At 39.8% G+C, this 57161-nt stretch carries 59 protein-coding genes, 9 tRNA genes, 1 rRNA gene and 1 riboswitch (1 of these 70 running past the window's edge); of the genes, 50 read left to right on the top strand and 19 right to left on the bottom strand.

Annotation, left to right across the window (positions count from 1 at the left end):
* Positions 1-1524 carry the 3' portion of a putative bifunctional diguanylate cyclase/phosphodiesterase gene (locus tag J2S77_RS06130; RefSeq protein ID WP_306975617.1) on the top strand. The gene continues 528 nt to the left of window position 1, outside the view, so only the last 1524 of its 2052 coding nucleotides appear in the window; its start codon lies off the left edge, out of view; the stop codon is at positions 1522-1524.
* A gap of 75 nt (positions 1525-1599) precedes the next feature.
* On the top strand, positions 1600-2016 hold the full coding sequence (locus J2S77_RS06125) for an organic hydroperoxide resistance protein (RefSeq protein WP_306975615.1): 417 nt from the start codon (positions 1600-1602) through the stop codon (positions 2014-2016).
* Between the two features lie 190 nt (positions 2017-2206).
* Here the strand turns inward: J2S77_RS06125 and J2S77_RS06120 are convergent, their stop codons facing one another.
* A complete protein-coding gene (locus J2S77_RS06120) occupies positions 2207-2893 on the bottom strand; it encodes a 3D domain-containing protein (RefSeq protein ID WP_306975613.1) in 687 nt (228 codons plus the stop codon).
* A gap of 320 nt (positions 2894-3213) precedes the next feature.
* Between J2S77_RS06120 and J2S77_RS06115 the strand changes: the two genes are divergently transcribed.
* The 5 genes from J2S77_RS06115 to J2S77_RS06095 all read left to right on the top strand — a co-directional run bounded on the left by J2S77_RS06115 (position 3214) and on the right by J2S77_RS06095 (position 9310).
* Complete coding sequence (locus J2S77_RS06115) at positions 3214-3777, top strand: NADPH-dependent FMN reductase (protein ID WP_306975612.1); 564 nt, start codon at positions 3214-3216, stop codon at positions 3775-3777.
* 205 nt (positions 3778-3982) lie between these two features.
* Positions 3983-5446, top strand: a complete 1464-nt coding sequence (locus J2S77_RS06110) for a PTS mannitol transporter subunit IIBC (RefSeq protein WP_306975610.1) — start codon at positions 3983-3985, stop codon at positions 5444-5446.
* A gap of 199 nt (positions 5447-5645) precedes the next feature.
* Entirely contained in the window at positions 5646-7697 is a 2052-nt protein-coding gene (locus J2S77_RS06105; protein WP_306975608.1) for a BglG family transcription antiterminator, read from the top strand.
* A 36-nt stretch (positions 7698-7733) separates the two neighbouring features.
* Positions 7734-8168: a PTS mannitol transporter subunit IIA gene (locus tag J2S77_RS06100; RefSeq protein ID WP_306975606.1), complete on the top strand. Its 435-nt coding sequence runs from the start codon at positions 7734-7736 to the stop codon at positions 8166-8168.
* On the top strand, positions 8168-9310 hold the full coding sequence (locus J2S77_RS06095) for a mannitol-1-phosphate 5-dehydrogenase (RefSeq protein ID WP_306975604.1): 1143 nt from the start codon (positions 8168-8170) through the stop codon (positions 9308-9310). The genes J2S77_RS06100 and J2S77_RS06095 overlap by 1 nt, the downstream gene beginning before the upstream one ends.
* An 86-nt stretch (positions 9311-9396) precedes the next feature.
* On the opposite strand, the gene J2S77_RS06090 is transcribed toward J2S77_RS06095, so the two are convergent.
* From J2S77_RS06090 to J2S77_RS06075, 4 genes are all read right to left on the bottom strand, one after another.
* The gene (locus J2S77_RS06090; protein ID WP_306975603.1) at positions 9397-10170 is read right to left on the bottom strand and encodes an enoyl-CoA hydratase; all 774 of its coding nucleotides are present in this window, start codon (positions 10168-10170) and stop codon (positions 9397-9399) included.
* 22 nt (positions 10171-10192) lie between these two features.
* Positions 10193-11437, bottom strand: coding sequence for a helix-turn-helix domain-containing protein (locus J2S77_RS06085; RefSeq protein ID WP_306975602.1), 1245 nt, complete (start codon positions 11435-11437; stop codon positions 10193-10195).
* A gap of 147 nt (positions 11438-11584) precedes the next feature.
* Positions 11585-13234, bottom strand: coding sequence for a methyl-accepting chemotaxis protein (locus tag J2S77_RS06080; RefSeq protein WP_306975600.1), 1650 nt, complete (start codon positions 13232-13234; stop codon positions 11585-11587).
* A 19-nt stretch (positions 13235-13253) separates the two neighbouring features.
* The gene (locus J2S77_RS06075) at positions 13254-14201 is read right to left on the bottom strand and encodes a BMP family lipoprotein (RefSeq protein WP_306975598.1); all 948 of its coding nucleotides are present in this window, start codon (positions 14199-14201) and stop codon (positions 13254-13256) included.
* Between the two features lie 160 nt (positions 14202-14361).
* Positions 14362-14546: riboswitch (cobalamin riboswitch) on the top strand.
* A gap of 132 nt (positions 14547-14678) precedes the next feature.
* On the opposite strand from J2S77_RS06075, the gene J2S77_RS06070 reads away from it, so the two are divergent.
* From J2S77_RS06070 to J2S77_RS06055, 4 genes are all read left to right on the top strand, one after another.
* A complete protein-coding gene (locus J2S77_RS06070) occupies positions 14679-15680 on the top strand; it encodes an ABC transporter substrate-binding protein (RefSeq protein WP_306975596.1) in 1002 nt (333 codons plus the stop codon).
* A gap of 24 nt (positions 15681-15704) precedes the next feature.
* Positions 15705-16745, top strand: coding sequence for a FecCD family ABC transporter permease (locus J2S77_RS06065; protein ID WP_306975593.1), 1041 nt, complete (start codon positions 15705-15707; stop codon positions 16743-16745).
* A gap of 11 nt (positions 16746-16756) precedes the next feature.
* Entirely contained in the window at positions 16757-17521 is a 765-nt protein-coding gene (locus J2S77_RS06060; protein WP_306975591.1) for an ABC transporter ATP-binding protein, read from the top strand.
* 76 nt (positions 17522-17597) lie between these two features.
* A complete protein-coding gene (locus J2S77_RS06055) occupies positions 17598-18413 on the top strand; it encodes a DUF368 domain-containing protein (RefSeq protein WP_306975589.1) in 816 nt (271 codons plus the stop codon).
* 244 nt (positions 18414-18657) lie between these two features.
* On the opposite strand, the gene J2S77_RS06050 is transcribed toward J2S77_RS06055, so the two are convergent.
* The gene (locus J2S77_RS06050; protein WP_306975587.1) at positions 18658-19443 is read right to left on the bottom strand and encodes a histidinol-phosphatase HisJ family protein; all 786 of its coding nucleotides are present in this window, start codon (positions 19441-19443) and stop codon (positions 18658-18660) included.
* 124 nt (positions 19444-19567) lie between these two features.
* Between J2S77_RS06050 and hisZ the strand changes: the two genes are divergently transcribed.
* From hisZ to hisC, 9 genes are read left to right on the top strand one after another with little or no spacing between them, the layout of a single operon-like run.
* Entirely contained in the window at positions 19568-20812 is a 1245-nt protein-coding gene (gene hisZ, locus J2S77_RS06045; RefSeq protein WP_306975585.1) for an ATP phosphoribosyltransferase regulatory subunit, read from the top strand.
* Positions 20799-21452 carry an ATP phosphoribosyltransferase gene (hisG, locus tag J2S77_RS06040; RefSeq protein WP_306975583.1) on the top strand — a complete coding sequence of 218 codons (654 nt, stop codon included), beginning with the start codon at positions 20799-20801 and terminating at the stop codon, positions 21450-21452. The genes hisZ and hisG overlap by 14 nt, the downstream gene beginning before the upstream one ends.
* Positions 21442-22728: a histidinol dehydrogenase gene (gene hisD / locus J2S77_RS06035; protein ID WP_306975581.1), complete on the top strand. Its 1287-nt coding sequence runs from the start codon at positions 21442-21444 to the stop codon at positions 22726-22728. Before hisG ends, hisD begins: the two co-directional genes overlap by 11 nt.
* A gap of 14 nt (positions 22729-22742) precedes the next feature.
* The gene (gene hisB, locus J2S77_RS06030; RefSeq protein WP_306975579.1) at positions 22743-23333 is read left to right on the top strand and encodes an imidazoleglycerol-phosphate dehydratase HisB; all 591 of its coding nucleotides are present in this window, start codon (positions 22743-22745) and stop codon (positions 23331-23333) included.
* A gap of 11 nt (positions 23334-23344) precedes the next feature.
* Positions 23345-23950, top strand: coding sequence for an imidazole glycerol phosphate synthase subunit HisH (gene hisH, locus J2S77_RS06025; RefSeq protein WP_306975577.1), 606 nt, complete (start codon positions 23345-23347; stop codon positions 23948-23950).
* The gene (gene hisA, locus J2S77_RS06020; RefSeq protein ID WP_306975576.1) at positions 23947-24666 is read left to right on the top strand and encodes a 1-(5-phosphoribosyl)-5-[(5-phosphoribosylamino)methylideneamino]imidazole-4-carboxamide isomerase; all 720 of its coding nucleotides are present in this window, start codon (positions 23947-23949) and stop codon (positions 24664-24666) included. Before hisH ends, hisA begins: the two co-directional genes overlap by 4 nt.
* Positions 24660-25418 (top strand): imidazole glycerol phosphate synthase subunit HisF, encoded by a 759-nt coding sequence (gene hisF / locus J2S77_RS06015; protein ID WP_306975574.1) that lies wholly within the window; start codon positions 24660-24662, stop codon positions 25416-25418. Before hisA ends, hisF begins: the two co-directional genes overlap by 7 nt.
* 6 nt (positions 25419-25424) lie before the next feature.
* A complete protein-coding gene (gene hisIE, locus J2S77_RS06010; RefSeq protein WP_306975572.1) occupies positions 25425-26057 on the top strand; it encodes a bifunctional phosphoribosyl-AMP cyclohydrolase/phosphoribosyl-ATP diphosphatase HisIE in 633 nt (210 codons plus the stop codon).
* On the top strand, positions 26050-27108 hold the full coding sequence (gene hisC, locus J2S77_RS06005; RefSeq protein WP_306975571.1) for a histidinol-phosphate transaminase: 1059 nt from the start codon (positions 26050-26052) through the stop codon (positions 27106-27108). The genes hisIE and hisC overlap by 8 nt, the downstream gene beginning before the upstream one ends.
* A 32-nt stretch (positions 27109-27140) precedes the next feature.
* On the opposite strand, the gene J2S77_RS06000 is transcribed toward hisC, so the two are convergent.
* A complete protein-coding gene (locus tag J2S77_RS06000; RefSeq protein ID WP_306975570.1) occupies positions 27141-29234 on the bottom strand; it encodes a heavy metal translocating P-type ATPase in 2094 nt (697 codons plus the stop codon).
* A complete protein-coding gene (locus J2S77_RS05995; RefSeq protein WP_306975568.1) occupies positions 29231-29596 on the bottom strand; it encodes an ArsR/SmtB family transcription factor in 366 nt (121 codons plus the stop codon). The genes J2S77_RS06000 and J2S77_RS05995 overlap by 4 nt, the downstream gene beginning before the upstream one ends.
* A 132-nt stretch (positions 29597-29728) precedes the next feature.
* Between J2S77_RS05995 and J2S77_RS05990 the strand changes: the two genes are divergently transcribed.
* Positions 29729-30232, top strand: a complete 504-nt coding sequence (locus J2S77_RS05990; protein WP_306975566.1) for a GNAT family N-acetyltransferase — start codon at positions 29729-29731, stop codon at positions 30230-30232.
* Between the two features lie 64 nt (positions 30233-30296).
* Here J2S77_RS05990 and J2S77_RS05985 read toward each other — a convergent pair whose 3' ends face one another.
* From J2S77_RS05985 to J2S77_RS05965, 5 genes are all read right to left on the bottom strand, one after another.
* Positions 30297-32093 carry a M3 family oligoendopeptidase gene (locus J2S77_RS05985; RefSeq protein ID WP_306975564.1) on the bottom strand — a complete coding sequence of 599 codons (1797 nt, stop codon included), beginning with the start codon at positions 32091-32093 and terminating at the stop codon, positions 30297-30299.
* A gap of 150 nt (positions 32094-32243) precedes the next feature.
* Positions 32244-32897: a peroxiredoxin gene (locus J2S77_RS05980; protein ID WP_306975561.1), complete on the bottom strand. Its 654-nt coding sequence runs from the start codon at positions 32895-32897 to the stop codon at positions 32244-32246.
* A 132-nt stretch (positions 32898-33029) separates the two neighbouring features.
* The gene (locus J2S77_RS05975; protein ID WP_306975560.1) at positions 33030-33857 is read right to left on the bottom strand and encodes a polysaccharide deacetylase family protein; all 828 of its coding nucleotides are present in this window, start codon (positions 33855-33857) and stop codon (positions 33030-33032) included.
* A 10-nt stretch (positions 33858-33867) separates the two neighbouring features.
* A complete protein-coding gene (locus J2S77_RS05970) occupies positions 33868-34533 on the bottom strand; it encodes a VOC family protein (RefSeq protein WP_306975558.1) in 666 nt (221 codons plus the stop codon).
* A 15-nt stretch (positions 34534-34548) separates the two neighbouring features.
* On the bottom strand, positions 34549-35544 hold the full coding sequence (locus tag J2S77_RS05965; protein WP_306975557.1) for an LLM class flavin-dependent oxidoreductase: 996 nt from the start codon (positions 35542-35544) through the stop codon (positions 34549-34551).
* A gap of 98 nt (positions 35545-35642) precedes the next feature.
* Between J2S77_RS05965 and J2S77_RS05960 the strand changes: the two genes are divergently transcribed.
* Positions 35643-35981 carry a hypothetical protein gene (locus J2S77_RS05960; protein WP_306975555.1) on the top strand — a complete coding sequence of 113 codons (339 nt, stop codon included), beginning with the start codon at positions 35643-35645 and terminating at the stop codon, positions 35979-35981.
* Positions 35982-36025: 44 nt separating this feature from the next.
* On the opposite strand, the gene J2S77_RS05955 is transcribed toward J2S77_RS05960, so the two are convergent.
* Both J2S77_RS05955 and J2S77_RS05950 read right to left on the bottom strand, forming a co-directional pair.
* A complete protein-coding gene (locus J2S77_RS05955) occupies positions 36026-37327 on the bottom strand; it encodes a globin-coupled sensor protein (RefSeq protein ID WP_306975553.1) in 1302 nt (433 codons plus the stop codon).
* An 87-nt stretch (positions 37328-37414) separates the two neighbouring features.
* Positions 37415-38029 (bottom strand): class I SAM-dependent methyltransferase, encoded by a 615-nt coding sequence (locus tag J2S77_RS05950; RefSeq protein ID WP_306975551.1) that lies wholly within the window; start codon positions 38027-38029, stop codon positions 37415-37417.
* A 103-nt stretch (positions 38030-38132) separates the two neighbouring features.
* Here J2S77_RS05950 and J2S77_RS05945 point away from each other — a divergent pair, with 103 nt between their 5' ends.
* The 3 genes from J2S77_RS05945 to J2S77_RS05935 all read left to right on the top strand — a co-directional run bounded on the left by J2S77_RS05945 (position 38133) and on the right by J2S77_RS05935 (position 40582).
* Positions 38133-38603, top strand: a complete 471-nt coding sequence (locus tag J2S77_RS05945; RefSeq protein WP_306975549.1) for a MarR family winged helix-turn-helix transcriptional regulator — start codon at positions 38133-38135, stop codon at positions 38601-38603.
* 68 nt (positions 38604-38671) lie between these two features.
* Entirely contained in the window at positions 38672-38959 is a 288-nt protein-coding gene (locus tag J2S77_RS05940) for a YppG family protein (RefSeq protein WP_306975547.1), read from the top strand.
* A gap of 138 nt (positions 38960-39097) precedes the next feature.
* Positions 39098-40582, top strand: coding sequence for an MFS transporter (locus J2S77_RS05935; protein WP_306975545.1), 1485 nt, complete (start codon positions 39098-39100; stop codon positions 40580-40582).
* Between the two features lie 298 nt (positions 40583-40880).
* On the opposite strand, the gene J2S77_RS05930 is transcribed toward J2S77_RS05935, so the two are convergent.
* From J2S77_RS05930 to J2S77_RS05920, 3 genes are read right to left on the bottom strand one after another with little or no spacing between them, the layout of a single operon-like run.
* The gene (locus J2S77_RS05930; RefSeq protein WP_306975543.1) at positions 40881-41741 is read right to left on the bottom strand and encodes a DegV family protein; all 861 of its coding nucleotides are present in this window, start codon (positions 41739-41741) and stop codon (positions 40881-40883) included.
* Position 41742: 1 nt separating this feature from the next.
* Positions 41743-42672, bottom strand: coding sequence for a DMT family transporter (locus J2S77_RS05925; RefSeq protein ID WP_306975542.1), 930 nt, complete (start codon positions 42670-42672; stop codon positions 41743-41745).
* A 27-nt stretch (positions 42673-42699) separates the two neighbouring features.
* Positions 42700-43296 carry a rhomboid family intramembrane serine protease gene (locus tag J2S77_RS05920; protein ID WP_306975541.1) on the bottom strand — a complete coding sequence of 199 codons (597 nt, stop codon included), beginning with the start codon at positions 43294-43296 and terminating at the stop codon, positions 42700-42702.
* 91 nt (positions 43297-43387) lie between these two features.
* On the opposite strand from J2S77_RS05920, the gene acpS reads away from it, so the two are divergent.
* The 14 genes from acpS to J2S77_RS05850 all read left to right on the top strand — a co-directional run bounded on the left by acpS (position 43388) and on the right by J2S77_RS05850 (position 54609).
* The gene (gene acpS, locus J2S77_RS05915; protein ID WP_306975538.1) at positions 43388-43753 is read left to right on the top strand and encodes a holo-ACP synthase; all 366 of its coding nucleotides are present in this window, start codon (positions 43388-43390) and stop codon (positions 43751-43753) included.
* A gap of 145 nt (positions 43754-43898) precedes the next feature.
* Positions 43899-44918, top strand: a complete 1020-nt coding sequence (locus J2S77_RS05910; protein WP_306975537.1) for a LolA family protein — start codon at positions 43899-43901, stop codon at positions 44916-44918.
* A gap of 126 nt (positions 44919-45044) precedes the next feature.
* Positions 45045-46169: an alanine racemase gene (gene alr / locus J2S77_RS05905; RefSeq protein ID WP_306975535.1), complete on the top strand. Its 1125-nt coding sequence runs from the start codon at positions 45045-45047 to the stop codon at positions 46167-46169.
* 107 nt (positions 46170-46276) lie between these two features.
* On the top strand, positions 46277-46558 hold the full coding sequence (locus J2S77_RS05900; protein ID WP_306975534.1) for an antitoxin: 282 nt from the start codon (positions 46277-46279) through the stop codon (positions 46556-46558).
* Positions 46559-46563: 5 nt separating this feature from the next.
* On the top strand, positions 46564-46914 hold the full coding sequence (locus tag J2S77_RS05895; RefSeq protein WP_167262055.1) for a type II toxin-antitoxin system PemK/MazF family toxin: 351 nt from the start codon (positions 46564-46566) through the stop codon (positions 46912-46914).
* A 232-nt stretch (positions 46915-47146) separates the two neighbouring features.
* A complete protein-coding gene (rsbRA, locus tag J2S77_RS05890; protein ID WP_306975531.1) occupies positions 47147-48013 on the top strand; it encodes an RsbT co-antagonist protein RsbRA in 867 nt (288 codons plus the stop codon).
* A gap of 5 nt (positions 48014-48018) precedes the next feature.
* Positions 48019-48378, top strand: coding sequence for an STAS domain-containing protein (locus tag J2S77_RS05885; protein ID WP_306975530.1), 360 nt, complete (start codon positions 48019-48021; stop codon positions 48376-48378).
* Entirely contained in the window at positions 48378-48779 is a 402-nt protein-coding gene (locus tag J2S77_RS05880; RefSeq protein WP_306975528.1) for an anti-sigma regulatory factor, read from the top strand. Before J2S77_RS05885 ends, J2S77_RS05880 begins: the two co-directional genes overlap by 1 nt.
* A 12-nt stretch (positions 48780-48791) precedes the next feature.
* Positions 48792-49802, top strand: coding sequence for a PP2C family protein-serine/threonine phosphatase (locus J2S77_RS05875; protein ID WP_306975526.1), 1011 nt, complete (start codon positions 48792-48794; stop codon positions 49800-49802).
* A gap of 63 nt (positions 49803-49865) precedes the next feature.
* The gene (locus J2S77_RS05870) at positions 49866-50195 is read left to right on the top strand and encodes an STAS domain-containing protein (RefSeq protein WP_306975524.1); all 330 of its coding nucleotides are present in this window, start codon (positions 49866-49868) and stop codon (positions 50193-50195) included.
* Positions 50192-50674 carry an anti-sigma B factor RsbW gene (rsbW, locus tag J2S77_RS05865; RefSeq protein ID WP_306975522.1) on the top strand — a complete coding sequence of 161 codons (483 nt, stop codon included), beginning with the start codon at positions 50192-50194 and terminating at the stop codon, positions 50672-50674. Before J2S77_RS05870 ends, rsbW begins: the two co-directional genes overlap by 4 nt.
* Positions 50646-51434: an RNA polymerase sigma factor SigB gene (sigB, locus tag J2S77_RS05860; RefSeq protein WP_306975521.1), complete on the top strand. Its 789-nt coding sequence runs from the start codon at positions 50646-50648 to the stop codon at positions 51432-51434. The genes rsbW and sigB overlap by 29 nt, the downstream gene beginning before the upstream one ends.
* Positions 51431-52036 (top strand): PP2C family serine/threonine-protein phosphatase, encoded by a 606-nt coding sequence (locus J2S77_RS05855; protein ID WP_306975519.1) that lies wholly within the window; start codon positions 51431-51433, stop codon positions 52034-52036. The genes sigB and J2S77_RS05855 overlap by 4 nt, the downstream gene beginning before the upstream one ends.
* Positions 52037-52443: 407 nt before the next feature.
* Positions 52444-54609: a Tex family protein gene (locus J2S77_RS05850; protein WP_306975518.1), complete on the top strand. Its 2166-nt coding sequence runs from the start codon at positions 52444-52446 to the stop codon at positions 54607-54609.
* Between the two features lie 37 nt (positions 54610-54646).
* On the opposite strand, the gene cmpA is transcribed toward J2S77_RS05850, so the two are convergent.
* The gene (gene cmpA, locus J2S77_RS05845) at positions 54647-54757 is read right to left on the bottom strand and encodes a cortex morphogenetic protein CmpA (protein ID WP_306975517.1); all 111 of its coding nucleotides are present in this window, start codon (positions 54755-54757) and stop codon (positions 54647-54649) included.
* Between the two features lie 79 nt (positions 54758-54836).
* Here cmpA and J2S77_RS05840 point away from each other — a divergent pair, with 79 nt between their 5' ends.
* From J2S77_RS05840 to J2S77_RS05790, 11 genes are all read left to right on the top strand, one after another.
* Entirely contained in the window at positions 54837-55292 is a 456-nt protein-coding gene (locus J2S77_RS05840) for a SprT family protein (RefSeq protein ID WP_306975516.1), read from the top strand.
* A 266-nt stretch (positions 55293-55558) separates the two neighbouring features.
* A tRNA-Asn gene (locus tag J2S77_RS05835) sits at positions 55559-55633 on the top strand.
* Between the two features lies 1 nt (position 55634).
* Positions 55635-55725 (top strand) — tRNA-Ser (locus J2S77_RS05830).
* 11 nt (positions 55726-55736) lie between these two features.
* A tRNA-Glu gene (locus J2S77_RS05825) sits at positions 55737-55808 on the top strand.
* A gap of 3 nt (positions 55809-55811) precedes the next feature.
* Positions 55812-55888 (top strand) — tRNA-Asp (locus tag J2S77_RS05820).
* 12 nt (positions 55889-55900) lie between these two features.
* Positions 55901-55975: transfer RNA gene (locus tag J2S77_RS05815), tRNA-Gln, on the top strand.
* Positions 55976-56102: 127 nt separating this feature from the next.
* Positions 56103-56188: transfer RNA gene (locus J2S77_RS05810), tRNA-Leu, on the top strand.
* A gap of 68 nt (positions 56189-56256) precedes the next feature.
* Positions 56257-56333 (top strand) — tRNA-Arg (locus J2S77_RS05805).
* Between the two features lie 19 nt (positions 56334-56352).
* Positions 56353-56426 (top strand) — tRNA-Gly (locus J2S77_RS05800).
* A gap of 5 nt (positions 56427-56431) precedes the next feature.
* Positions 56432-56509 (top strand) — tRNA-Ile (locus J2S77_RS05795).
* Between the two features lie 125 nt (positions 56510-56634).
* Positions 56635-57161: ribosomal RNA gene (locus J2S77_RS05790) — 16S ribosomal RNA — on the top strand; the annotation flags it as partial.

Genomic DNA, 57161 nt, shown 5'->3' with positions numbered 1-57161 from the left:
CCTGAACGCATGAAATTGCATAATAAAGTGGCGATAGCCAGTCTATTAGGTTTGGGCGTGTCTAGCATGCACTACACGGGAATGTACGCGACATCCTTTGAGGCAGATCCTGTAGTTCTAGAGGCGGAAGGGACACATGAGTTGTTCGAAATTCTTATCGCAAGTGTTGTAGTTGGGGTTTTGGCAATCGTCTTTTTCTCAATATTCAGCACCATGTTCGATCGTCAATTAAAACGGCGACTAGAATTGTATGATCCATTGACCAATCTACCTAATCGAAAAGTTTTCAATCAACAGATGGGTCAATTTAAGAATATGAATGAGGTTGGAGTTGCAGTTATTCATCTACATGACCTCGATACGATTAATAATAAGTATAGTTATCAACAAGGTGATGAAACGATTAAAGTACTAGTTGATTTTATTAAACAGGCTTATCGGAAGTCTCTTTCTAGGCGTGAATTCTTAATTTATCGGATTAGTAATCAAAAAATCGGTGTCATTGCTTGCGAATTTACGATATCAAAAAAATTAGGAGCTTTCTCTAAAGACTTAATTAAGCGATGTCAAAGTGAGACTATTGCAGGACTTAACGTCAGTGTAGCTTTAGCTTCCAAGCCAAAAACAACGAAAAATACGATGGAAATAGTTGATCAAGCTTATGCGGTTATAAATACAAAGGGTTTTGAATTGATTAATGATTATGCGTTCTATCAAGGTACGACACATAGTGAAGGGCTTCGAGAGAAACTATTGGAGCGAATACGTTTAATTGAGTATGACGAGGAATTAGTAGTGAGGTATCAACCTAAAATTGCAAATCATAGTCACGAATTTATTGGAGTTGAAGCATTGATTCGGTGGAATGATCGACAGCTTGGCTTTATTTCTCCAGGACAATTTATCCCGATTGCAGAAAAAACAGGTGATATTCATCCCATTACACTCTGGTTAATCGAACGTGTTTGTAAACAAATCAAGGAATGGCAGTGGGCAGGATTTGATGTCGGTCAAGTGGCCATTAATTTATCTAACCGGACACTTATAGAAGACACCTTTGTAGCCGATGTTGAAAATATTATTGAGAAATATCAGATTAATCCAAGTTTATTAGAATTTGAAATCACGGAATCAAGCATTATTGAAGAAGAGAAAGTCGCACTCACGACGATAGAAAGCCTACGTGAATTAGGAGCAACGATAGCTTTAGATGATTTTGGAACAGGTTTTTCATCCTTAACTTATTTGCGAAACCTCCCGATTGATAAGATGAAAATAGATAAGTCATTCTTAGAAGGAATTGTAGAAGATAAGCTAGCTCAACAGTTTTTAACAGATGTGATTAATCTCGGTTCAACTTTATCTCTTGGTGTTGTCATAGAAGGTGTCGAACAAATAGAGGAGCTTGATATTATTGGGCAGACCTCTGCAGATGAAATTCAAGGTTTCTATTTTGGAAAACCGATCTCAGCCCATGAGTTGCTGGACTGGAATGCTTCCTATCAAGAAAAATTATTAAATTAATATAATGTTGTATGCATGAACATTTGATTTTTCGGGTATAGATTAGATAGACTTTATATAAAGGAGTGTTTAAATATGAGTCATTTATTTACAACAAAAGCAACAGCACAAGGCGGTCGTGGTGGTCACGTTAAGTCAGAAGATGGCGTTATTGATTTAAACGTGGTTATGCCGACAGAGAATACGGATGAAACAGGGACAAACCCTGAACAATTATTCGCAGCGGGTTATGCAGCATGCTATGACGGTGCTCTTAACTTAGTTGCTAAGAATCAAAAGAAAGATATTGAATCAACAACACACGGTGAAGTCAGTTTCATGAAAGATGATTCTGATGGTGGCTTCAAAGTTGGTGTAAAATTGATTTCTGAAATTAGTGGCGTTTCACAAGATGAAGCGGACGAATTGATGAAAGAAGCGCATAAAGTTTGTCCATACTCTAAGGCAACGCGTAATAACATTGATGTAGAGTTAGAAGCGGTTGTTAAATAAGATGATGTAATGAAAAGGTCTGTGGCGATTTGAGCCACAGACCTTTTTTTGAATCAAGGACCTCAGAAATTGAATCAAGCTTCTAGAAAGTTGAATCAATCCCCTTTAAAAGTAAATTAAGTCACACGAATTATAACTAGCATATAAATAAAACCAGTTAAGGAATCAGTTCCTCAACTGGTTATATGCATTAGTATTCTAAAATCTTAATTTGAACTTGTCTTCTTCCAAATCTGTTCGCATCTGCTTCATTTGCCATAAACACATCGATGCGATTACCCTTAATCGCTCCACCTGTATCTCCTGCTATAGCTGTACCATAGCCTTCAACCCAGACGGTAGCACCTAATGGAATGACGTTCGGATCAACGGCAATGACTTTTTGATTTGGGTTAGCGCGTAGGTCTATACCTGTTTTTGTTGTACCACTGCACCCATCACAATAAGCTGTATAAGCAGTTGCTTCCATATACATTGTTTCTTTCACGTCATTGGATTCACTGACATGTTGAACTTCACCAGAATTATCTTGTTGCTTTGTTTCTTGTTCTTGATTATTAGTTTGGTTTGATTCTTGAGATTGTTGCTCATTGTTTTGAGTTGAATCTTGTTCTTGATCTGCTTGATTACTAGATTGATTGTTAGCTACTTTTGTTTTAGATTCCGATTTCACAACGGTAATGTCCTCTTTTTCTGAGAGATGTGTTGAGATGGCTTGGTAGCTATTTGAGCTTACCTTAGATGAATCAGTTTCTTCTGTGTTTTCTGCATCTGTATCTTGACTTGAATTAGTGTTTTTTATATTAGAATCAAATGCTACTAATAGAGTGGCGATCAGGATTCCTGCACCAAACATTAGTAAAATAGTTTTATTCATGATCATACCTCCGTAAAATGAACAAATTGACAATAGGACTTTGGTTTTCTTTTTTGAGCCCGAGGGGTAGTATAACAGTTATAAGTAACAGGTCAATCACAGTGCTTGTACAAATGTGTAACAGTTTAATGACACTTCTGAAAAGAATCTAAAAATTTTTAACAGACAGACTAAAAGCACTATTGCATTAATTTGAAAAGGGCATCACAAAGGGTTAAAATATAGTAAGTATGTGTGGATCATAAAAGGATTGAAGTATATCGTTCTTTTTAATCCTTTCCTTATTAAATATAGTTTAGTTCCTAACGGGAGGGATATAAGTGAAAGTTGTATTGTTGAACGGAACAATGGTTGGCTCAAAGACAAAGACACTTTTATTAGAAGCAAATAAACATTTAAAAAATATATCAAATGAAATTGAAATTGAATCTATAGATTTAGAACAATATCCTGTTGATTTTGCAGACGGGCGGGGATTAGAAGACTATTCCGAAGTGACACAATCGTTGATTCAAAAATTGGAAGAAGCAGATGGTTTCATCGTGGCGACACCTATTTTCCAAGGGTCCATTCCAGGTTCGCTAAAAAATGCTCTCGATCTTGTATCACCCCAATCAATGCGCTATAAACCCGTTGCACTTATGGCGAATGGTGGTACTGTGCAACACCATTTAGTGATTGAGAATCAACTGAAACCTGTTTTTGATTATTTCAAATGCTTAATTACACCCAATTATGTCTATACCGATTCGTCTCAATTCTCCCATACGAACGAATTAATTGCGGAAGGTGTTAAACATCGTATTTATGAAATGGCTCGTGTGTTTTCACATTATTTACCAATGAGTCAGGCGATTAAGGAAGGCGACCATTTATACTCTTAAGCTAAAATTTATATAAAGATTTCCTATAAAACTCTCAACAGTACAGGTCCTAACCTGTACTTTTTTAATGGTGTCAACATTCATGTTGTCAAAAGTGCTTTAAGAGAAGATTGTGAAGCCAATGAAAACGCTTTACCATAGATATTAGCAATCATATTAGATTCAATTAAATCATTTTTAGTAAGTAACTTAAGGAGGAAAAAGTATGGCACAAAATAGTGTGCGCGAAAAAGTTCAACGTTTCGGAAGCTATTTAAGTGGCATGATTATGCCGAACATTGCAGCTTTTATTGCATGGGGCTTAATCACGGCGTTATTCATTCCAGACGGTTGGATTCCGAATGAATCATTGGCTCAGCTTGTAGGACCGATGATCACCTATTTATTACCGCTTTTAATTGGTTATACTGGCGGTAAAATGATACACGGTGGCCGAGGTGGTGTCGTTGGTGCAACAGCGACAATTGGTGCTGTTGTGGGTACAGACATTACCATGCTCTTAGGCGCTATGATTCTAGGTCCACTCGGTGGTTATATCACCCGTAAAATGGACGAGGCGTTTCAACATCATATTCGTTCAGGGTTTGAAATGCTTTATAATAACTTCTCAGCTGGTATCTTAGGTGCAATATTAGCAGGATTGGCACTGAAAGTCTTTGGCCCATTAGTTTCTGCATTAAACCAAGTGTTAGCATCAGGCGTTGAAGTATTAGTGAACGCTGGGCTGTTACCGTTAGCTAATATCATCATTGAACCGGCCAAAGTCCTGTTCCTAAACAATGCCATCAACCATGGTATTTTAAGTCCATTAGGGTTAGAAGAATCATCTGAAACAGGCAAATCTATTCTCTTCTTATTAGAGACGAACCCAGGCCCTGGTTTAGGTGTCTTACTAGCGTTTGTCGTGTTTGGAACTGGAATGGCGAGAAGTTCAGCCTCTGGCGCTACTGTCATCCAATTCTTTGGTGGTATTCATGAAATCTATTTCCCTTATATTCTAATGAAACCTTCCTTGTTATTAGCAATAATAGCTGGTGGTGTAAGTGGTGTGTTCACCTTTAGTATCATGGACGTTGGTTTAACAGCAACTCCATCCCCAGGTAGTATATTTGCTCTTATGGCGATGACTCCAAGAGGTGATCATATAGGTATCTTATTAGGTGTGATTGTAGCGGCGGCTGTTTCATTCTTAATTGCTTCTATTATTCTGAAATCCAGTAAGACTGATGACACTGAAGAGTTAGAGAATGCAACTAACCAAATGGAATCACTTAAAGGTAAAGAGAGCTCTGTTTCTGGACAGTTAAAACAAAATCAACAATCAGAACAATCTGATGAAACAAACGAAGAACATCATGCCGAAGTGGAGCCTGAAGAAATGCCTGAGAATATCAATAAAGTGATCTTCGCATGTGACGCTGGTATGGGCTCAAGTGCCATGGGTGCTTCACTCTTAAAAGACAAGTTCCAAAAATCTGGTATCGAAGGTATTGAGGTAAACAATACAGCAATTAACGAATTGCCAGGTGATGCTGATATTATTATCACGCATAAAGACCTTACAGATCGTGCTAGAACGAAAATGCCAAGTGCTTATCATGTTTCAGTGGAAAACTTCTTAAACAGTCCTAAATATGATGAGTTAGTTGAAACAATTAAAAACAAATAATTCAGCTGCAAAATCGTGGGATAGCCTTTCTAGAGTGACTTCCGCGATTTTTGTATGAGTATTAAAAAATTTAAGTTGTTTAGTTATGGCAACATTGATTATGTCTAAATAGCAAGAAGATTGAATTGCTTTGGCAGTTTTAGGGTAGTTACAATAATAGTGGGCATTTAGATGAAATGTCAGAAGGGGGTGTGAATCAGTGTACATTTCTGGTCGTGAGCGTAAATTAATTGAGACACTCTTATCTTACGATGAACCAATTCCTGTTAATCGGTTGTCAGAGGAATTAGATGTTAGCGTCAGAACAGTTCATCGTGATTTAAATAATCTTGAATCCATCATTCAAGATTATCACTTAACGATTCATAAGAAATCAGGTGTGGGAGTTGAATTATCAGGAGATGAACATAATCAAGAACAGTTGAAGCATGCGATTTTACAACTCGAGCACACTGATTACACACCCGAAGAACGACAATCCATTATATTAACGACACTATTAGAAGCTCAAGACCCGATTAAATTGTATGCTTTGGCGAATGAACTACAGGTAACCATTGCGACGGTTAGTCATGACCTCGATTATTTACAGCCCCTTTTAGAGCAATACGAGTTAAGTTTAATTCGAAAACGTGGTTATGGGGTGAAGATTGATGGTGAAGAAAAACAAAAGCGCTCAGCGATGAGTTATCTTATTTCTAAACACGTAGATGAATCAGAGCTTATTCATTTGTTGAGTAAAAATATAGAGCATGATTCGAAACAGATGAATTCAATTTCGCATCGTCTTCTTGATTTAGTTGAACATGATAAACTATCTCGGGTCAAAGAAGCGGTCAATCAGGCGAATGCTGACTTACCTTATGAACTTGCAGATAATGCCTATATTGGACTGATTGTTCATTTAACATTGGCCATGGAACGTTTGCAGAAGGGTGAAACGATTCAATTTGATCAGGCGTATTTGGCTGATTTAGAAGATTCAACCGAGTTTCAAATAGCTCAAAAGATGATAGAAAAGTTAGAGAAGGCGTTTGATATGACCATTCCGCGAGATGAGATTGGTTATATTACGATGCACCTGCTCGGGGCGAAGTTACGTTATGATCATGACTATTTATTAGAAGAATCTTCACTTGATATGGCTTTTAAAGCCAAAGAATTAATTGATTTCGTTAATCGTAGAATGGAGCGGTTTGTATTTGAACAAGATCAGATTTTAAATGATTTAGTGGCTCATTTAAAACCAGCTGTTTTCCGATTATCGCAAGGGATGAATATTAAAAATCCCTTAGCATCACAAATTGAAACTGACCACCCTGTCTTATTCGAGATCATCGAAGAAGGTGTTCATCACGTATTTCCTCAATTAACTTTCCCGAAAGAAGAGGTAGCTTACTTGGTATTACACTTTGCCTCGACGATGTTAAAGATGGAAGAGGATTTACGCTTTAATGTGTTAGTTGTTTGTTCGAGTGGTATAGGCACCTCGAAAATGTTAGCTACTAAAATTAATCAACATTTTTCGGAGATCAGCTCAGTTGACCATGGTTCTTTGTTTGATATCGAACGCTTAGACTTAGAGAAGTATGATTTTATGGTATCAACTGTCCCCATTCAAAACATGTCTAATGAGTATGTGCTGGTATCACCTATGTTAGATCAAAATGACATTCGTGAGATTAATCGTTTTATCCATAAACAACGGGTGAGTCGAAATGTAGGAAAAACGAATCGGAGCGAAGATAGTTCAACTCATGATGTTGACGTGAAGGCGTCACAACCAAATCATCCACTACCTATAATTGATGATGTTTCGGTTCATCCAATTAAGAAGAATTTAAGTTTAGAACAAACGGTAAGGACCATCTGTGAAGTATTGCTTAATCATGATGTAATCCGCGATGATCAAGTTGTTTCAGATCAGTTGTTAAAACGATTAGATAGTGGTGGGGTTGGAATCCCTAACACGTCTTTGGCTTTATTTCATACGCGGAATCGTGAGGTTGTGAAGCCTTCATTAACGATTTACCCTTTAAAGACTCCCATTAAAGTGAGGGGAATGGATGATCAATGGATGGAAATGAGGCACATGATGGTTATGATCTCGCCAGAATCCGTTGATCAACATGAATTAGAAGTTTTAAGTTCGATTAGTGAATTACTCGTTAAAGATGATCAGGCGATTTCGATTTTCGAGTCTCAACAGGAAGAAACAATCAAGGCTTATTTAGCGTCGCAATTGACTTAAGTGAGTCTTAACATCCAATAGAAGGGAAGAATGACAATGGCTAAAGATATTTTAACGAAAGACAATATTGTATTAAATGCAGAACTAAATAGTAAAGAGGAAGCTGTACGTTATGCAGGGCAAATTTTGAGCAATCAAGGATATGTGGAAGCAAGCTACATTGACAAAATGTTAGAACGTGAAGAAGTTTCTACAACGTATATTGGTAATCAAGTTGCGATTCCTCATGGTACAGAGGATGCGAAATCAACGGTTAATGAAACAGGTTTATCAGTTGTCATTGTACCGAACGGTGTTGATTTTGACGGAAATGAAGTTAATATTTTGATCGGTATTGCAGGTAAAGGAAATGAGCATCTAGAGATTCTGTCTAAAATTGCACTCGTTTGTTCTGAAGAAGAGAATATTCAAAAGTTGATTCACGCCGAAACAAAAGATGAGATTCTAACGATTTTAGGAGGCGTTAATTAATGCTAGCTGTGCATTTTGGCGCTGGTAATATTGGTCGGGGGTTCATTGGGACACTACTCTCCGATGCCAATTACCATACCGTGTTCGTCGATGTTAATGAAGCAATTATTCATGCGATTAATGAACGCAAGCAATATCCTGTGATTTTAGCAGGAGAAGAAGAGCAAGAGAAGATCGTGAGCAATATTTCAGGCATTGTCAGTACTGAAGAGCCAGAAGAAGTAAGCAAAAACATTGCTAAGGCTGATATCGTCACAACTGCGGTTGGACCACAAGTGCTTCCGATTATCGCTCGAAATATTGCTGAAGGTTTAGTCAAACGGTTTGACGAAAAGAATGATTACCTGAATGTGATCGCATGTGAGAATATGATCGGTGGCAGCTCTTTACTCAAAGAAAAAGTGTTGGAACATTTGCCACAAGAGTATCATGCGTTGTTAGAGGAACGGGTAGGGTTTCCAGATGCTGCTGTTGACCGCATTGTCCCTAATCAAGAAAATGATGATCTATTAGCTGTAACGGTTGAGCCTTATTATGAATGGGTGGTTTCACTAAATGATGTTAAAGGCGAAGTTCCTGATATAAAGGGGATTACTTATGTTGAAGACTTAACATCATATATTGAACGGAAATTATTTACGGTTAATACAGGTCATGCTGCGATCGCTTATTTAGGTGACCAATTTGGATACAACACTATTAAGGAAGCTACCCAAGATCAGGAGGTTATCACGACTGTTAACGGTGCTCTACAAGAAACAGGTCATGTTCTCATTCAATTATATGGTTTTGATGGCGCGACGCATAAGAAATATCGTAAGAAGATTATTAATCGCTTTAAAAACCCTTATTTAAATGACGAGATCACGAGAGTAGCACGTGGACCGAAGCGTAAATTAGGAGAGAAAGATCGCTTGATTCGCCCAGCCCTTCAGTACGTTGAATTGTTTAATGAAGCTCCTAAATATTTGATCAAGGTGATTATCAGTGCCCTTGACTATAGTAACGAAGCAGATGCTGAAGCAGTGGAATTACAACAAATGATTCAAGAATCTGGCTATGCTCGAGTCTTAGAAGACGTGTGTGGCTTAAGCCCAGACGAACCACTATATGATTATATAATGGACGAGTTAGGTAATTAAAGCTTGAAGTATATTAAAATCCCTTAGCCAACTCATACATGCGAGTATGAAGGCTAAGGGATTTTAATTAAGGAATTAATTTGGTCTTACTCCCAAGTGAAATTCGGATGGCGTTTATTAAGAAAAGCATCAACACCTTCTTGGTGATCCGAAGTTTGTCGCATGTTTGTCTGACCTTTTGTCTCATCAGCTAAGAACGATTTGAGTTGATCAATCGATTGCTGATGATAAATCATTTTTGACTCAATCATCGCCAAGATTGGCGACTTCTTCAATTTATCAATATACTGATTAACCACTTGATCCATATCAGAGTTAATCACAAAGTCGATTAAACCTAACCCTTTTGCCTCATCAGCTTCTAATCGTTTACCTTCCCAGATGGTTTGCTTCGCACGTACAGTCCCAATACGCTGTTGCATGAAGAAATGTCCGCCTCCATCAGGAATCAAACCTATTCCGATAAAGTTCATTGCGACTTTAGCATCTGATTTAGCTAAAACATAGTCACAAGCAAGCGTTAAACTAAGGCCTAGTCCAGCAGCTGAACCTTTCAGCGCAGCGATCGTGATTTTAGGCATTTGATAAAGTGTTAAGACAATGTCCTCAATGGTATTCATAATGTTTTCGAAATGTCCGCCAGTATCTGAATTTACCATCATGTTTAAGTCTCCACCTGCTGAAAAAGCTTTACCATTCGCTTCTAAAACGACAATTTTAGAATCATTATGGAATGCTTCTTTTAAACGCTCAGCTAAAGCACTTAACATCTCTTCGTTTAAAGCATTTACTTGTTCAGGGCGATTCAAAGTAATAGTCGTCACATGATCTTCTTCGGTTAATAACACTAGATTAGACATAGAATCCCTCACTTTTAATAGTTTAGATGCCTAATTGCATCAACTTGTTATAATACGTAATCGCTTCACTATGGCGGTTCTGATTGACTAGCGATTCTGAAAGGAAGAAATATAGCTGTTTTAAAGTCCGATTTTCTCCTCGTTCAACCAAATAATTAAGCCAGTATTGTTCAGCCTCATTAATAAACTGTGTTGTATGAAGGGTATCATAAATTTGATGTTCTAACAGCCATAATAAACAAAGAATTTTCTGATCACCAGTTTGGCTACTTAATTGTTTTCCACATTCAATATACGACATGGCTTCGTCATTTTCCTGCAAATGATGATAAGCTTTTGCGATCATTTGAACACAATGGAGTTTTTCAAAAGCTGAATGAAAACCTGATAAGGCTTGATGTAAATAGTTCAATGCCTGTTTCCACTCTTGTTTTTCACAATACATGAACCCAATATTATACTGCACATTAGCAGTTACATGATCTGAATCCATCATCGGTCTTGAGTTTAGGACTTGAAAGAAATAGCGCTCTGCAATATCAAATGCTTGCAATAACGTATAATTGATACCGAACATCACATAACAATCGGTGATTCTAGGGTACATAAACACATTAATATATTGCTCTTTAGCAATTTGACAATAGTGATTGCTGCGGGCAGGTTCAGATAATCTGGTGTAAGTAGCAGCGATTAAATAATACAAGTCAGGATCTTTCATCGCATAACGCGTCAGGACCTGTTCAGCATCTATAAGATAAAGAATCGCTTGGTGAGGATAAGCAAGGTGAATATAGTAAACGCCCTTGATTTTAAGAAAGTAATAACGTTTTTCTTCTACAAAACTTGCCTCCATTTGTAATAGGTCATCTGTTTCATAGTGATTGACTCTATCATCCTTCGTTTCAATAAAATAGTAAAGTTCGATCAACTTAAATAAATGAATAATCCGTTCGTGGTGAAAGGGAGTCAGTTGGGTTTTTAAAGATTGATAGTATGAGTTCGCTTCATTGAAGTTCTTTTTCGAAATAAGTTTATAAAGCCACATGATTTCGTCTTCAATAGCATGGTTCGTCATTTTATTAAAAGATTCAAGTGAGACACCCAATCGTTCGCATAACATATTAAATAAATCTTGGCTCGGTTCAATCGTATCGTTTTCTATTTTACTTAAATATGAGATCGAACATATTCCATCTGTAAGATCTCGCTGGGATAAGCCTTGATTTGTCCTATGATATTGAATGAATGAGCTCACATTAAACATTTTTTCACCTAATTTATAAGAGTAGGATGAACTGTTATAAAACAGTTGTATGATTTTACCTTCTATTAATATTGTAAGCAAAAAGGTAACGAATGTAAAAAATCCCTTTCGACTTAACTACTATGTTGTCGAAAGGGATAGATTTACTTAGTGAAAATGTGATGTCTTTTCATTTAATTCTTCAATCATCATTTCAAGTTTCTCAGCTTCTTGTTGTAGTTTTTGGAAGGCATTTTGTTGTTCGCTTGCTGAAGCTGAAATTTCTTCAGTTCCTGCAGCTGTCTCTTCGGTGACAGAACTAATACTTTCCATCGTTGCGGTAATCTGCTCGGATTGTTTGCGTGATTCGTTCATATTTTGTGATAGTCTCTCTAGACGGTCATAGATTTGACTAACATGCTCGGCGATATTATTAAACGATTGTTCAGATGTATCGACTGCATTCACTTGTTCTTCACTTAAACGTGTTGTTTCTTCGGTTTGAACATTGATTTTATCGACACCTTGGCGAATTTGATCAACCATTTGTTTAATGTCATCTGTCGCTGATGTTGACTGATCAGCCAATTTACGAACTTCATCGGCAACAACGGCGAAACCTTTTCCGTGTTCACCAGCACGCGCAGCTTCGATCGCTGCATTTAAAGCAAGTAAGTTCGTTTGTTCAGCAATATCGTTTACAAGTGCAACAGCTTGTTCAATCTGTTCCGTGTAATGCGTGAATTGTTCTACTGATGAACGAACTTCTGCCATTGCTTCCTGGTTCTGATCCATAATGGTTTTCTGCGAAACAAGTGCTTTATGCCCGTCTTGGACAGCTTGTTGTGCATGGGTACTTTCTTCATTGGCGGCGTCACTTTCTTCAGCATTTGCTTCAAAGTCATGTTGCATATTTTCAACGAGTGTTACCGCATCTTGCACATCATTGGAAATTGATTGACTACCCTGTGCTAATTCATCGGTAGAACTAGCAACTTGTTCACTGCCCTCTGTTAAACTTTTAATTTCATCATTTAGTTGCGTGCTGAAATCGTCTACCCGTCGATTGATAGAATGGATAGATTCGACGGTATCTTTTAAGTTCTCAATCATTGTCTTAAATGAACGCTTAAGCTGCCCAACTTCATCTTTCTCTTTTTCATTAACATCGATATCTAATGATAGTTTACCTGAAGCTGCTTCTTGCGCTTGCTGTGATAATGCTTGAAGTGGGTTAGCTATGCGGTTCGATAATCTAAGGGTTAAGAACAATGTGAAGATAATCAGGACAATACTTGCGATTAAAATCATCGTTAGTAATCCACTGATCTTATTTTGTTGTTCTTCAATATTCTGATCATACCAATTATTACTCGCACGCTCTAACATATAGGCATCATTCACAAGGCCGGCAGTTCTTAGTGCTTGTTGTTGAACATTGTTCATGTTCTCGGATTCGAGCGCTTCATTGGTTGCAGTTTGCCAATTTGAATACTTTTCTTGAGCTTGGCTAGCCCAGCGTTGTTGTTCGTCTGTTTCAACTAAATCCATAATCCCTTGAATCGTTTCATCTGTTTGTTCTACTTGCAATTCAGCTTCTTGTTTCGTTGCTGCAGAAGGGCTGTAGAAATAAGTAGACAAAGCCTGTTCAGTTGATTGGAGTTGGGAATAAATATCCTTACTTTCGAGTAAGACGTCGATATCATCTTGTGATGAATCCTGTAGGTTAATCATTTCATAAGCAATAAATGACACGATCAGTAAACTCAAAATGAGCGGTGTCAATGTCATTATGTACAATCGTTTTTTAATGGACATTCAAAGACTCCTTTCCGAATTAATTTTGTGCATTATCTAAGGTTTGTTGTTGTTGATCCGTTAATTCTATGACACGAATTGGCGCTAAACCAACGCCTTCTTCTTCTAATCCTAATTCACGATGATCACCTTCTAGCGATTCACCATTACTGAGTTGTTCCATTACATTATAAATCGCGATATTGACGTTTTTAACCATGGATGAAACGACTGCATCTTCAGCTATCGTGTATTGGTCTGTGTCAACACCAAATGCATGAATGCCTTGGCTCTGCGCTTCTTGTAAAGCACCTGTTCCAGTAAAACCTGCAGATGGGAATATGTAATCTGCTCCTTCATCAACCATGTCACTAGCGATCTCGGCCCCTAATTGATCGTCATCGAAAGTGCCAGCATACTCAGTTAAAATCTCAGCATCTGGATTGGCTTCTTGAACACCTTGTTTAAAACCATCTTCGAATTTCTGGATGACGTCACTTTCAACACCACCGATAAAACCGACGACGTCACTATCGGTACGCATCCCTGCAATTAAGCCGATAAGACGGCTACCTTCATCTTCTTTAAAGGTAATTGACGTTACATTTGGTAAGTCAATCGTGTCATCAATCACGACAAATTGTTGGTCTGGATATTCCTCTGCTTTTGCCTTAATGGCAGGGGACGTTGTGAAGCTAAGACCAAAGATGACATCATGGTCTTGGTCGATGAGCTCTTGAAGCTCCTCTTCATAGTTCTCATCTAATGGTTCGCGGTAATCAAAAACCACATCTAATTCATCTCGTGCTTGTGTTAATCCTTGGAATGCTAAGTCACTAAAGGCATTATCACCAATACCGCTTTCTGTGACGAGAAGCCCAGCACTTAGGGTGTCCTCACTTGAGTCTATATCCTCACTGTTTGATGAACACGCGACTGTCATCATTAGCGCGAATAGTAGTAGAACAGTGATTTTGATTCGTTTCATAAACAACCTCCTAAACTTAATAAATATGTCGAATTTCATCGATATTTCTTACTAGATTAATATCGGACAGCGAATCATTTTTTTAAGTTAATATTCAAGAAAATAACAAAATTTGTTTGACGTTCATGTTGTTTGAGCTTAAGATTAAAATAGATTAATTTAATCAATAGAATATATAGGTGTGAATGACGAGTAGCATTCACTTAATAGGGAAGTCCGGTGTGAATCCGGCGCGGTCCCGCCACTGTGTAGAGGAGCAACTAACCAAACCACTGTCGAATCGACGGGAAGGGGTTAGACGCTAAGATCCTGAGCCAGGAAACCTGCCTATATATTTTAGCTGATTTCCTTCGGGGTCAAAGGGAACGCTATATATCAATCGATTGATTTGTATATAGTAAAGCGACATGCGCTTGTTTTCTTCTGTCCACGGAGGAAATAAGCGCATTTTTAATTCATAGAAAGGAAGCGGTACAGATGATGCAAAGCAACTTGAAAAAATGGCTTCTCACGTTATTAATCGTGTTAGCTGTCGGGTTAACAGCTTGCCAAAGCGATGAGGGGTCCGAAGAAGCAAGTAATGGAGAAAACAGCGGAGAAGAGACAACTGAAAATGAATCTAGTGAATCTGAAGACACCAATGAATCTGAGGAGCAATCATATCCAATTACGATAACAGATCGTACAGATACTGAAGTCACGATCGAAGAAGAACCAGAATCAATCGTGTCCGTCATTCCAAGCGCAACCGAGGTTGTATACTCAGTAGGTGCTGGTGATAAAGTAGATGGTGTGTCTGAATGGGCAGATTATCCTGAAGAGGTAACCGACGTTGAAACAGTCGGTGATATGAATCTGAATATCGAAAAAATTGTCAGTTTAGAACCAGATTTAGTCGTCGCAGATGTTGAAAATGCTGACGATATTGATGCTATGCGTGAAGCCGGCTTAAAAGTGTTAGTTATAGGTTCTCAAAGTTTAGAAGAGGTGTATCACGATATTGAACTAGTTGGTCAAGCTACTGGTCAAATGAACCAAGCTCAGGATGTCATTGATGATATGAAGACAACAGTCAGTGATGTTCAAGATACGGTAAGCGATATTCCTGAAGAAGAACGGAAAAAAGCTTGGATTGAAGTAGGACCAGAACTATTTTCTGGCGGTGAAGGATCTTTCATACATGAGGTTCTAACGTTAGCAGGTGGTAAAAATATCATCGCAGATCAAGAAGGTTGGCCACAAGTAAGTGAAGAGGTCGTCATTGAGCAAAATCCAGATGTCATTATTACAACATACGGTGATACGACAGAAGGTGCACATGAAACAATCATGAACCGTGATGGTTGGGATAGTATTTCAGCCGTTCAGAATGAAGAAATTTATGATGTTAAAAACAGTCTTCTTTCACGACCTGGACCGCGTTTGGCTCAAGGTGTAGAGAGACTGGCAGAAATATTGTATCCAGAAGAGATGGAATAAGCGTAAAATGAATGGATGTTGATGATGGCAAAACGTTCGACCTTATGGCTAACGATTATCGGTTTATTAATAGGATTATTGATATTAATGGTATTATCCATATCACTGGGTTCAGCCCAAATATCATTCACGACTGTTTGGCGAGTTATATTGTCACACGTACCTGTTATGGGAGAATGGATCGAGCGTGATTGGCCTGATTCAACAGCGACGATAGTATTAGATTTGCGAATGCCACGGATCTTACTCGCTTCTGTCGTAGGAGCGGCTTTAGCTTTAGCAGGGGCGCTTTATCAAGGAGTGTTACGCAATCCGTTAGCTGATCCGTTTATATTAGGCGTTTCATCAGGAGCGTCATTTGGCGCAGCAATGACGTTTGTGTTTGGTATTCAAATGGTTTGGATTGGGCAGATGACACTACCTGTCGTTGCGTTTATATGTGGATTTGCAACGTTGATGGTCGTTTATTCGATTGCCCGAATCGGTCAAAAGGTCAGAATGGAAACGATTATTTTAGCAGGTGTGGTTGTTCAAGCCTTTCTTGGTGCCTGTTTGTCATTGGTTATGTCATTAGCAAATGAGAAATTGCAGACGATTGTGTTTTGGATGATGGGTAGTTTGACGTTGACGGATTGGAGTTATAACGCAGTTGTTTTACCAGTGATTGCTCTTACAGCAATTGTGGCCATGATGTTTACGCGAGAACTTAATATGCTTGGACTAGGTGAGGAAGTTGCGCACCATTCCGGAGTATCGGTAGAAAGAACTCGATTTATACTGCTAATCTTAGCATCGCTCATGACTGGCGCAGCAGTTGCCGTTTCAGGTGCGATTGGTTTTGTGGGACTAGTCGTACCACATATGATTCGGCTAATCGTTGGATCTGATTATCGCATGATATTACCATTATCGATCATTGGCGGCGCGCTATTTCTTGTAGGAGCGGATACATTAGCGCGTGTCAGCCTAGCACCACGTGAATTACCGCTCGGTGTGATTACAGCCTTTTTAGGGGCACCATTCTTCATTTATCTATTGCGTCAAGCCAAACGCGAGTACTTTTAGGAGGAATACACATGCTTTCCTTACAACATGTGTCGAAAACTGTTGACGAACAGACACTTGTCTCTGATGTGTCATTTGATGTGGAAGCGGGGCAGTGTGTTGGTTTAATCGGTCCGAACGGTGCCGGAAAGTCGACCTTAATGAAATTAATTTCAGGGATGTATGACGTATCAGATGGTCAAGTGTTATTGTTTGGCCAAAATGTGAAACGGTGGTCGCATAAGAAAAAGGCTCAGCGTGTTTCTGTTCTGACACAAGATGGACTCGCACCTTATCCAATGACTGTTTATGATACGGTGATGATGGGACGTTATCCGCATTTGAAATTTTTCCAACGTGAAAGTGCAGATGATTTAAACCGGGTCGATCATGTGTTAGCTTTGACAGGTTTAACAGATTTAAAAGATCAAATGCTCGACACATTAAGTGGCGGTGAACGTCAGCGCGTTGCGATTGCTAAGGCAATGGTACAAGAACCTGATTTACTATTACTGGATGAGCCAACTTCATTCTTAGATATTGGTTATCAGACGGAGGTCTTGAACATCGTGAAAGCTTGGCAACAGCGAACTGGCTTAACAGTGCTCATGGTGTTGCATGATTTAAATTTAGCCGCGCAATATTGTGATCGGTTAATTTTGATTAACCAAGGTGAAATCGTCAAGCAAGGGTCTAGTGATGATATTTTAACTACTGAGACATTAGAAGCCGTCTATCGAACGACGCCCCAAATCGTTCGTCATCCTATCAAAGATATTCCACAAATTTTATTATAAGGGCATCTTCCACTGACCATGTTATGTATAATAGAATAGATGAAGGTATGTAAGATGGGATAGGAGTTGACGTTTTATGGAATGGCGGAATATATATCGAGGCATCTTAATGGGGATTAGTGACATTGTCCCTGGCATAAGTGGTGGAACGATTGCTGTTATTTTAGGTATTTACCAACGATTGATTGAAGCGATTAATGGTGTATTATCACGTGAATGGAAGAAACATCTTGGATTTTTGATCCCACTTGGATTAGGTGTATTATTGGCGTTGTTTACATTAGCTAATGCGATTGAATGGTTATTTGACCATTATCCGAATCAAATACAGTTTTTATTTATCGGATTAATTATTGGCATTATTCCAATGTTATTGAAGAAATCTGATTATAAAACGACATTTGGTCCTAGTCACTATCTGTTGTTTGGACTAGCCACTATACTGGTTGCTTCGACTGCATTTTTCCAAGAAGGTGTGGCCGAGGAAATCACAACGTTTGATGAAAGAACATATGTCTTGTTGTTCCTATCAGGTTGGTTAGCGAGTTCTGCGATGATTTTACCGGGAATCAGTGGTTCATTGCTTTTACTACTCGTTGGCATGTATCCGACATTTACATATGTGTTAGGAAATGTTGTGATTCAAGGACTGATTCCGCTAGCGCTCGGGATCGGATTTGGGTTACTTGTGATGAGTAAAATTATTCGGTATTTCTTATCGCACTATTTTTATCAGACGTATGCGTTAATTATTGGTCTCGTTGTCGGCTCGATTGTCGTCATTTATCCAGGTTTTCAACCGAGTATCGTCCTAAATGTCATGAGTATCGCACTGATCGGTGTGGGTCTCTATGTGGCGGTCTTATTAGGTAAATTAGAACATCAAGTATAAATGAGGAAAGCTGGGCTTACCCTATGCAAATAGGATAAGCCCAGTTTTTTGTATCAGATTGTTGTGGAAGTTATTAAGAATTGTGCGAGTGTGAGTCGAAATGAGCGAGTTATACTATTAAATGTGCGGTCTGTCCAATAATTGTGCGTGATCCAGTATAATTGTGCGCTTAGACTAATATTTGAGCGGGAATCAATATTATTGAGCGTATTTTAATAATAACTCTACGTCTACTGCTTCATTATTATAATTTGTGAAATTGCGGTTTTTGTTGCTCAAATGTAGTGACATAGTTAAAGCCGACATCGCGCAATAGTTCATAACTTGATTCGATATGATCTGCAACGCGCTCAGGTTTGTGGGCATCCGAACCAACTGTGATAATCTCGCCACCCATATCGTAATATAATTGGAGAATATCACGGGTTGGGTGAACACGGTCCATGCCGTACTTGTAGCCGGACGTATTAATTTCAATCCCTTGTCCACGTGGAATAATGACTTTAAAAATTTCTTCGATCACGTCATGAAAATGATAGACGCCTGGTTCATATTTATAACGAGTAACTAAGTCAATATGGCCTAAAATACTAAATTGATCGAATGCTTTAGCGCATTCATATAATTCGGTGTAGTACTTTTCGTAGGCTTCATTTAATGATTGGCCTTCGAATAGGCGTCCAGAATGCAGGTCTTTATGGTCCGTCGTATGCATTGAGCCAATAATAAAATCAAAGGAATGTTCTTGTAATAACTGTTGATAACGCGCCGTTAAATGAGGTTGAAAGCCAAGCTCAATACCTTTTTGGATCGTGATTTGCTTACCGTATGTTTGTTGCATCTCGCGTATTTTTTGTTCATATTGGTCTAAATTAACGTCGAAGTGAATCGTCGGATCAGGATAGTCATAATCGATGTGTTCGGTGAATGACAATTCCTTAACACCGCGCTTGATTCCCGCCTCGATCATGTCTTTCATGGGTGCTTCGCAGTCAGCTGAAAAATTCGAATGCATATGATTATCAAACATGGTCTCATCCTTTCTATCAATCTCATTGTAATGGCTTGACAGTTAATAGGGCAATCGTTAAAATATTTTACATAACTTTATTCTGATAAAGTGATAAACAAATAGAGTGATAAAGGGTGTTTATATGGCATTGAATCAACCGTTACCTCAAGGGGTAACTGATTTATACGCACAAGATTATGAATTAAAACAAACATTAATAGATCGACTTAAACAACTTTATCATGTGTATGGGTGTCAGCCGATTCAGACACCGACTTTTGAGTATTATGATTTATTTAAAAATATACCTGGAACGATGGACGACAATCAAATGATAAAGTTAATTGATCGTGATGGCAAGGTGCTTGTATTAAGGCCTGATGCAACAGTTCCGATTGCACGCATGGCCTCACAGGCGACGTCAGATGCGCCGTTATTAAATAAAATGTATTACGTGACGAATATTTTTCGGATGGAAAGTGGTGAATCGGACCGAACGTCTCGCTCCTTTTCCCAAGTTGGCGTGGAATGGTTTGACGATGGCCGCGAATTAAATGATTTAGACATGGTTGTTTTAGCGATTAAATCATTAAAACATACCGGCTTAAACGCTATTCAACTCGAATTAGGTCAAGCTCGTTTCTTTCGAGCTTTAATGAGTGAAACGGATTTAGACGCTGAAGCGGAAGCGCAAATACAGGCAAAACTTGAAGCGAAAAATGAGTATGAACTAAGTGACTTATTGGATGAATTAAACGTATCACAAACGGTAAAGCAAGCTTTGCTCCAATTACCGCAATTATTTGGTAAGCCTGGTGAAGTACTAAAACAAGCGACAACACTCGTTTTAAACAGTGAAATGACTAAAGCTTTAGATCATTTAACGCGTTTAGTGGAGCGCCTGGATGAACTAGGTTATGCTGAAGATGTGTCGATTGATCTTGGCTTAGTCAATCATTTGAATTACTATACAGGGGTTATGTTTCAAGGTTATATCGAAGGCTACGGTAAACCAGTCATTCAAGGTGGGCGTTATGACCAACTGATGACGTATTTTAACCTTAGAACGAGTGCCATTGGTTTTGGTGTTTATGTTGACGACTTGTTGAGAATCGTCAAACAACAGCAAGCTGTCTCATTACCGAAACCAACGCAAGCTGTCGTTATGACCAATGATGACACAATCAAAACAGCTATGAAGTTAGCTCAGCAGTTACGTGAATACAATGTCGTAACGACGTTAGCTTCTGATCAAGATTCAATCAATCAAGCTGAATTAGTCATCAATGTTGTGAATCAAATGATGGTTATAAACGGACAACAGGAAACTTATCACCAACTGGACGACGTTTTTGAAAAGGTAGGTTTAACGAATGGAAACGATTAAAATTGCTCTCGCCAAAGGACGCTTAGCCGATTTAAGTCTAGAATTGCTTGAACAAATTGGCATTTCATTCTCCTCTTATTACGAAAAAACGCGTAAATTAACATTCATTAGTGATGATGGCCATTATGAACTGATTTTAGTCAAAGCAATGGATGTGGGCACTTATGTAGAGAATGGTGCTGCTGATATAGGCGTTGCTGGAAAGGATACACTGCTTGAAGCAGGTGCAGACGTGTTTGAAGTGATAGATTTAGGCTTTGGCCGATGTGAATTCGCGGTGGCTGGTGAACCAGGGACGGAATTGTCTGCACAACAATCACTCACCATTGGAACGAAATATCCGAAGATCACCAATGACTATTTCCAGGCACAAGGACGCCAAGTAGAAACAATTAAACTAAATGGTTCGGTTGAATTAGCCCCATTAGTCGGATTGAGTGATGTGATTGTCGATATTGTAGAAACGGGGAGTACGCTTAAGGAAAACAATCTCGAAGTGATCGAGACGATGCTGTCCATTAGTGCTCGACTTGTTGTGAACAAGGCCAGTTTCAAGACAAAAGGAACAGCCATTCGTCCAGTGATCGATCAAGTTAAATCAATCGTTGATGAAAAAGGACGTGTCACAAATGGAAATTAATCGTATTCAAACAAATGATATCCCTCAAATTATCAAGAATCGTAAAAGTCGTGACGCCATTCAATACGATGGGATTGATGACCGTGTTAAAACCATTGTCCAAGCGATTAGACAAGATGGGGATAAAGCAGTTAAACATTATATCCATCAATTAGATGGCGTTCATCTAACCAATTATATCGTGACACAAGCAGAAATAGCGGAAGCCTATCATAGCGTAAGTGAGGATATGATCGAGGTCCTAAATGAAGCGAATGCGAATATTAAAAATTATCATGCTAAACAAAAAGAGACCTCATGGTATTCGGCAGATGCACAAGGGGTGTGGTTAGGTCAGCAAGTCACGCCAATTGAGCGCGTGGGTGTTTATGTCCCTGGAGGAAAAGCTGCTTATCCATCAACGGTTCTGATGAATATTATGCCGGCTGTTGTGGCAGGTGTAAGTGATATTATTGTGACAACGCCAGTACAAGCTGATGGAACAATAAATCCGATGACTTTAGTTGCTGCTGATTTGGCGGGCGCAAGTCAGATTTTAAAAGTTGGAGGCGCTCATGGTGTGGCAACCTTAGCTTATGGTACGGAAACAGTCCAGGCTGTTGATAAAATTGTCGGGCCAGGCAATGCGTACGTAGCACGTGCTAAAAAGTATGTCTTTGGTGATGTTGGTATTGATATGATTGCTGGGCCAAGTGAAGTGTGTGTTATAGCAGATGAAACAGCAGAACCTGCTTATGTCGCTGCTGACTTAATCGCACAAGCTGAGCACGACGAACTCGCATCAGCTGTTGCTGTGACGACGAGTGAATCAATCGCTTCAGCCATACAATTAGAAGTAGAAGCGCAAATGAAACAACGTGATCGTCAAGCTATTTTACAAGAGTCGATTCAGCAACAAGGCGGGATTTATGTTGTATCAGATTTAGAGACTGCGATGAAATTTGTGAATGCTTGGGCACCAGAACATTTGGAATTACAAATAGCTGAACCATTCGAATGGTTACCTCATGTTAAACATGCTGGAGCGATTTTTCTGGGACATTATACACCTGAACCTCTCGGTGATTACTTCGCTGGGCCGAATCATACATTGCCGACAAATGGCACAGCTAAGTTTTCCTCACCACTTGGGGTTTATGATTTCATGAAAAAATCTAGCGTGATTTATTATACAGAGAATGCTTTAAATCAAGTGAGACATCAAGTGGAGCGGTTTGCTGATGAAGAAGGGCTTGATGGACATAGGGAGTCGGTCCGGATTCGGTTTAATGATTAAGGGGAGGTTAGAATATGCGTCAGGCAACGATTAAACGAGAAACAAGTGAGACTGCGATTAGTTTAGCTTACGGATTAGATGGTAAAAAAGACATTCATATTGATACAGGTGTTGGCTTTTTGGATCATATGTTAACGCTATTTGCTGCACACGGTTCTTTTGACTTAACAGTAAGTGCTGATGGCGATACGTATGTAGATGATCACCATACTGTAGAAGATGTCGGGATTGTCTTAGGTCAAGCCTTTAAACAAGCCCTTGGTGATAAAGCTGGAATCACGCGATATGCATCTGATTTTACGCCGATGGATGAGGCTTTAAGCTTAGTGTCGATCGATGTGTCCAATCGTCCATATCTAGTTTTTGATGTAGATGGCTTAGGTGAAAAAGTCGGCTCGTTTGATACAGAGCTCGTCGAGGAATTCTTCCGTGCGTTTATCACTCAAGCGGGTGTAACGCTTCATATTAAATTGATGCACGGCTCAAATAATCACCATATCATTGAATCAATTTTTAAAGGATTTGGCCGCGTATTAAATGAAGCGGTGACGATTAAAGATGAAGATGGATCCGTTCCATCAACAAAAGGAACGCTGTCAGAGTAAGGAGTTCAGCCATGATAGCCATTATTGATTACGGAGCAGGTAATTTAAAAAATGTGAAACACGCATTAAAACTATTAGAAATTGACGCATTCGTCACGGATGATCCAGATGATTTAGCGCAAGCAAATGGGATGATTTTGCCGGGTGTTGGAGCTTTTGGCGAAGCGATGAAGCGTCTTGAATCAAGTGGCTTTGTCGATACGATTAAACAAGAAGTAGACAAGGGAACGCCTCTATTAGGAATTTGTTTAGGAATGCAATTGTTGTTCGACAAAAGTTATGAACACGGTGAACATGCTGGTTTAGGCTTGATAGAGGGTGAGATTGTTCGATTTTCTGACGATGTGAAAGTCCCACATATGGGCTGGAATCAGTTAGCATTAAAACAAACGACATCGCTTAATGAAGATGTTCAAGATGAGGACTATGTTTACTTTGTTCATTCCTATTATGCTCAAGCGACGCATGAAGCGGATATTTTACACGAGACGGTTTATGGAAAGTCGTTTACGTCAGCTGTTAAGCGAGATCATGTGATGGGAATACAGTACCATCCAGAGAAAAGCTCGCGTGTCGGTATGCAATTACTAAAAAATTTCGGGGAGATGGTGCAATGAGAATTTTTCCTGCGATTGATTTACGAAACGGGCAATGCGTTCGTTTAAAGCAAGGTGACTATAACGATGAAACCGTTTATGGTGATCCTATTGAGATGGCGGAACAATGGGAACGTGATGGCGCGAGCTACTTACATCTAGTCGATTTGGATGCAGCCAAAGGTGATCCTTCTGAGAACGGTGAGGTAATCGAACAAATTGTGAGTCACGTTAATATTCCAGTGCAAGTTGGCGGCGGCGTGCGCGATGTAGATCGTATTAAAACGTTATTAGATAAAGGCGTGACGCGAGTTATATTAGGGACTGCGGCTGTGAAGGACCCGGCGTTTGCTAAAGAAGCCGCCGCACAATTTGGTGGTGACCGTGTTGTGGTATCAATTGATGCACGTGATGGTTATGTGGCAACGGACGGTTGGCTTGAAACATCTGAATTAGAGGCGGTTGATTTTGCTGTCCAGATGCAGTCTTATGGAATCAAAACGATCGTTTATACGGATATTGCGAAAGACGGCATGCTCCAAGGTCCCAATATCGACGCGCTTTATGAAATGAATGAAGCAACCTCGCTTAATGTCATCGCATCAGGTGGCGTGACATCATTAAAAGACATACGCGAACTAAGTTCAGTGAAACTTTATGGTGCCATTGTTGGGAAGGCGCTTTATGAAAATAAAGTGAGTCTAGCAGCGATTATGAAGGAGTCATCAACATGTTAGCCAAACGAATTGTTCCATGTTTAGACGTACAAGACGGTCGAGTGGTAAAAGGGAAGAAGTTCACTGATATCCAGGATGTGGCGGACCCAGTCGAATTAGGTAAGCGCTACAGCGAACTAGGTGCCGATGAACTGGTGTTTTATGACATTACGGCCTCTCATGAAAAACGCGATATCTTCTTAGACGTGGTCGAACGTGTATCAGAAGAAGTTCACATCCCATTTACAGTCGGTGGTGGGATTCGAACAGTTGATGATTTTCGGGCTGTTCTCCAAGCTGGTGCTGATAAAGTGTCGGTCAATAGTGCGGCTGTCACGAATCCAGATCTGATCGATGAAGCATCTGTCCGTTTTGGCAATCAATGCGTTGTCTTATCGATTGATGTGAAAGAAGAGGACGGTGAATGGTACGTCTTTGTGAAAGGCGGCCGAGAGAACACGGGTAAGAAGTTAATCGAATGGGCAGTAGAAGGGGAGGAACGTGGCGCTGGCGAGATTGTTTTAAATGTCATGGATACTGATGGCGTTAAACAAGGCTATCGAAGCGATGTGATGGCTCAGTTAAGTGACCATGTTAATATCCCTGTTGTTGCTTCTGGTGGTGCAGGTAATGAAGAACATTTCCTCGATGTATTAACGAATGGAAAAGCAGACGCAGCCTTAGCCGCTTCTGTCTTTCATTTTAATGAAATAGAATTAAGCGATCTAAAACAGTATTTATATAATCATGAACTTCCGATTAGGTTAGGGTGATCTTAGGTGGAATCATTAAATATTCAATTCGACGAACAAGGCCTTGTCCCAGCCATCGTACAAGACGTGCGAACAGGTGAGGTATTAATGCTAGCGTATATGAACGAAACGTCGTTAAATAAAACAATCGAAACCAAACGTACATGGTTTTATAGCCGTAGCCGCGAAGAATTGTGGCAAAAAGGGGCAACATCTGGAAATGAGCAGCATGTCAAACAATTATACTATGATTGTGATCAAGATGCTCTACTTGTAAAAGTTGAACAAACTGGCCCAGCCTGCCACACAGGTGAGAAGAGTTGCTTTTACCGTGAAGTGGACTTAGGTGAGGAATCAACAGTTGACCCACAAATAGTTGAACGTGTCTTTGAATCTATTCAAGACCGACGCGACCATCCTCAAGAAAACTCATATACGAATTATCTATTTGACGAAGGCGTTGATAAAATCCTGAAGAAAGTAAGTGAAGAGGCAGGAGAGGTCATTATCGGAGCCAAAAATCAAGATAACGAGAATCTAGCAATGGAAATAGCAGATCTGACGTATCATACGCTTGTGTTAATGGCTGAGCGTGGTTTGAGTACAGATGATGTTAAAGCTGTATTAACCGAACGGATGAAAGGGGATTCCAATGAGTAAATTCTGGAGTCGGACAGCTCGAGAAGCGGAGCCTTATGTACCAGGGGAGCAACCTAGTGATGTCAATGTTATTAAGTTAAATACAAACGAGAATCCATTTCCACCATCACCTCTTGCGCTTGAGGCTATGGAACAGTCGATCAATGCTGATTTAAAGAAATACCCAAGCCCGACAGCGGACCGATTAAAAGCGGTGATTGCTGAGCGAGAAGGTGTAGATGTCAATAAAGTCTTTGTTGGAAACGGTTCAGACGAAGTACTAGCGTTTGCGTTTCAAGCGTTTTTCGACCCAAATGAAGCAATTAAAATGCCAGAGATTACGTATAGCTTTTATCCTGTTTATGCGAATCTCTATGATATTCCTTTTCAACAGATACCTTTACAAAATGACTTATCGATTGATGTTGAAGGGTTAAAGCGATCAGTTGGCGGCGTTATTTTTCCTAATCCGAATGCGCCGACTGGTTTAGCGTTATCGCGCGTAGAAGTCGAATCTATTGTCGCTCATAATCCCAATCAAGTGGTAATTGTAGATGAGGCTTATGTAGAATTTGGGGCGGAATCCGCTATAAGTCTAACGAAGCAATATCCGAATCTATTAGTGACGAAGACATTATCTAAATCACATGCTTTAGCAGGGCTAAGAGTCGGTTACGCGATTGGTGATGTAGCGTTAATTGAAGGGTTAGAACGGATTAAGAATTCATTTAATTCTTATACGATAAACCGCGTTTCTTTAGCAGGAGCTGAAGCGGCATTAGCTGATGAACCGTATTATGACGAGACTTTACAAGCCATTGTAAAAACGCGTGAATGGGTGACGCATGATTTAGAGCAACTCGGATTTTGGGTGGCTGAATCCAAAGCTAACTTTTTATTTGTTAAGCCGAATGGAATTGGTGCTGAAACCTTATATCAACAATTAAAAGCTCGAGGGGTTTATATTCGCTACTTTAATAAACCAGGATTAGAAGGCTATGTTCGAATTTCAATTGGGACAGATGACGAAATGAAACGCTTGATTGATATCATTCAAGCGCTGATATCATAATAATGCCGGAGGGTTAGTAACCTCCGGCATTATTATTTATTTTGTTTCATGAGACGTAAGGCGTTGAGTGTAACGAGTAAGGTTGCTCCCATGTCAGCTAAGATCGCAATCCACAATGTGAGCCATCCTGGTATGACGAATAGTAAGGCGATAGCTTTGGTACTTAAAGCGAAAATGATATTTTGCTTGATAATTCTTAATGTTTTCCGGCTTAACTTCACGGTATAAGGGAGGTTCGTTAAATCATCTCCCATTAACGCGACATCAGCTGTTTCTAATGCTGTGTCGGTTCCAGCACCTCCCATTGCAATACCAACATCAGCAGTTGCAAGCGCTGGCGCGTCGTTCACACCATCACCTACCATAGCAACAGTACCATGGCTCTCTTGTAATTGTTGAATTTGCGTTCGTTTATCTTTTGGCAATAGCTTGGCGATATATTGATGTATACCAACTTGATGACTGATTGATTGAGCTGTTCGATCATGGTCACCTGTTAATAAAATCGTATCGGTTAATTGTGCTTCTTTTAATTGCTCAATCATGTCTTTAGCAATAGAACGTAACGGATCAGCGATATTAATAAAGCCAAGTGGACGCTCTTGATCACCTAAAATAATCACCGTGAATCCTTGCTCCTGAGCTTCTTCGATTTTGGTTTGTTGCTTTTCAGTTAACTCGAATATTTCAGGGCTTCCAATCGTATAGTGAGTACCATCAATTGTTCCTTGAACACCTTTTCCTGTTAAGGATTGAAAGGATTCAACTGTGAATGCTTCATTCATTCCGAATTGGTTATCTGTATAATCAATAATCGACTGTGCTAATGGATGTTGAGATTTCGTTTCTAAAGCACTAGCTAATTGGAAAAATTCTTTTGGTGATACGTGATCATCGAAAAGTTCATATTGTTGAACGACAGGATTTCCTTGAGTGATGGTTCCTGTCTTATCAAACGCAATCGCTTTAATTCGACCGAGAGTTTCTAAGAATGAGCCGCCTTTAATAAGCACGCCGTTACGGGCAGCGCTTCCAATTGCCGTGACAATCGCAACAGGCGTAGAAATGACAAGGGCACATGGACAACCAACGACTAGAACGGCCAGGCCTTGATAAAGCCATGTTTCAAAACTTAAACCAAATGCTAGAGGTGGAATCGTCGCAACGCCAAGGGCAATAACCATAATAAGTGGTGTGTAGTAAGCCGCGAATCGGTCGATTAACTGCTGTGCAGGGGCTTTTTCATTTTGAGCTTCTTCAACAAGATGAATAATTTTGGCTAACGTTGATTGATCCGCACGCTTTTGCGCCGTGATTTCTAAATAGCCTTCTTCATTAAGGGTACCAGCGAATACATTCTCACCCCCAGCTTTATAGACAGGAACAGACTCACCTGTAATAGCGGCTTGATTAATCGAACTTTCGCCAATTGAGACGACACCATCGACAGGGATTTTCTCACCGGGTTTAATGATGACAGTCTCGCCAATTTCGATGTTTTTGACATTGACGACTTCATTTTGCCCGTTTCGTTTGACGGTGGCTGTATCAGGTGCTAAATCCATGAGTGATTGGATCGACGAACGTGCGCGGTCGATCGAAAATTCCTCGAGCCATTCGCTAATCGCAAATAATATGACGACAACAGCTCCTTCGACCCATTCGCCAATAATCACAGCGCCAATAACGGCAATGGTCATCAGTGTTTTCATATCGAAGCGCCACTTGATTAGATTACGCACACCAGCCTGGAGTAACGAGTACCCGCCGATTGCTATTGAACCCAGGAAGATTGTTGTTGTAACGATGTGTTCTTCACCTAATTGACTTAGTGTGACTAATCCAACTAGAAGTAAAATGAACGACGTGACTAAATGCCAGTTTGATTTCAAGGTTTTCATGAGATCAAATGATTGCTTGTTGTATTCTTTAGAAACGGCTAATTGTTCGAATGAACCGGCTTTCTCAAGGTCTTCAATCGATGCTTCGCCATAAACCGTAATTTTGGAGGCACCGAAATTGACGTCAGCGTCATCAACGGACTTAATCTCTTTAACATTGTCTTCAAACGTTTTCGCACATGAGGAACAAGACATTCCTTGTACGTAATAGGTTTCTTGCGTCATGACAAGTCCTCCTGTTCATGTTGATGTTCAACAGCTACTTGGATCAATTGGACGACATGATGATCATCTAAAGAGTAGTAACTATTCTTCCCATGTTTACGGGTTTTAGTTAGACCATGTTGCTTTAACGTTCTTAAATGATGTGATGCTGTTGCAACAGATGTTTCGGTGACAGCTGCCACATCACAAACACAGAGTTCGTCTTCAATTGTTAAGGCTTGGGCGATTTTCACACGTGTGGGATCAGCAAGGACTTTGAATAATTGGGTAACGGATGTTGTTGCTGTTTCTGTGACAGTTTGATGTATATGAGATAATTGTTCTTCACTAATTTCGGATGTACAATTTGGTAATTTCATCATAATGTCGCCTTCTTTCATTCAAATGAAGATTTGATTGTATTATATTCAAATCTTCATTTGAATGTCAAACATGAGCGTTCACTTTAGTGTGGTGATATGATAAACTAATGAAAAAAGTAATAGGTGATTGAAATGATTAGAGAGGCAATAGAACACGAGTTAGATCAAATAGAAGAGATTGTCGATGAGGCTAAACAGGTGATGGCTCAAGCAGGTTTAACTCAGTGGGGCGAGACATACCCGCTTCGTGAGCATTATGAAAAGGATTTACATAATGGTGAATTATATGTATGTGAACAGGATGATCAGGTGATTGGTGTGGCGTGTATTAGCAACAAAGGGCACGAAGAATATCACGAAATTGCTTGGTCAGAAGCTGATGCATTTCTCTGTTTGAAACGTGTCGCCGTATCACCACAAGCGAGACAAAAGGGAGTGGGATTAGCCTTCTACGAATATGCTGAACAACTAGCTGCACAGCATGATATTCCTTATATTCGTACAGATACAAATGGAGAAAATGAAGCGGCGTTGAAATTATTCGAAAAAGGAAACTACACCCTAGTAGACAGACAATACCATGGGCAGTTTCCGCAGCCGTTCTATTACTATGAAAAGAAGGTTCATTCTTCATAAGCTAAATTTAAAAGGCCAGACAAAGCATTTTGCAATTGTCCGGCCTTTTTTAGGTTTAATCCTACTATTTGGATGTTAGATCGAGATATTCCTCGACGTCTCGTTTACAAAGCTCAATGCCTTTTTCCCAGAACGCTTCTTTTGTGATATCCTCACCTAAGTGTTTCATGGCTAAATCCTCAACACTCATACGAGCCGTATCCTGCAATAATGCCATGTACTTGTCTTCATAGCTCACGCCTTCTTCAAGTGCTCTCGCATAGATACTAAGTGAGAATAGATAACCGAATGTATACGGGAAGTTGTAAAAAGGCACGCCCGTAATATGGAAATGTAGTTTGTTAGACCAATAGCTTGGACTCGTAGATTGTACAGCGTCTTGATAAGCTTCACGCTGTGCTTGATCCGTTAATTCATTTAATCGCTCAGCTGGGACGAATCCATTTTTACGTTCTGCGTAAAAACGCGTCTCAAATAAAAAGCGTGAATGGATATTCATGAAAAACGCTACACTTCGTTGCAGTTTATCTTCTAATAACGCAATTTTATCTTGATCGGATTCAGCTTCTTTAACAGATGCATCAGCTACGATCATTTCAGCGAATGTCGACGCTGTCTCAGCAACGTTCATGGCATAGCGACGGTTTAATGGATGAACGGGCTTTAATGCATGCGTATGGAAAGCATGGCCAAGTTCATGTGCTAAGGTAGCGACGTTAGACATAGAACCACTGTAAGTCATGAAAATTCGTGATTCTTCACTTAATGGGAATCCAGTACAAAAACCACCAGGGCGTTTTCCTGAACGGTCCTCAGCTTCAATCCATCCATTTTCAAAAGCATGCTCTGCAAAATCAGCGAGTTTCGGGCTAAACTGCTTAAAGTGTTTCAAAATAAACTGAGCACCTTCATCATAAGATAGAGTTTGAGTGTTTTCTTGAGTTGGAGCACCTAAGTCGTACCAATCTAGTTTCTCTTTACCTAGTAAGCTTGCTTTGCGGTATAAGAAATCAACAAAAGGTTGTTTGTGTTTTGTGATTGCACCCCACATCGCATCAAGCGTCTCTTGTTGCATACGGTTAATATCGAGGGGTTCTTTTAACACATTGTCCCAACCACGTTTGTCATAAACGTTTAAACGGAAACCAGCTAAATGGTTTAATGTGTTCGCAAATAGTGATTCTTTTTCCTTCCAAGCAGCTTCAAGCTTCTCATAGACTTGTTTACGCACATTTGGATCTTCATGTGAAAGTAAGTTATTGGCCTGGCCAACTGATAATTCCTTTTCTTCACCGTCGATTGTCACGTTAACAGTCATTTCACCAACGATGGTGTTATACATCTGACCCCAGGCATGATAACCATCAACAGAAAGAGCTGTAATTAAGGACTCTTCATCTTCTGATAGCTGCTCTTGCGCCGCTTCACGCCATTCATTTAAGACAAATGAAAGTTCAGCTAACTGCTCGTGTTTAAGTAATTCTTGCCAAACGGACACTTCTGTTTGGGCTAGCTTTTGCTTGAAACGGTTAAAAGCCGCGCCATAAGTCGCGTTTAGTTCCATCACTTCACTACGAAGGGTACTTGCTTTATGATCCGTCATATCTTGAGCTTCTAAGCACGTAATAAAAGCACCAGCTTGACGAATGTGCTGGCTAACATTTGAACCCTCTTCTATGAGTGAAGCAATGTGATCAGCCTCAGAACTAGACGTTGGGGTCTCAAATTGATTTAGTTTTGCTGAATATGTTTTTAGACGATCTTTAACATCATCTAAATGTTGGCGCAGTTCTTCAGAATCACTACCCCCCTGAAAAAATGTCTCTAAATCCCAGACAATCGGATAACTTGTTTGTGGCATGCAACGAACCTCCTGTTTAGTTTCATAATTTTCTTAATAATACAACGACAGTATAGCATACTCATTAGTTCGAGTGAAGAAAATTTCGAAACTTGAAATAAATTCAACAAAAAATCGCGCAACATCCAAGTTGCGCGATTCAATTAGGCATTATTCATTTAAATCTTTCTTCGCTAAATACCAGTCAACAACTTCTACACTGTCATCATTCACACGTGCATCTGCATCTTGTTGAGTCCCAGGTGGTGGAACGAGGACTTGATCACCTGGCGTCCAGTTTGCTGGTGTTGAAACTTGGTGCTTAGCTGTTGTTTGTAGGGCTTTAACTAAACGGACAATCTCAGCCATATTACGCCCTGTAGTTAACGGGTAATAAATGATTGATTTAATCTTCTGTTGATCATCAATGACGAATACGGCACGGTTTGCTTCAGTACCACTGTCATTCGGGTGGATCATACCGTATTTTTTAGCCACATCTTTACTTAAGTCAGCAATCACAGGGAATTCGATTTTAACATTGAAATTTTCTTCAATATTACGAACCCACGCAAGATGAGATTGATTACTGTCGATACTAAGACCAAGTAGCTCTGTGTTTAATTCTTTAAGTTCAGGTAAGATTTCTTGGAATGCGACAAACTCTGTTGTGCAGACAGGAGTGAAATCCGCTGGATGTGAGAATAGCACAAGCCATTTTCCTTTGTAATCAGTTGATTTAATGGGACCTTGTGTTGTTTGCACTTCAAAATAAGGGGCATCATCGCCAATACGTGGCATTTGATACTGTTGCTCTTCGCTCATAAAACATCGCTCCTTTAATAGTTTATAATTCTGATAAACTTACTATGTTTTATTATATACTCACTTTAACAAATAGATACAGAAAAATCAAAAAAAAACGACCCAATTAGTGAGTCGTTTTTGCGAGAAGGATTATTTAAGGTCTGCCTGATCCAATTTAATGAATTCAAATCCGTCATTCTGTAATTGTGGAATGGCTGCTTGAACACCGCCACTAGTCCCGCTAGAGGGCTGATTCATGTGCAATAATGCGATCGAACCTGCCCTGGCTTGTAAAAGGGATTCCTCAACTTCATCGCTAGAGTGAGTTCCACCAGCGTCCCCCAGAATGTCGTAATTGACCACTTCTAGTCCGAGAGCTTCTACAAGATCAACGGCGACATCGTCGTAATGAGCTGTTCCGGAACGAAAATATGACGGTGCTTCTCCAGTTATGGAGGAGATATGATCTTGGTTGACCATCACTTCGTCATATGCTGCTTGGGCATCTTTCGTACCGTTAATTCCATAAGCCTCTTTTCCTGTTACTGAGAGAGGCTTATGATGAGTGCCGTGATTTTCGATTTGGAATAATGGGTTGTTGGCTAGTTGTTGAAAGGTATCAGGATTCTCTTCAATCCAGCGTTTATTCATAAACAACGTCGCCGGAATCTCTTGTTCTATTAGATAGTCTATGATTGCCTGGTCATATCCACTACCATGCGCGCCACCACAAGCATCAAATGTTAAAGCTATCTGTTTTTGGTTGGTATCGAGTTGAGTTTTAACGCCACTAACAAACTCACCCCATTCAGAAGGGGAGCGGTCATAGTGATTGATGGTTATAGAATCATCTTGTGCCTGTATGGGTGCTTTTTGATGAGTGGATGATTTTATCTCCGTATGCATGTCAGCTGGTAGCGTATCAGAGCAAGCACTCACCAGAAAACATACCCCTATTAATAGTATAATCTGTTTCATAAGTTGTCCTTTATTTAAATGTAATATGTTCAAACTGGGCTACCAAATGATCACCTGTTTCGACCGAAATTTGACCATTATCTAGTATGATATGGTCGTCTTTCAGGCAACTAGGATCAATGATTGATAGAGTATCTAAAAAACGGTCGGGGTCATTGACGCCGATTTGAATGTTTGAGAACGATCCCTGGTTAATCAAGCTGGAATCGCCTGGTCGATTGATGTCACCGTCCCATTCTATTAAGAAGGGGAGCGGTCTATTAAGTGACTCATCCATTGGAAATAACATGCGCCAAGCCAATTCGGATCCGTCTGGTTTGGTTCGTTGTCCAGGAAAAGGTCCTGCAAATGAAACTTGCTCTTGTGTTAAACGATTCATGATGTCATCTAAATGATTGACTCGTAAAGCGAATTGAAACGGGCCCTCATGCTTTTGGTCATACGTTTGAATGGTTGATTGAATCAGTGGATTATCTGATGATCTGGCAACCGCTTCATCATCCACTCCAAGCCATTCGATATAACAATTATTTTGCATAAAAGCTAAATGATTATGGGTTCCCCAAGCATCGTGTCTTCCGCCAGCTGTTCCTTGAAATTGATGAACTTGCGAGAACAGTTCTTCATGTTGCTTCGGATTGAAAGAGTGTATGACAAGATGGTCAAAAGCTGTCACGTAAATCCCTCCATTTTATGATAAGTGAAAAGCTTGTGCGAGCTTTTCATAGGCTGCTAGTCGCTGTTCGAATGGTGCGACAATGGAATTAACCATGACTTCATTAACTTGGTAATGGGTCGCTAAGTCGATTAGCTGTTGTTTAACACTTTCGACATTTCCGACAATCATCCTGCTACGATTTTCGACAATTCGTTTTTGTTCGAAATGATTAAACGTCATTTGACTGGCTTCTTCAGGGTTTGGAAAATGATCGCGTCGTTGACCTTGATCAGCCATTAGTAAGGCAGTATCCAAACTCGAAGCATAGTATTCAGCTTCTTCATCTGTATCACCAACGACGACGAACACGGCAATACTTGCGTATGGTTCTTCCTGAAGTGGTGACGGAATGAAATGGTCATAATAACGCTCGACAGCTTCGCGGCCATCTTCAGGGTTAATAAATTGGGCGAAATTATAAGATGCACCGAGTTCGCCCGCGACTTGAGCGCTGGAACCACTTGAACCAAGCATCCATACAGGCGGTGTCGTTGGACTCATGGGTGTCGCTTTTACTTGATATCCCTGTGGATCATGACCCAATAAATAATCGATTAAATGACCAGCATCAGTTGGATAATTTTTAGTATCGGGGTATTGCCCCCGATTGAGCGCGTAATTGACGCCAGGTTGTCCGCCTGGTGCTCGCCCAATCCCTAAGTCAATTCGATTGGGATACATGGCTTCTAGGACACGAAATTGTTCAGCAACTTTGAATGGGCTGTAATGTGGAAGCAAAACGCCACCTGTGCCGACACGGATTTGTTTTGTATGCGCAGCAATAGTAGGGACGAGGATCTCAGGTGCTGAGCCGGCTAAGCTCGTCGTGCTATGGTGTTCACTCATCCAAAAACGTGTATAACCTAACTCATCAGCGTGTTGTGCTAAGGTTAAGGTTTGCTGTAAGGCTTCTTGTGGCGTGTGATTATGTAATAATGGTGATTGATCGAGTACACTTAGTTTTAACATGATACATGACACCCTTTGCAAAATAAGTTATGATTATAATTGTTTTAGATATTAAGAGAAAATTCAATTGATTTGCCTATAGAATGAGGGGAAGAGCGATGGGAAATAAACCAATCACCTGTTATTGGTGCAATAAACCAATTACCGAACGAGAAAATTTAAGAACGGCTAACATTAAAATGCTTGTCAGACCGTTCCATGAAGACTGCTTCCAGAAGCGCGTAGAGAAGAAGAAAGAATCAGCCTCAATGTTTTTTGATGCGACACCATTTAATGGGCGTTATGCGAACATCATGACGGCAATCTTCTTAGTGTTGTATGTGTTATTTATCTTTGTTATTGAAGTACCAACGATTGCTTACGTCTTAGTGTTGCTTTATCCGCTATACCGATTATATAGCTGGTTGCGATTTGAACGACGGCTATATGAAAAGTAGAAATTAAAGAAATGAAAAATGCCAGCTGCAGTGCTGGCATTTTTTTATGCTTGATGATGTTCTTTAGCTAATTGCGCGAGTTGCTCAGCTGATTCATTGACTTCACTATAAGATTCGCTTAGTTGCTGAATAATCTCGTTAATATGCGCTAATTTGTTACCCATTTCATCATTAAGTGCTTTACTCTCATGTGTATTCGATAGAATGCCATCGAAGAAAGCATCCATACGTTTCATACTTTCGCTATTTTTCTGGATATGATTAGTCGTTTCAGAGACGCTTTCTGACACACGATTGATTTGATTATTCGTTGTTTCGATTAATTCCGTAATATGATCGATTGAACCACGTGTCTGTTCGGATAATTTCTTCACTTCTTCTGCCACAACTGCGAACCCTTTACCGAGCTCTCCAGCACGGGCGGCTTCGATGGAAGCGTTTAAAGACAATAGATTCGTTTGTTCTGATACATCGGTAATAAAGTTAAGCATTTCGTTGATTTTAGACGATGCTTGTTCGAGCTCTGCCATATCTTGATAGATGGAATTCATTTGACCTTCTATGTAATCAATCTGGACTAGCTGTTGTTCTAAATCAGCTTTACCTGTTGAAGATTGATCTTCAACGGTTGAAGCTGTTTCAACTGTTGTTTGAGAGAATGAATGGATTTCATTCGAATGCTCTAGTAATTGTTTGGTTGCTTCGTCTGTTTGATTAGAAACAGCGACGAGCTCATCAGACATGCGCTCAATTTCTTCGATCAGAGCTTGTTGACGGTTATTATGTTCCTGACGTTCACGGTTATTTTCTTGTTCAAATGTTTCTAAGACGAGTTGCTGTTCTATGTTTAAGATTTTAGATGTTGCAGAAAGGGCCATTCGTATATCATCAACATGGTCAAAGTGATCAAAATAAATTTCATGGAAAGAATTAAGTAAGTCTTGGAAGGCACATAAGTACCATTTAGGCATCAAGCCGATTTTTACGTGTGCATAGGCGATGTATTTTCGTTGTTCAACGAATGACTGATCAATTACCCCATTGAACATTTCTTGAATATGACGTGTTAATGTTTGTTTCAATCGTTCAACGGAACTATTAGTTTCAATGATTTGCATCAACGAAGATTCATGCTCAATATTAGAATAGAATTGTGCAACAATAGATTCAATATGCTCTGATACCAGTGGTTTGAGCGACTTTAGGGTTGCAAGGTCATATGATGTGAGGTTGACCATTTTTAATTGTTTCTTTAAGTCTTCCTGTTGATGAGTATCCATTTTGACTTCTTCTAAGTAGATTTCTGGATTTAAAACGGGTGCTGATTGCTTCTGACGTTTAAACATAATTGACACTCCTAAAACGGTTATTATTGTTTTAAGTATAATAATAAAGTCATGGAAAGTAAATCCGTTTTTAGAACTTTTGTCTTATTATGTCGATTGAGCAACAGCAATCCCTAGTGGATAGTGCACACCTTCACGTCCCGGTTCAATTAGGACCCCGTTTTGGAAGTAAAATTCGACTTGGGCATAATCGGAAAATAATTCTTGGAATTCTGTAATCGTTAATTGATGGACATGAAACGGTGACCCGGATGGCATGCCACGTCCTTGGCCGAATGGCGTAGACACGATTAATGTGCCACCAGGCTTTAGTAATCGTTTGTAATTATCTAATAAGGCTTGTTCTTCGGTAATGTGTTCAATGGTTTCAAAGCTAACAATCGCATCAAAAGTACCGTATCGATCAACTAACGTTTCATCTATCGCATTCTCAACCACAAATTGTGTTTTCGGGTGATAATATTCCCCCTTTGCGTACTGGATGATCTCGGGGTCAAGATCCACACCGACTACTTCGTCGACTTGTTTTTTGCGTCTTTTAGCAATCATGTGACTACCATAACCAGCCCCACACGATAAATCAAGGACCCGACCGCTTAAATAGGGCAAAGCAAATTGGTAGCGTGCGATATGTTCTAACAGTAGCGGGTTTAAAGGATCCATCATTTTAGGAATGACGCGTTCACCTGTATCTTCAATCATGATTGTTCCTCCTTGTTTATTAGTTCAAATAATTGCCAAATGGTTTTGACGGGTGCGCAGGAAAAATCTATAATTAATGTAACATAGATAAAGGATGATGAGGATGAACGAAGAAGAATATAGAATCCGCAAAGAAGACCCGTCGCTAAAATTGTTTGTCGTGTTATCAAAAGCATCGGGAACGCTAAACCATTTGGCACAACATGATATGACACGTTACGGCTTGAACCCTAGCGAATTTGCTTTATTAGAATTACTTTATCACCGAGGACGTCAACCTTTACAAAAGATCGGCGAACGGATCCTTCTAACGAGCGGGAGTATTACATATGTCGTTAATAACTTAGAAGCAAAAGGCTGGCTAACTCGAGTGCCTTCACCGAATGATCGCCGTGTGACTTATGCGGAAATTACTGAAGCTGGCCGTGACTTGCTGAACGAAATTTTTCCAAAACATTGGCAAGCAATCGAACAGTTTATGGATGGATTGACAGAAGAGGAAAAACGAGAAGCGATTACGCTTATGAAGAAACTTGGTCGTTCTGCTGAAACACATATGCATGAGGATTCGTGACGCACACCTACTTGTGTCATTCATATAATGTGAGTATCAAGGCTTCTTAGGTGAAAGGTGGTAGGTCGATGTCTCCCAATGTATATAACGGATGGCAGAGTCCAGTCGTATATTATTACGATCCGACTGTTTATGCTGAATGGGGATACCATACACAAATGGAAGCGCCATATTTACCGAATGACTCAATGGTGAGTACGAATCAGATGGAATGGTTGTGGCATTATTTCCAAAAAGAAGACGGGGAATTAGATCTTGATAAAGTATTAAAAACATTAGGGCAAGTGGTTCATTTGAGTCAACAAGTAACACCTATCGTTAAAACTTTATCTACATTTGTTCGCCCAAATGAATAAGTCATATACGCCGCAAAGCTTAATCAAAATGCGGCGTATTTTTTGTTAATCTATCATTCTAATAGATGGTTCATAAATAAAGCAGCTATGTTAAACTAATTAGGGTTACGAATGATTACTATTGAAAGAAGGTTTAGCATGATGAAGAATCAACCCCCTATTAAAACACCATTCTATTATGGATGGCTGATTGTAGCCGTTTCTGCACTTGGCGTATTTTTCTCAGGCCCAGGCCAAACATATGCCATTTCAATTTTTATTGAATATTACATAGAGGATTTTGATTATTCACGTTCACTAGTTTCAGGGCTTTATTCAGCTGCGACACTGTGTGCGGGATTTCTGTTGTTTACAATTGGTAAATTAACAGACTTATATGGTCAAAGAATAATGATGTTAGTCATTGGTTCGTCATTAGCATTTGCAACGGTTTGGAATGCACTGATTGTAGGGCCAGTTATGATGTTCTTCGGTTTCTTCATGTTGAGGATTTTTGGACAAGGATCGATGACTTTATTACCCAATACCTTGGTGCCACAATGGTTTATGCATAAGCGTGGGCGTGCATTGAGTGTGATGACAATTGGTGGTTTCGCAGGGGCAGCTTTAATTCCACCGCTTAACACCTTTTTAATTCAAACGTTTGATTGGCGAACGGTGTGGTTAATCTGGGGTGGATCTATTGCTCTCATATTTATTCCAGCTGTGTTACTGATTGTTCGTAATAAACCAGCTGATATTGGCGAAGTCATAGATGGGAGAGAACAATCAAAAGGGGGACGTCGTTATCCGTCTCGGTTACCGTCGTTTGCTTTAATTGGTGTGGCATTATTGGTATTAATTACTTTAATTCCTACCATTGAAACAGCCTTTATTGATTGGATTGGTTGGTTACCATCTGCATTTTGGAGAATATTACTGTTTACTGCCATCGTAATTACGGCCTTTTATGTGATGCGTCACCGTCAATTCAAGGTGAAACAATTAGATGATTCATCAGAGGAAAATGAACGTTCACAACCTGAAACCGAAGACCGTGAAGTAAGCTGGACGTTACGTGAAGCGGCGAAAACACGTGCTTTTTGGATGATTTTATTCTGTGTTAGTGTGCCAGCTCTGACAAACACAGGCATTACGTTTCATCTTGTCTCTATTTCTGAAGGGAAAGGATTATCGGTTGAATTATCAGCCATTGTTTTGTCGCTAATGGCTATTGTCGGTTTTCCGATTACATTTGTGACAGGCTATTTAGTGGACAAGTTTAAAGTTAATATTGTGCTATCGATGACATTTGTGGTTCATATCGTGGCGATTCTATGGTTATGGCAGACACAAACGAATATCGCCTTTATTATTTATGGCGTCATTTGGGGAATTGCTCATGGTTTTGAGCGAATTTCATTGAATATTGTGTGGCCGAACTATTTTGGTAAACAACATTTAGGAAGTATTCGTAGTGTAGCACAGTCTGTAATGGTTGTTGGTTCAGCGTTAGGCCCGCTTCCATTCGGTATATTTTATGATTGGCTTGGTGGCTATTCTGAGATTTTATTAATATCCTTAATCTTACCAATATTGGCTGCTATATTTGCCTTTATTTCTCCAGCACCAAAGTCCGAATAAGATACCAAAAGAGAGTTTGGGACAATAGAATAAACAGCTATACAAAAGAAAAATATTGAAATGATTGCGGGAGAGCAGTAACAAAGCGGAATCAAAACACGTAGACGCCTGCGGGAACAGCACGCGTCTCGAGACCCCACAGGCCGCGCTTTTTGGCCGAGGAGGCTCGAGCCGTGCCCGCGGCAAGCGAAGTGTTTTGATGGAGCGTTATTCAAGCAGTAAACCCGAACGATTTATTTGAAAAATAAATCGTTCGGGTTTTATTTTGCATTATTAACTTTCGTCCCATCACCTTTATTTATTGATCATCACGTAAGAAGGAGATAACAAGTCCACCTTCACCAGCATAATTGGCAATGAGTGGACCCATTTCAACGATGTATTCTTCATCCTGATGATAACGTTCTCGAATTTGGTCCATAATTTGCTTGGCCTTTGATTCACAACGGCTTTGTGACATGACAATTGTTTTGCCTTCTAGTGACTTTGTATATTCGCCAATTTGATCCACTAAACGACGAAGTGCTTTCTTCTCGCCACGTATTTTTTCAGTGACTTCAATTTCACCTTCTTCAGAGGCGCGCATGAGTAATTTGATATTTAATGTTTTAGCAATAGCCCCGCGGAAACGATCGAGACGTCCGCCTTTAATTAAATTTTCAACCGTTCTAAGGGAAAATAGAGTCACTGTACGTTCAGCATTTTGTCGTGTTTGTTTAACAATGTCTTGAAAATCAAATTGCTTCATTTTGAGTTTGATAGCTTCATTTAACAAGAGGGCCATGCCACATGAAGCACTTGTAGTATTAACAATTTCAATTTGTCGATTTGCATCCTCTTCAAGTAATGTATCACGCCCGATAACAGCGTTTTGATAAGTGGCGCTGATATTCTTGGATAAGGATAATAATAGAATAGGAGTGTTAGGATCAACAGATTTGAAAGCTTCATAGAAATCATTCGGGCTTGGTGCAGATGTTTTAGCTAAATCATCTGTGTCTCCAAGTTTTTCGTAAAATTGTTCTGTCGTTAAATCGACGCCAGCTTTATAGACGCCATCACTGAAATGAATGTTAAGTGGAATTGTTTTGACGTTAAATTTGTCTGCGAAACCTTGTGGAAGGTCAACACCACCATCGACCATTAGTTGAAAAGACATTTTATTCACCTCTATTTAATTGCTTATTTTGTCTTTCGTTAATCACTTTGACCTTTCGTTTTTTGGATGTACTAATAATAAATAACATTAAACCAACAATGACAATGGAACCACCTAAAAATTGTGACCATGTTACCAGTTCTCCTAGAACGAAATAGGCTAAGATTGATGCGCCGACAGGTTCAAATAAAATCCCCATCGTAATTGTTGAAGCGCTGACCCATTTAATCGCCCAATTAAATAAAGTATGGCCAAAGAATGTAGGAATAATAGCTAATGCTAGAAAAACGAGCCATGTATCATTAGAATACCCTGTAAATGGTTGAGATAGTACTAGATTATACAAAATTAACGTAAAAGAGCTAATACCATAGACAATAAAAGTATAGGTCATCAGTGATAGGCGTTGGCGAACGTTTTGTCCAAATAAGAAATAACCTGTGATCGCGATAGCTCCCATTAAGGCAAGGAAATTACCGAAGAGCGCCCAACCACTAATTTGAAAATCACCCCAACTAATGATCGCGCTACCTGTGAAGGCAATCAACATGCTTAGAACTGCCCCACTAGTAAATCGTTCTTTGAAAAATAAATACGTTCCAATGAATGCGAAAATGGGTTGTGTCGTCACAAGAACTACTGAACTAGCAACAGATGTATGATTGAGTGATTCAAACCATAAGATGAAATGAAAAGCTAAAAACACACCTGCAGCGGCTGAATAAATCCAATCACGTTTGGATATATTGCGGAATTCACCGATATTTCTTAATAATACATACGGTAGCATAATAAGAACAGCTAGTAATAACCGGTAGTTGGCAGTGATTGACGATGGAGCATCAGCAAGCCGAACAAATATAGCAGAGGTGGAAACGGCCAAAACGCCGATCACAATTGCTGTATAGGGTGCAATTGTTTGTTTATTCATCGTGTCACTCCTTATCTGTGATTCATCTTAAATGCGAAAATGCCCTTTATACCGAGCAAAAAGAATAGGACCGAGTGCTAAGCCTCCGATTAAACCGAAAATGTGAGCGTAAATATTAATGCCAGGTCTAAATGTTAAGAGAACCCCAACAATGATGATCACAATAATGATTTGGCGACTATTGGCATCAATTAATTCAGGGCGCATTAGTAATAAAAATAAGTAAATACCGAACAAGCCGAAAATAGCCCCTGAGGCGCCTACGTGGGCATAAGTCATCTCTGCTAAAAATAGCGTTACGACGTTAGCCATTATGCCAACTGCGAGATATGCTAAAATGAATTTAATTCGACCGAGCATGACCTCTAATGCAGGACCAAAAATAATCAAACTAAAGGTGTTAAATAACAGATGCATGGGTTCAAAGTGTGTAAAAATTGGTGTGACAAGCCTCCAATATTGTTGGTCAAGTAAGATCGGTAAGTTTGAACCAACGATGAGTTCTCGGAAAGGCATAGATAGACTTGATATCATGAAGACAATGATATGTATTGCTACAAGGGTTGATATGACTGGGTAAAATTTAAGAAATTGCTTAAAGCTTTCTGTTCGTACGAAAAACATCCTTGTTAGCCTCGCTTTATTAAACACATTATTTTATTTAAGAATACTAATCTTTTCCCAATCTTGCAATAAGAAAGACAGGTGAACAATCATGATCCAAGGTATTGGTGTTGATTTGACTGAAACGAAACGGATTCAAAAATTAATGCAAAGACAACCTCGATTGACCGAGCGCATATTAACTGAACGAGAGCGTAATGTATTGTCTCGCTATACAAATGAAAATCGCCGATTAGAATTTATTGCTGGGCGATTTGCAGCGAAAGAGGCTTATAGTAAAGCAGCAGGTTGTGGCATTGGAAAAGACGTTTCATTCCAATCGATAGAATTACTTTCTAATGGTACTGGACGGCCTATTATTTATATCAATGGTGTTTATAGTCAACATGTCCATGTCTCAATTTCGCATAGTGATCACTATGTCATAGCTCAGGTAATTATTGAAGAGACTTCATAGCTCGTCTGCATAATCCAACTCCCTGTCTCATATAGTGTATTGCGGGTAACAAAAAGGTCCGATGTGCACATTGTCACCGCAACTGAATAGATTGCTTGTTTCTATGATACAAGCCATAAAACAATGAGACGGAGGAGTTGTTTGCATGAAAAGAAAACTAATGCTCTTTGTAACTGCGGTGGTTGCCGTAATGGTATTGACTGCCTGTGGTGAGGAGACAGTGGATGATGTCTTACAAGCATTAGACGACCAAGTAGCTGACATGACAAGTTTTACAGGAAAAGCTAGTATGACGATGTCGACTGGAGATGATACAGAACAGTATGAAGTGGACGTCATGCATAAGGCTGATGATTATTTCAAAGTGGTTATGAACAATGCTGATGATGAAAAGGGAAGTCAAGTGATTCTTAGAAATGATGAAGGTGTCTTTGTATTAACTCCTTCGATTAACAAGAGCTACAAATTTCAAAACGATTGGCCTAACCAACATAGTCAGCCGTATATGTACACATCGCTCGTTAATGACGTTTTGAATGATCGTGACCGAGAATTCCAAATGACTGATAACTACTATGTATTTAAAGTCAAAACGAACTATAAAGGTAATCAACAATTACCTTATCAGGAAGTCTATTTCCATAAGGACACGTACAAGCCCGCTTTAGTTCGCGTTCAAGATCAGAATGGCGACACAATGGTAGAAGTTGACTTCGAATCATTTGAATTCAATACAGATATTGAAGACCGTGAATTTGATACAGATGAGAATTTATCTGAAGGAGCAGTCAGTGTTCCGACAATGACTGAATTAGAAGAACAAGAAACGACGGTTTACAAGCCTAATTTTGTCCCAGAAGGTGTCGAGTTAGCGAATGAAGAAGTATTGGAGTTTGAAAATGGTGAACGTGTCATGATGTCTTATGAAGGCGAGAAGCCATTTACAGTTGTTCAAGAACAATTCGAATCCTATCCGACAAGCGTTCAAGTCCCTGTTACTGCTAGTGGTGACATGGTTGATTTAGGGTTTGCTGTCGGTCATTTAAATAATCATTCACTTGAATGGCAGTATGAAGGAAACCGCTTTGTGATCGCGAGTGATTCATTGACTGTAGATGAAATGATCCAAGTGGCTCAATCTGTTGATCAGCAAGTTGTGAAGTAGAGTGATTGACTAGACTAACCCGTCTTTAAGGCGGGTTTTTATTTTAGATAGGTTGGTGATTGACAGCCTGCAATCTAGCGGTAGATAATATCAATAACAAACATTCACGAAAAAGAAGGGTCCTAGATGATGCAATCATTTTACCGTGATACGTGGGCTGATATTGATTTAGACGCGATCCGATTTAATATGAAACAAATGAAAGAACGCTATCCATCGCCTAAAAAAGTTTACGCTGTTGTGAAGGCGAATGCTTATGGACATGGTGATGTTGAAGTAGCACAAGCGGCTTTGGAAGCGGGGGCTGATCAACTTGCGGTTGCCTTGCTCGATGAAGCGGTCCATTTACGAAAACAGTTTCCAGAAGTGCCGATTCTAATATTGGGCAGGATTCGTCCGGAACAAGCACCTGTTGCGGCAGAACACAATTTAATGGTGACAATCTTTCAATCGGAATGGGTTTTAAAAGCAGATCAATACTTGAATGAACCGTTACAAGTTCATCTTAAAATTGATACTGGGATGAACCGTCAAGGTATAAAGTCAGCTGATGAAGCGTATGCTTTATTAACAACAATGAAATCAACATCCTTAGTTTTAAAAGGGGTCTATTCTCATCTTGCAACAGCTGATGAAGACGAACGACTCTTACTAGAAACGCAAATGACACGCTTTCAGCAATATATAACAGAATTCCAAGATTACTTCACTGAGGAAGTAGAGGTTCATCTAGGTAATTCAGCAGGAGCAATGCGTTTTCCAGAATCAATGTATGACGCTGTTCGATTCGGGATTGGTATGTATGGCTTGTATCCTTCTGATCTAGTACGAGATGAAACTAAGATTCCATTAAAACCCGCATTTTCACTACAGAGCCGATTGATTCATATTAAACAAATCGAACCAAATGAAACGATTAGTTATGGAACGACCTACACCGCTCAGGAGAAAGAATGGATTGGTACGGTTCCATTGGGATATGGTGATGGCTGGATTCGCAAATTACAAGGATTTCATGTTCTAGTAAATGGCAAAAAATATCCGATTGTCGGCAGGGTCTGTATGGATCAATTTATGGTGAAGCTTGATCAACAATTTCCAGTCGACACACCAGTGGTCATTATTGGTGAACAACAAGGAAACGTCGTCACAACAGATGATGTAGCAAGGCATTTGGAAACAATCAACTATGAAATTCCATGCATGATTAACCAGCGTGTTCCAAGAGTTTATCATAATGTGAATAAGTGAAATAGCGTCAAAATCCCATTTTATTCGTAATTTCGCTTTACGAAACTTAGCGAATAATGTTATGCTATTTTTAGATTTGCTGTTCGTAAATTGTTGGGGGTGTAAGGATGTCTAATAATTCACAAGAGGTGGTTGTTGAACTGCCGATGTCTTTACTTAATGAGTGCGATGAATTAGTTGGTTCAGAGCAGGATTACTCTAATCATCAAGAACTCATTTTGCAAGCTGTTCACAGCTACGTCAAAGAAGAAAAGAAGCGACAAATCAAAGAAAAGATGCGCCGTGGTTACGTAGAAATGAAAAATATCAACTTAGATATCGCATCTGAAGCTTTCCAAGCTGAAGAGGAGGCTGAAACCACTCTTGAGCGCTTAGTGAGTGGGGTGTAAATAACTTGTACGTTAAACGAGGCGATGTCTACTACGCAGACTTGACGCCCGTAGTAGGATCTGAACAAGGCGGTGTTCGCCCGGTTCTTATTATACAAAACAATATTGGAAATCGTTTTAGTCCAACCGTTATCGTAGCAGCAATTACAGCACAAATACAAAAAGCAAAACTACCGACACACGTCGAAATTGACTCAGAAAAATACGAATTTGAACGGGATTCGGTTATTTTGCTGGAACAAATACGAACAATCGACAAACAGCGTTTAACAGATCAAATTACGACTTTAGACGAATTTTTGATGGGACAAGTCGATGACGCCTTGCAAATTAGCCTTGGACTTATGGATTTATAATTCATCATATGAACCACCTATTGTTTGCAATAGGTGGTTTTTTCGTGTGTTTGTCGGGATATCACTATTAGCTGTTTTATGTAATTAGTAGTCATGACTTTATGTATCCGTATATTAAAGATATAATGAGCACAAGTACGTAAAAGGCTCGAATTTTCAGAATAATGTAGAAATAGATATTATTTAATGGTAAATTGATTATAATAGTCTATTTATGGAGGTATTGGTCGACATGAACGTAAAAGAAGTTGTACTAGAAAATAGTGATCAGTTAATTGATCGCTGGGTTAGTCAATTGGATAATGATTCATTACAAGATTACACATCGACAATTTCTGGTGACATGGTCGAGCAAATGAATAAAGAATTTGCCGAAGTTGTGATGCAAAGCTTGAAAGAAGAGAATAACCAACTTGAAGTATTGGACCAGTTTGCAGAGAAGGTTGTTAATTTAGGTTGGCCATTTGGCTACATCGCTGAAGGACTTCAAGCATTTCGTACGGAAAGTACTAAGTTCGTTCTTGATCAGTTAGATACAGATAGTAAGGAAGAATTTGTTGAGGTAATGGAAAGCGTGAACAATTGGATTGATCCACTGAAGATTCGATTAATGAATCAGTATTCGACTAACTGGAACAATATTCTGTCGATGCAGAAATTAGCGTTAGAAGAATTGTCAGCACCACTTATTCCTGTGATGGACGAGATTACGGTCATGCCGTTAGTAGGTACGATTGATACAGATCGTGCGAAATTAATCATGGAAAACTTACTAAACGGTGTCGTGAAAAATCGCACAGACGTTGTATTAATTGATATTACTGGAGTGCCAGTAGTCGATACGATGGTTGCGCACCATATTATACAAGCAGCTGAAGCAGTAAGATTGCTTGGAGCAACATGTATTTTAGTCGGCATTCGTCCAGAAATTGCTCAGACAATCGTTAACCTAGGTATCGATTTAAGTCAATTCCCAACGAAAAGTTCACTTAAGAAAGGATTCGAAACAGCTCTTCAAATGACAGAGCAACAAATCGTCTCAAAGGATTCTAGATCAGAAGATATCGAAGAAATATTAGATTCAGTCGGGAAGGAGTAATTGAGTTGCGTGTACCTATTCTGAAACTCCATAATTATTTATTGGTATCGATTCAAATCGAATTAGATGACCAAACTGCAATGAAATTTCAAGAAGATCTATTAGGTAAAATACATGATACTGGTGCAACAGGTGTTGTTATCGACTTAACGTCAGTTGAAGTTGTTGACTCATTTATTGCGAAAGTGTTTGGCGATGTCGTATCCATGGCTGATTTAATGGGTGCTAAAGTGGTATTTACAGGTGTCCAACCAGCGGTGTCAATGACATTAATTGAACTAGGCATATATTTAAAGGAGGTACCGACTGCACTTGATCTAGAGCAGGGTATTATTAAGTTAAGACAAGAATTGGAGGAGAAGTGATGAAGGGAACTCTATCCTCTGTTGTTATTAAGCAAGAATGGGATATTGTCGGTGCAAGACAAGCAGGTAGACAAGTGTCGCAAGATTTGGGATTTGGTTCGGTTGACCAAGCCCGAATTGCGACAGCTATCTCAGAATTAGCGCGTAATATTTACTTGTACACCGAAGAAGGTGAGATTACATTTGAACAAGTGCGTGATATCCCTAAAGTTGGTTTAAAAATTATAGCACAAGATCAAGGCCCTGGTATAAAGGACTTAAGTGCCGTTATGAAAGACGGTTACTCAACATCGGGCGGCTTAGGCGCTGGATTACCTGGCGTTAAGCGTTTGATGGACCATTTTGATTTGGAATCTGATGAAAATGGAACCAAGGTGACCGCGATTAAGTGGGCTCGGTAGGAGGGGTAAGCTGTGAGCTCAATTGAATCAGATATGCAGAATTATAAAGAGTTATTATCGCAATACTTACAAACACGTAATGAAGCCATTTTATATCAAGCAGAACAATTCAGTAAACAATCGATTCAACAAAATATATCACCAGACGAAATCGTTAACGTACACTATGAGGCTTTAGAGGAAGTCATGCCTGATATGGGTGAACGTGTGCGTGATTCATTCCAGTTCTTAATAGAAACAATGATTGCTTATGGTTTAGCTTACCAAGAACACCAAGTTCTTAGAGAAAAACAAATCGAATTGCGTTCGGAAATTGGTGTAGCGGCTAATATGCAAGAAACATTGTTGAAAACTACTATACCATCCGATGAAAAAGTAGACATCGGTGTTAAATCAGTGCCAGCAAAAGAGATGAACGGCGATTATCATCATTTTATTAAAGATGAAGATGGAAATATCGGAATTGCAATTGCAGATGTGATTGGAAAAGGCGTTCCAGCAGCTTTTTGCATGTCGATGATTAAGTTCGCGATGGAAAGTTTTTCTGAGAACGAAATTAACCCACAACGTATATTAGATTCATTGAACCGAGTAGTTGGACGTAACGTAGAAGAGGGTATGTTCGTTACTATGTTTTATGGATTTTACGATACAACTGATCATCAATTCTATTATGCTTCTGCAGGTCATGAACCTTGTTATATATTAAGGTATGATACAGGTAAATTTGAGGAAATTGATGCAAAAGGTCTCTTGCTGGGCGTGAGTAATGACGTTTCATATGAAGAACGGCAAGTCGATATCCGTTCAGGCGACTTAATCATATTGCTCACAGATGGGGTGACCGAATGTCGTGTGGATGATCGCTTTATTGAACAAGAGGAAGTTTTAGATATTATTAATCAGTACGCACACTTAGACGCTCAAGGTATTGTAGAAGGTGTGTTTCAGTATTTTGAACGTTTACAAGATTTTCAACTACGTGATGATTTCACTCTCCTTGTCATGAAAAGAAAAGACTAGTATGTTTGAAAATAACTCAAACGGGTATAACGATTTTTAGGGAATAAGAATGGGGGATTTAAGATGAATTTACATATCGATGATCATCTTGAACAAGATGTAGGTGTTTTAAAACTATCTGGTGAAATTGATGCTTATACTGCTCCTCAACTGAAGGAGAAGTTATTAAGTTTAGTGGAAGAAAAACCAAATGTTGAAGTAGATTTACTTAAAGTCAGCTACATGGATAGTACAGGGTTAGGTGTCTTTATTAGTGCGCTGAAATTATCGAAAGAAAAAGGTCATGAATTTAAGCTAGTGAATTTACAAGAAAATGTCTATCGCTTATTTAATATTACGGGCTTAAATGAAGTGATCAATATTGAAAATACAGTTGAGGGTGAAATATCATGAAGCAAGCTTTCGATTTTGTAGAGATGAAAGTGCCGGCTAAATCAGAATTCGTTGGTGTTTTAAGGCTTACAATCTCTGGTCTTGCTAATCGCATGGGTTTTTCTTATGAAGAAATAGAGGATTTGAAAGTAGCAACATCTGAAGCGATTACGAACGCGGTAAACCATGCTTATTATGATGAAGACACAGGCGAAGTAACCATTGGGTTCGGTATGTATGATGATCGTATCGAAATCATGATTGCCGATCGCGGTGGTAGTTTTGATTTGAAAGAAATTCGCGAACAAATTGGCCCATATAATGATGGAGAAAGTTCAGTAGAAGAAATGCGAGAAGGAGGTTTCGGTCTTTTCTTAATTGATGCCCTAATGGATAAAGTCGAAATTAACAATAATCATGGTGTTATTGTCATCATGACGAAGTTCTTGTATGAAAATGAGGTGGGGCAGAATGGCGACCAAATCTCAACAACACAATAATGAGGAAGATATCTACGAACTCATTACGTACTTGCATAACCATCCAGAAGATGAAGAAATCCAAGAACGGATCATATACCAATATGAGAACTTGGTGCACTCTCTAGCAAAAAAGTACTCTAAGAACAGTGAAATCCATGAAGACCTAGTGCAGGTCGGAATGCTGGGTTTGATGGCTGCAATCAGACGATACGATGGATCCTACGGTAAATCGTTTGAATCTTTTGCTGTTCCCACAATTATTGGTGAAATCAAACGATTCATTCGGGACAAGACTTGGAGTGTTCATGTTCCAAGACGGATTAAAGAGCTAGGTCCGAAAATCAAGTCAGCTGTTGAAGAATTGACAACTGACAATCAAGAGTCTCCGTCGGTGAAAGAGATTGCTGACTATTTAAACGCTAGTGAAGAAGAAGTGCTAGAAACCATGGAAATGAGCAAAAGTTACAATGCGCTATCAACTGACAGACAAATTGAAGCTGATGCGGATGGTAGTACGGTGACGATATTGGATTTAGTAGGGCAGCAAGAAGAAGGTTATGATCAAATCGACCACAAATTATTGATTGAAAAAATGTTACCATTATTGAGTGACCGTGAACGTGAAATCCTTGAATGTACGTACTTTGAGAATCTAAGCCAAAAAGAAACCGGAGAACGATTAGGCTTATCGCAGATGCACGTATCGCGCTTACAAAGACGTGCTTTAAGGAAATTAAGAGAGTCAATGAGTGAGGAAGACTTGGAGGTTTTATTTTGATCGAAAAGCGAGACCGTATGGAGGTTGCGACTTTTCAAAAACCGAAGAAAGGTAACTATCACTCAGGTGACTCTTTTTTTTATTATGAAACAGAAGATGGCTTTTTCTGTGCGTTGTCAGATGGGTTAGGTAGTGGTGAAATTGCAAAGAAATCAGCAGATGCTGTGATCGAAGTCATTAAGCATCATTATGATGAACCCTTAGAACAGATTATAGAGAAGGCGAATACCGTTTTATTTGGTCAAGAATTACGTGGTTGTGTTTTAGGGCTGTTGAAAATTGACTACGACGAAAATACGTTCTCTTACGCTTTAGTCGGGAATATTAGTGTGATTATGGTGAATTCTGACGGCAAGAAACAGCGAAACATTCCAGTTCCTGGTTATCTATCAGGTGTGAATGCACCAGTTAATGTTCATACCAAATCACTTGAACCAGGTGCGATATTCTTTATGTTTTCAGATGGTGTTAACGAACAACAATTAACAAAGGAATTCTACAGTCAGAATTCAATGGATTTAACAGTGGAATGGTTTAACTTACAACAAGATGAGTATATGGAAGATGATACAACACTAATCGCCATGAAGTATCTTGGTTAAGAAGAGGTAGCAGAGTGCTGCCTCTTTTTTGTATTAGTCTCTCTTAAATCTTAATGTTGATTAGATATACTAAGGTAAATGCTTAGTTGTTGTATTGTGATAAGCGAAGGTGGCGACTCCTACGGGAACAGCACGTGTCTCGAGACCCCAGGCCACGCTTTTCGGCCGAGGGATGCACCTGCGTCTTCTAGTAACGCTTCGAAGCATGCTTCCTCGGTGCAAGTTGCAAGGTAGCTTATTCGGTGATGTCGCCTGGCTCGAGCCGTGCCCGTGGAAAGCGTCCACCGATAGCGATTCACAATAACAACAACGGACTTTAACAAAACCTTGTATTATAGGCCTATATGTGATGTGTGGTGATTTTTGTTATACTTTAAAAGAATTATGATTTGAGGAGGAAGACGAACGTGACAGAAGTCCAAACACAATTAATTGATGTTGTTTCAAAACAAGTAAAATTAGATCAAACGATTGTTCAAACCGTTGTTCAACTATTATCAGACGGCAATACGGTCCCGTTTATCGCCCGTTACCGTAAAGAACAAACTAAAGGATTAGATGAAACTGAAATCCAGGCTATTCAAGAAACTTACGATTACCAAGAACAATTACACGAAAGAAAAGAAGAAGTCATTCGTTTAATAGACGAACAAGGAAAGCTGACTGACGAATTAAAACAGGATATTATGAAAGCAACCAAACTGCAGCGAGTGGAAGATTTATATCGTCCTTATAAGCAAAAACGACGGACTCGCGCGACGATTGCTAAGGAAAAAGGCCTCGAACCACTGGCTTTAAAAGTGTGGGCACAACAAGGTATGAATGTACGCCAGGAAGCAGAAAGTTTTCTTTCTGAAGAAAATGAGTTGCCTGATGTAAATGCCGTCATTCAAGGTGTTAATGACATTATAGCTGAGTGGATTTCGGATGAACCAGCATTCCGCGATGATATTCGTGCATTTACATACCATCACGGGTTACTTCAAACTGAGCTTAAGAAGAATGCTGAAGACGAACAAGAAATTTATCAAATGTATTACGAATATGAAGAACCTATTCGTAAAATCGTGCCTCACCGCGTGTTGGCGGTGAATCGTGGCGAAAAAGAAAAAGTCCTAAAAGTATCAATTGAGCCACCAGCAGATAAAGTACTGGATTATCTGGGGCGAGCGGTTATTCGTAATCAAGATACAGAAGAGGCACAACTCATTGACGAAGCGATTCAAGATAGTTATAAACGTTTAATTCAACCATCGATTGAACGCGATATTCGCACGTCTTTAACCGACGATGCTGAAGAGCATGCTATTGATATTTTTGCGAAGAACTTGCGCAACTTACTCCTGCAACCACCGTTGAAAGGTAAAACAATTCTTGGCGTTGACCCAGCTTATCGGACAGGTTGCAAGTTGTCAGTCGTCGATGATACAGGACAAATGCAAGAAGTGGATGTCATGTATCCTACAGCACCTAAGAAAGATGTAGAAGGTGCCGAGAAGAAAGTGTTGCAGTTTTTAAATAAATATCCGATTGAATTAATTGCGATTGGGAATGGAACAGCTTCACGTGAGACAGAACAGTTTATTGCTGATGTGATTCAGAAGCATAATCTAGATGTCGCTTATTTAATTGTAAATGAAGCGGGCGCGAGTGTTTATTCTGCATCAAAATTAGCTCGGGAAGAGTTTCCTGACTTACAAGTTGAAGAACGTTCTGCCGTATCCATTGCACGACGTGTACAGGATCCGTTAAGCGAGCTTGTTAAAATTGATCCCAAATCGATCGGTGTAGGACAGTATCAACACGACGTTAGTCAGAAGAAGTTGGCAAACTCCTTGCAATTTGTTGTTGAAACAGCAGTAAACCAAGTAGGTGTTAACGTTAATACAGCGTCATCTTCCTTGCTTCAATATATTTCAGGCTTAAATAAAACGGTTGCTAATAATATTGTTGCTTATCGTGAAGAAAACGGACGTTTTTCAGATCGCAAACAAATCAAGAGAGTTCCGCGTCTGGGTGATAAAACATATGAACAAGCGATTGGTTTCTTAAGAATTTTGGACGGTAATCAGCCGCTTGACCGCACATCCATTCACCCTGAAAGCTATGATGTGACAAAACAACTATTAACTAATATTGATATGACGGTAGAAGCGATTGGAACAGAAGAGATTCGTCAAACATTAGGCGAGAAGTCATTGGAACAATTAGGTGAAGGGCTGGATGTCGGTCGTTTAACACTACAAGATATTGTAGAAGATTTGAAGAAGCCAAACCGCGACCCACGTGATGAACTGCCAAAACCTTTATTGAAAACGAATGTTTTATCCATGGAAGACTTAGAACAAGGAATGGAATTGCAAGGAACAGTTCGGAATGTTGTGGATTTCGGTGCATTTGTAGATATTGGCGTGAAACAAGATGGATTAGTACATGTATCAAAACTATCCAATCAGTTTGTCCGTAATCCGTTAGATGTGGTAGCGGTCGGTGATATCGTCACTGTATGGATTGAAGAAGTCGATGAGAAACGTCAACGTATTGCATTGACAATGATTCCAATGACAAGTTAATTTGAGTGGACCTGCGAACATGAGGATGTTCGCAGGTTTATTCTATATCGAGTTTGTAATAGTACCAACATTGATTGAGTGTCACTACTTGCCGTTTATTTTTATTGGCGAAAGCACGTTGTAATTGTAGTTGTAACCAATTAGGCATAAACATCACCTACAATCGTTTTTATCATATTGTATGTAAGTCATATCAAAATGCTAATTTAAGAAAAGAGTGATTTTCATTGGACGAACATAGATTGCAACAGTTAGCAGTTGATTTATCTAAGCGCTATTTTCAAAAACCATTCAAAGACCACATTATCTTTAACAGACGACTCCGAACGACAGGTGGACGTTATGTTCCTAAGACTCGTACAATCGAAATTAATCCCAAGTACTTAGAGGAGCTAGGGGAAGATGCATTGATTGGTATTATTAAACATGAGCTGTGCCATTATCACCTACATATTGAAGGCAAACCATTTCATCATCGTAGTCACGAATTCCGTGAGCTAATGAAACAAACAGATTCGCCGCGCTTTTGTGAGCAGCTTCCATCAGAAGTGAGTAAGAGAAGACTAGAGTATAAATGTACAAATTGTTCTTTGATCTTTAAACGTAAGAGACGTGTTAACACACAACAATATCGTTGTGGTAAGTGTGGAGGTCGAATAAAACAATTGGCTTCGGGTGATTGACAAACATTAAATTTAGATGGTACATTATGAAAGCTGTCAAAAGAACAGAGTGAAAGTTCACTTGAAAATATACTATTTTCTATTTAACTAATTGACAGGAAAATAAAGATGTTATATGATACTAAATGTCGCTGAAAAACGTCAGCGTTTTACACCATGAAATAGCAACATTGAAAACGAAATAAAATGTAAAAAAACACTTTACATGGATGGCGAAACAATTTATAATAATTTCTGCATTGAGCCAATTCACACTTTGAAAACATTCCAGCGTAGCTCAGAGGTAGAGCAATCGGCTGTTAACCGATTGGTCGCAGGTTCGAATCCTGCCGCTGGAGCCATGGAGAAGTACCCAAGTGGCTGAAGGGACACCCCTGCTAAGGGTGCAGGTCGCGTAAGCGGCGCGAGGGTTCAAATCCCTCCTTCTCCGCCATTTTATTTAATGGCCCGTTGGTCAAGTGGTTAAGACACTGCCCTTTCACGGCAGTAACACGGGTTCGAATCCCGTACGGGTCACTTGGTCCGGTAGTTCAGTTGGTTAGAATGCCTGCCTGTCACGCAGGAGGTCGCGGGTTCGAGTCCCGTCCGGACCGCCATTTTTATTAAGTTGGGCCATGGCCAAGCGGTAAGGCAACGGCTTTTGGTGCCGTCATGCGTAGGTTCGAATCCTACTGGCCCAGCCAATATTTCTCACAATTCAATAGATGAAATTAAGTCTTTTTTTATGTCTTTTAATCAATAGATTAATTTTATAGAATAAAGGTAGCGTCATTCTAAGAGGGTCTATTGAACTTTCTAAGCTCATCACTCGCGGCCGTGGCGGAACGGCAGACGCGCTAGGTTGAGGGCCTAGTGGGGTTTTCCCCGTGGAGGTTCAAATCCTCTCGGCCGCACCATTCAACAAACTTAATTTTACTCTTGCAATCATTAGTTATATTTGATATTATAGTGGTTGTCGCAATAAGCGCCCGTAGCTCAATTGGATAGAGCGTTTGACTACGGATCAAGAGGCTAGGGGTTCGACTCCTCTCGGGCGCACCATTTATCGACAATAGATTATGCGGGTGTAGTTTAATGGTAAAACCTCAGCCTTCCAAGCTGATGTTGTGGGTTCGATTCCCATCACCCGCTCCATATATGGGCCTGTAGCTCAGTTCGGTTAGAGCGCACGCCTGATAAGCGTGAGGTCGGTGGTTCAAGTCCACTCAGGCCCACCATATAAATACATCGAACCTTGAAAACTAAACAAAATAGCCTGTCGTCAATTCGTTTTTCTTCTTATGTCTTAATAGGAAGAAAGCGGAGACGAAATTAAAGAAACAATAAGCCAAATCAAACACTTTAAATGGAGAGTTTGATCCTGGCTCAGGACGAACGCTGGCGGCGTGCCTAATACATGCAAGTCGAGCGCGGGAAGCGAGCTGAAGCCCTTCGGGGTGGACGCTCGTGGAACGAGCGGCGGACGGGTGAGTAACACGTGGGCAACCTACCTGTGAGACGGGGATAACTCCGGGAAACCGGGGCTAATACCGGATAACGCATCGAACCGCATGGTTCGATGATCAAAGATGGCTTCTTGCTATCACTCACAGATGGGCCCGCGGCGCATTAGTTAGTTGGTGAGGTAACGGCTCACCAAGGCGACGATGCGTAGCCGACCTGAGAGGGTGATCGGCCACACTGGGACTGAGACACGGCCCAGACTCCTACGGGAGGCAGCAGTAGGGAATCATCCGCAATGGACGCAAGTCTGACGGTGCAACGCCGCGTGAGCGATGAAGGTCTTCGGATCGTAAAGCTCTGTTGTGAGGGAAGAACAAGTGCCGTTCGAATAGGGCGGCACCTTGACGGTACCTCACCAGAAAGCCC

The organism is Alkalibacillus salilacus, from assembly GCF_030812915.1.
In the GTDB taxonomy this organism is placed as follows: Bacteria; Bacillota; Bacilli; order Bacillales; family Alkalibacillaceae; genus Alkalibacillus; species Alkalibacillus salilacus.
The sequence above is the reverse complement of the archived record's forward strand: the minus strand, read 5'-3'. Positions and strand labels throughout refer to the sequence as shown.

Excerpts from the sequence above, each read along its gene's own strand:
- J2S77_RS06125 (WP_306975615.1), top strand. The coding sequence starts at position 1,600 with ATGAGTCATTTATTTACAACAAAAGCAACAGCACAAGGCGGTCGTGGT.
- J2S77_RS06120 (WP_306975613.1), bottom strand. The coding sequence starts at position 2,893 with ATGAATAAAACTATTTTACTAATGTTTGGTGCAGGAATCCTGATCGCC.
- J2S77_RS06110 (WP_306975610.1), top strand. The coding sequence starts at position 3,983 with ATGGCACAAAATAGTGTGCGCGAAAAAGTTCAACGTTTCGGAAGCTAT.
- J2S77_RS06100 (WP_306975606.1), top strand. The coding sequence starts at position 7,734 with ATGGCTAAAGATATTTTAACGAAAGACAATATTGTATTAAATGCAGAA.
- J2S77_RS06095 (WP_306975604.1), top strand. The coding sequence starts at position 8,168 with ATGCTAGCTGTGCATTTTGGCGCTGGTAATATTGGTCGGGGGTTCATT.
- J2S77_RS06090 (WP_306975603.1), bottom strand. The coding sequence starts at position 10,170 with ATGTCTAATCTAGTGTTATTAACCGAAGAAGATCATGTGACGACTATT.
- J2S77_RS06085 (WP_306975602.1), bottom strand. The coding sequence starts at position 11,437 with ATGTTTAATGTGAGCTCATTCATTCAATATCATAGGACAAATCAAGGC.
- J2S77_RS06080 (WP_306975600.1), bottom strand. The coding sequence starts at position 13,234 with ATGTCCATTAAAAAACGATTGTACATAATGACATTGACACCGCTCATT.
- J2S77_RS06075 (WP_306975598.1), bottom strand. The coding sequence starts at position 14,201 with ATGAAACGAATCAAAATCACTGTTCTACTACTATTCGCGCTAATGATG.
- J2S77_RS06070 (WP_306975596.1), top strand. The coding sequence starts at position 14,679 with ATGATGCAAAGCAACTTGAAAAAATGGCTTCTCACGTTATTAATCGTG.
- J2S77_RS06065 (WP_306975593.1), top strand. The coding sequence starts at position 15,705 with ATGGCAAAACGTTCGACCTTATGGCTAACGATTATCGGTTTATTAATA.
- J2S77_RS06060 (WP_306975591.1), top strand. The coding sequence starts at position 16,757 with ATGCTTTCCTTACAACATGTGTCGAAAACTGTTGACGAACAGACACTT.
- J2S77_RS06055 (WP_306975589.1), top strand. The coding sequence starts at position 17,598 with ATGGAATGGCGGAATATATATCGAGGCATCTTAATGGGGATTAGTGAC.
- J2S77_RS06050 (WP_306975587.1), bottom strand. The coding sequence starts at position 19,443 with ATGTTTGATAATCATATGCATTCGAATTTTTCAGCTGACTGCGAAGCA.
- hisZ (WP_306975585.1), top strand. The coding sequence starts at position 19,568 with ATGGCATTGAATCAACCGTTACCTCAAGGGGTAACTGATTTATACGCA.
- hisG (WP_306975583.1), top strand. The coding sequence starts at position 20,799 with ATGGAAACGATTAAAATTGCTCTCGCCAAAGGACGCTTAGCCGATTTA.
- hisD (WP_306975581.1), top strand. The coding sequence starts at position 21,442 with ATGGAAATTAATCGTATTCAAACAAATGATATCCCTCAAATTATCAAG.
- hisB (WP_306975579.1), top strand. The coding sequence starts at position 22,743 with ATGCGTCAGGCAACGATTAAACGAGAAACAAGTGAGACTGCGATTAGT.
- hisH (WP_306975577.1), top strand. The coding sequence starts at position 23,345 with ATGATAGCCATTATTGATTACGGAGCAGGTAATTTAAAAAATGTGAAA.
- hisA (WP_306975576.1), top strand. The coding sequence starts at position 23,947 with ATGAGAATTTTTCCTGCGATTGATTTACGAAACGGGCAATGCGTTCGT.
- hisF (WP_306975574.1), top strand. The coding sequence starts at position 24,660 with ATGTTAGCCAAACGAATTGTTCCATGTTTAGACGTACAAGACGGTCGA.
- hisC (WP_306975571.1), top strand. The coding sequence starts at position 26,050 with ATGAGTAAATTCTGGAGTCGGACAGCTCGAGAAGCGGAGCCTTATGTA.
- J2S77_RS06000 (WP_306975570.1), bottom strand. The coding sequence starts at position 29,234 with ATGACGCAAGAAACCTATTACGTACAAGGAATGTCTTGTTCCTCATGT.
- J2S77_RS05995 (WP_306975568.1), bottom strand. The coding sequence starts at position 29,596 with ATGATGAAATTACCAAATTGTACATCCGAAATTAGTGAAGAACAATTA.
- J2S77_RS05990 (WP_306975566.1), top strand. The coding sequence starts at position 29,729 with ATGATTAGAGAGGCAATAGAACACGAGTTAGATCAAATAGAAGAGATT.
- J2S77_RS05985 (WP_306975564.1), bottom strand. The coding sequence starts at position 32,093 with ATGCCACAAACAAGTTATCCGATTGTCTGGGATTTAGAGACATTTTTT.
- J2S77_RS05980 (WP_306975561.1), bottom strand. The coding sequence starts at position 32,897 with ATGAGCGAAGAGCAACAGTATCAAATGCCACGTATTGGCGATGATGCC.
- J2S77_RS05975 (WP_306975560.1), bottom strand. The coding sequence starts at position 33,857 with ATGAAACAGATTATACTATTAATAGGGGTATGTTTTCTGGTGAGTGCT.
- J2S77_RS05965 (WP_306975557.1), bottom strand. The coding sequence starts at position 35,544 with ATGTTAAAACTAAGTGTACTCGATCAATCACCATTATTACATAATCAC.
- J2S77_RS05960 (WP_306975555.1), top strand. The coding sequence starts at position 35,643 with ATGGGAAATAAACCAATCACCTGTTATTGGTGCAATAAACCAATTACC.
- J2S77_RS05955 (WP_306975553.1), bottom strand. The coding sequence starts at position 37,327 with ATGTTTAAACGTCAGAAGCAATCAGCACCCGTTTTAAATCCAGAAATC.
- J2S77_RS05950 (WP_306975551.1), bottom strand. The coding sequence starts at position 38,029 with ATGATTGAAGATACAGGTGAACGCGTCATTCCTAAAATGATGGATCCT.
- J2S77_RS05945 (WP_306975549.1), top strand. The coding sequence starts at position 38,133 with ATGAACGAAGAAGAATATAGAATCCGCAAAGAAGACCCGTCGCTAAAA.
- J2S77_RS05940 (WP_306975547.1), top strand. The coding sequence starts at position 38,672 with ATGTCTCCCAATGTATATAACGGATGGCAGAGTCCAGTCGTATATTAT.
- J2S77_RS05935 (WP_306975545.1), top strand. The coding sequence starts at position 39,098 with ATGATGAAGAATCAACCCCCTATTAAAACACCATTCTATTATGGATGG.
- J2S77_RS05930 (WP_306975543.1), bottom strand. The coding sequence starts at position 41,741 with ATGTCTTTTCAACTAATGGTCGATGGTGGTGTTGACCTTCCACAAGGT.
- J2S77_RS05925 (WP_306975542.1), bottom strand. The coding sequence starts at position 42,672 with ATGAATAAACAAACAATTGCACCCTATACAGCAATTGTGATCGGCGTT.
- J2S77_RS05920 (WP_306975541.1), bottom strand. The coding sequence starts at position 43,296 with ATGTTTTTCGTACGAACAGAAAGCTTTAAGCAATTTCTTAAATTTTAC.
- acpS (WP_306975538.1), top strand. The coding sequence starts at position 43,388 with ATGATCCAAGGTATTGGTGTTGATTTGACTGAAACGAAACGGATTCAA.
- J2S77_RS05910 (WP_306975537.1), top strand. The coding sequence starts at position 43,899 with ATGAAAAGAAAACTAATGCTCTTTGTAACTGCGGTGGTTGCCGTAATG.
- alr (WP_306975535.1), top strand. The coding sequence starts at position 45,045 with ATGATGCAATCATTTTACCGTGATACGTGGGCTGATATTGATTTAGAC.
- J2S77_RS05900 (WP_306975534.1), top strand. The coding sequence starts at position 46,277 with ATGTCTAATAATTCACAAGAGGTGGTTGTTGAACTGCCGATGTCTTTA.
- rsbRA (WP_306975531.1), top strand. The coding sequence starts at position 47,147 with ATGAACGTAAAAGAAGTTGTACTAGAAAATAGTGATCAGTTAATTGAT.
- J2S77_RS05880 (WP_306975528.1), top strand. The coding sequence starts at position 48,378 with ATGAAGGGAACTCTATCCTCTGTTGTTATTAAGCAAGAATGGGATATT.
- J2S77_RS05870 (WP_306975524.1), top strand. The coding sequence starts at position 49,866 with ATGAATTTACATATCGATGATCATCTTGAACAAGATGTAGGTGTTTTA.
- rsbW (WP_306975522.1), top strand. The coding sequence starts at position 50,192 with ATGAAGCAAGCTTTCGATTTTGTAGAGATGAAAGTGCCGGCTAAATCA.
- sigB (WP_306975521.1), top strand. The coding sequence starts at position 50,646 with ATGGCGACCAAATCTCAACAACACAATAATGAGGAAGATATCTACGAA.
- cmpA (WP_306975517.1), bottom strand. The coding sequence starts at position 54,757 with ATGCCTAATTGGTTACAACTACAATTACAACGTGCTTTCGCCAATAAA.